Raw genomic sequence first — 52,872 nt, 5'->3', positions numbered from 1 at the left:
CCTTGACAATCATGCAGCGCGGAGAGCCAAAAATCAAACCATGAGGGTAAGTAGACCCTGTTAGGTAGCACAATGGCCTCCACCCCTGGACAGGTGGGACGAAGGAAAGTCCGGAACCGGCACGGTTATTGGTATCCCGGGAGACATGAGAGGGTATATCGCCAGGGTAAAGTGTGGAGAAAAGAGCGCGCGAAAAATTGTCACACAAGCAGCCCTGGTATTTCTGTATACACCACCTTCCAGACAAAGGCATAACTGGGCATCATTATCAGTCATAGCCCTGCTGAAAAATGAAAATGGCTGAAATTGTGAGATTAACGAAGATTATTCAACCTTATTGAGAGAGGCTTTTAAAGATATTTTCCCGGTATAACAAAATCGCGCGGCCGTTAACGTGGCGCGAGGCAAGCTGTAACCTGCGCCTGGATTACCGGGCAATTTATAAAACCGTCACCGGAGAATTGAGTGATTTCGAAGAATTTGCCCGCCAGGTCACCTCTCATCTTGAGTAACAGCCCCATTGACCCCTCGCATTTCCGGAAATGCGGAATTGAAGTGTCAATGCAGGGGAATGGGTCGATGCCCACCGGGATATTTCCAGGGCCGTCCATTTTCCCAGGACTCTTTTATATCCGGCAATTGTTTCAGTATAAACTCGATAACATTTGTAGCTCTCTCAAATTTGTGATAATTGTTCATGATCCCCAGAATAACCGCCAGAAGATCCGGGTCTTTTTCCTCATCAACAATCTTCCAGGCTTCTTCGGTAAGCACAACATTTTTTTTCGAGGCTATTGCAGCCACCAGATGATGGAGCGTGGAGCTGTCCCAATTCTTACCAATGGCGGCTACCTGCTCCTTAAGAGTATTGATCAATTCCTGCGGGTATGGAATTTCTACCTGCGGAGTACGGTATGCAGGTTCTCCTGTATGGTCAGGTTTATCAGATGATGGCTGCTCACTGTCCGCAGTATAAAAAGGTATTTTTTCTTTGTCCTCCTTGTTAGAGTCTGTTTTGTTCTCTTTTTCGATCTCCAGGATCATCTCCTCAATCTTTTGCACGGGCAAGCCTGTCACCTCAGCTACTTGCCGGCAGGCCAATTCCTTTTCCAGATAAAAATCGGTATGGTAATATTTCGGTAAAAATTCGGCCGGCAGAAAACCAACGGCCAGAGTTGCATCGGGCGCTTTTCCCTCCGGTACAAAGGCGCCAAGGTAATAGGCAGAAGACAGGACATCGGTCAACTCCCAGCGGGGACCATCCGGTTCTAAACAAGCTACTTCGACCAGGAACCGTAAATCTTCCGTGCCATCGAGAATGTACAGGCATTCTGAAAGGGCACCAACAGTCCTGGAGTTATACTCCTTAAGTCTATTCTTGACCAGAACACGTAAAAGAGCAGGATCTTTCAGTTTTAAAAAACTGTAAAAGGGCGCAGGACCGCCAACCAATTTTTCTGTTACCTTTTGGGCTCTTTCCAGAGCAGTGAAGGCGGTACCAAAGGCATACCAGAGCCTTTCTGCATCTAACAGCAGGGGTTTTTGCAGTCGCCGGTCTGTAACGCTTTCCAGCCACTGTAGTGTCTCCTGCCATCTCCGTGCATTAAGGTTGCCGGTGGCGCAGGCCCGGCCGGGGAAAAGGTTCTCTGCCAGGGTGACTATGGACCAGATTAGATCATGGTAGGGACGGGACTGCGTCTTTTCATAAAACACTCGCACTGAATCTTCTTCCCGTAAAAGGATAGGCCAGCCGGCCTGGTTTTTTCTTTCCGGTTTCTTCACCTGGGAATCGTCCGGTGCATATCTTTTCCTGTAGACCTGTAGATCTCGAAAAATGATAAATTGCTCCGCACATTGTCCTGTCCGGGCATCTCCGCAAATGGCCAGGTAACGGCCTCTTTCATTCTGGCTTTCCGGGTTCCGGCTGAGCAGAAGCCGGCAATAACCAAACTTTTCTTCGTAGCTAAGGCGCAGGACGGGTAGGGGAAAGGCATTGATTATTTTCATAACTTCATCATAAAAACCTTCCCACTCCACCGATTCGATCTCCCACGGCAAAATGTCCAATCCCAGGTAGACGCCCATGCGTATAATCACCCATTCACCAATGCTTTTTGTAAAAAACAGGCCCACTGGTAAAACTGCGATTATTCAATGTTCTTTTCCAGTTCTTCGATCACACCCGTGACAAATGCCTTGAACTGGTCCATTTTGCCCTTTAAAAGACTCAGGATATCGCCCATATTTTCCGCCAGGTGGCACATTTTCATCCAGCGCAGCTCACCGGCATAGGCATGGCGGAAAAGGTGGCGGAAGCGGCGGTATTCATCCAGCTCTTCCATTAATTCTCGGGATATGACCCCGGGCCGCAGTCCTTCCAGTTCTACGGCCATGCTTCTTAAAAGTTCCCGGTGCCAGTCTCCGGCCTTAACCGGCCCGCCGTCGATCTGGCGCGAAATGCGTTCGAACATTGATTCCACACCCGTGTAAAAATGATGCAAATAGGCTGCCATGGCCATCAGATCTCGGTCGGGCACGGGACCGGTTCTGGCATTCACTTCCTCTAATAAAGCCTGGGCTTTACCGGCAATCTGATCAATTGCCCGCAAGTCTTCATTTATTTCCGATATCAGGCGTTTTAAGCGGGCTATTTTCCTCTCCCTGGCGGTCATATAAGACAATCCCTTCTTTTTGCACCCGTTCCTTTAATGTTTCCACGGCATTTTCCAGGAGCACCAGATCCACCGCAAAGGGGCGGGCCATCTCTTCCGCCAGCCCGTAGGCCTTCAGGTATTCCTTTTCCGGGAGTCCGGCCACGGCCAGATCTATGTCCGAAAACTGATCAAAATCACCCGCGGCCAGGGACCCGAAAAGGCAGACCTTTGTCACGCCGAACCGGCGGGCCAGTTGCCGGGCTATTTCCCCGGCCTTTTCCCGGGCCAAGCCTGCTTTTTGCTCCAGTTCTTTTTCTTCCCGGGCCACTTCTTTCAGGTGGCCCTGCATGTATCTCCGGTAATTGTTCATCGTCCCACGTCCCTTGTAACCGGAATATCCACGATGCTTAAATTATACCCCCTATCACCAGGTTTTGACAACAGACCTTTCCAAAAACACGAAAAGCATAATAGCCCGGTTATGTCTGGTGCCAGGCACTTTTACTGGGCCTGGCCAGGTTTATTGCGCTGCTCCCGGCATAAGATACACTGGAAAAAGATGAGCGGCAGGACTAAAGCATACTCTGGCAAAAGCATTGACGGAAAGGTTTTGTTTGCCCCCGCCGACGTGGTTTTGGAAGGACCTTCCGGACATAACGTCCTGCGCCGTTCGCCTTGTGTCGTCTTGCACGACCAGGCTGGATGTTGTAAACTTTGTGTATCAGGAGTGATGTCTGTCGGGGCAGCGTGGCGATGAAAAGGGGGATGGTCCGTGACGACTCAGCCCGCCCAAAAAGTCAAAAAGTTCTATACTTATGATGACTATATAAAGATAGACGATGGCAACCGTTATGAACTGATCGAGGGGGAGCTGGTCTTGACGCCATCGCCGGGCACACGACACCAGCTTTTAGTGGGCAGACTTTTTAAGATAATTGATCAATATGCCCAGAGGACCGGCTCCGGGCAGGTTTTTTTTGCTCCCCTGGATGTGGTTTTAGACGAACCGGTAAAAAAGAACACTTTCCAGCCGGACGTAATCTTTATCAGCAATGAGCGGCTGGGCATTATAGAAGAAACACGGATCAACGGCGCTCCGGACCTGGTGGTGGAGGTTCTTTCCCCGGGCACCATCCGGCGGGACCGGGGCAGGAAAAGCCGGCAGTATTTCAAAAGCGGGGTCAGGGAGTTCTGGCTTGTAGACCCGCAGGAACGGCTGGTGGAGGTATTTGTGCCCGGCGAAAAAGACTGGCAGCGCGCCGGGGTGTACGAGGAGGAGGATGAAGAGTTCATCACTTCTACGGTTCTGCCCGGCCTGGAAGTGAAAGCCCGGGACATTTTGGGGTTGCCATAATTCATAAGGGCCCGGTAAAAATGAAAAACGGGTGGATATTCGGGGAGGTGTTGAGGGGCAAATGCCGGCAGTTGCGGAAAGGTTGCCAAAAGAGTTATTAAAAATACCCGCGCCCTTTTATGAGCGGCACGGGGTAGAACTGGCTTTTTTATTCGGTTCTGCCGTTGGAGATCCCCCGGCGATTCCCCGGGATCTGGACGTAGCCGTACTTTTTTCGGACTATCATTTTCAACGTTACCTGAAGACCTTTGATGAACTATCCGCGCTCATAAAGCGCCGGGACGTAGACCTGGTCGCTTTAAACCTGTGCAGTCCAGCCCTGAAGATGGAAGCTTTAACTAAAGGTATTTTGCTTTACAGTAGAGATGAGGAAAGCTTTGCCCGATTTGCCACGGATACCTTTTTCGATTACGAAGACTACCTTTACTTTAAGTACGAGTACAACACATGCTGGCGGGAACGGGCCAGGGAGGGTTTGCTTGTGGCTGTGAGGCGGCTTAACCGCGAGCGGATTGAAACCTGTTTATCTCAAATGGATCAGGCGGTTCAGCGGTTAAAGGACCTGCGCGCGCGCTTTTCGTCCTACGAAGAGTTTACCTTTGATCTTGACACCCGGGATCTGTGCGTGCATCACCTGCGTATCGCCCTGGAAAGTGTCCTGGATATTTGCCGGCACTTTCTGGCAGTCAAAGGGGTGGCGTTGAGTGAGTATGATACCACCAGCCTGATCGAACTGGCCGGGGAAAGAGGATTGCTGGATCACCGTTTCGCCCGCCGGATTAAAGGTATGGCCGGTATGCGCAATGCCATCGTTCACGTTTACTGGCGCCTGGATTACCGGGCAATTTATAAAACCGTCACCGAAGAATTGGGTGATTTCGAAGAATTTGCCCGCCAGGTCACCTTTTATCTTGAGCAACAAACCCATTAACGATATCAGGCGTTTAAACGGGCTATTTTCATCTCCCTATAATCCGTGGCCAGGGAGCCGAAAAGGTAGACCTTTGTCACGCCGAACCGGCGGGCCAGCTGCCGGGCTATTTCCCCGGCCTTTCCCCGGGCCAGGCTTGCTTTTTGCTCAATTCTTTTCTTCGCTGGCCACTTCTTTCAGGTGGCCCTGCATGTATTTCCAGTAATTGTTCATCGTCCCGCGTCCCTTGAAACCCTTTTAAGAAACGTCAAAAATCTCTCTCAGGTTAATTTCCAGCTCCGGCAGGAGGGGGGAAACCAGCGTATCCTCTTCGTCGTAAACACCCGCCCGGTACCAGCCTTTATCCTCCCGGGAAAAAACCTCCGCCAGCTGGGTTGCCGGATCTATGAGCCAGTACTCCTTTACTCCGTTGGCGTAATAGAGCTGGCTTTTTTGCTTGCGGTCGTATTTTTGTGTGGATGGGGAAAGGACTTCAATGATCAGATCCGGTGGCCCTTGAATGTTTGCTTCTGATATAATGGACAAGCGTTCAGGACTGATGTAGATTATATCCGGAGAAACCACCTGATTGCCAAAAATCACGTCCACATCGAGAAAAATTTTCCCCTGTATGTTCCGCTGCTTGAGAAAGTTATGCAGCGCGACATATAACCTGCCGACAATCTCCTGGTGCAGCGGCCGCGGCTTTGGCGTCATGAACAGCTTTCCCCCGATAACTTCATACTCGTACTTATCGTCTAACTGTAAATAATCATCATAGGTATACCATTTGTCGGATTTAATTATTATTTCCTGCATTAATACCACCTGCTTTTTTGCGGGAAAGGTAAATCTTTCAGCGTTTCTGTCCTCAGGCACTATTATACCAGAAAATTGAAAAGCATAACAGCCGGCCGCTGTTTGCGGAAGAAAAAAGCTGGAAGATGTGGTAGTCTTCCAGCTTCTTTTTCGAATGCGTGCGCTGCCCTGTAAAATTTGTTAGCGCAGGTAGTCCAGCAGGGAGGTTTCCAGTATTTTTGCCCCCGCCGCCAGGGCCGCCTGGTAGGCGAGCTGCTGGCGGGAGAGGTCCACAGCCACCCGGGCTACGTCGGCGTCCTCCAGGTTGCTCAGCACCTGGGTGAGGCGAACCTCCTGGTCCTGGAGCTGGCTGCGCACCGACTCGAAGTGGCTGGTGCGGGCCCCCACCTGCACCCGGTAGCGCAGGATGTGGTCGAGTTGTGCGTTCAGGGCGCCGATGGAGTCGTTTATTCCTGCAACATTGCCGTTCTTCAAGTTATTCCGCAACTTAATCAGAACATCAAAAATGCCGTCTGATACGATAAAATTATCATTAATCCGGCCAAAAACGCCGGCTTCTTCGGCATTAGAAAGGGCAACTGAAGGGACGTCGATGGGGTAGTTCGCCTGGTCCAGGATCTCCCGGGAAACGCGCTCCAGGTTGCCCTGGTAATATATTTTGTCAACCCCGTTGTCGACCTCCCGCTTGAACGGCGGCTGGTCGTTTTTTGTTCCGGCAAAGATATATTTGCCGCCCACGGTGGTGTTGGCTATATCCACCAGCTCGTCGATCATCTTGTCGATCTGCTCGCCGATGGCAGCCATGTCGTCCTTCTCCAGGGTTCCGTTGGCGCCCTGGATGGCGTATTCCAGGGCTTTTTGCAGCAGTTCGCCCGCCGTGCCCAGGGCGGTGTCGGCTCCGTCCAGGTAGCTCAGGCCGTCGGTGATGTTCCGCATGTACTGCTGGTTCCGTTCTACTGCCGTTCTCACGTTAAGGAGCTGGCTTAAAGCCGGCGGGTCGTCGCTCAGGCGCAGGACCCTGCGGCCGGTGGACATCTGCTCCTGGGTGCGGGCCAGCCTCTGCATGGCCTCCTGGATGTAGTTCTGGGTGCGCCGGGCGACCAGCATGTGGGTAATGCGCATTGTTTTTCCCTCCCCTTTTTAGCCGGTCCTATTGATCAGGTAGTCCAGCATTTCGTCGATGGTAGCCAGCACCCGGGCACTGGCCTGGTAGCCGTACTGGTACTGGATCAGCCGGGAGAGTTCTTCGTCCAGGTTGACCCCGGACACGGACTGGCGCAGGGACTCCACCTGCTCGGCGACGGCACGCCGGCTTCCGGCCATGTCCGATGCGCTGCCGGAGCGGGCACCGATGTCGGCCAGCAGAGCGTTGAAGTATTCGCCGAAAGTGGCGCCACCCAAATCGGCCTGACCGGTGGTGGCCAGCCGGGCCACGTACAGCGCCTTTGTACCGTCGATACACCTGGCGGGGTCATTCATTATGTCCTTATTTACGGCGAAATCCCCGTCGGCCAGGGTGCCGGTAAAGAAGTCCCAGGCCTTACCATCGGGGTTGAGAATTTGATTTATGGTGTTTTTCAAGGCTCCGGACAACTTGTTTAATGCGTCCATGTACCCATCAATCCTAGCGCGGGTTTCCTCCAGCCCCGCCAGGCTGCCCGTGTAACTGCCAGGCAGGGATATTTTATTACTGTCATTGCCAATCTTCAGCTCTACATTCACCTTCCCCGAAGGTGCGCTTACTACCAGTTCCACCTTCATATCCGCAGAACCCACATCCACCCCGAAGAAGGTCAGCTCAATTTCCCCCGTCGGCCTGCCCCCTTCGGTGAGGTGAGTGACGCTCACCGGCCCGTATTCCGCCAGACGGTCCAGGAGCAGGTCCCGTTTGTCCAGCAGGTCGTTGGGCTGGTTGCCCTGGGCGTAGACCCGCTTGATGGCTTCCGTCAGTTCCCGGATCTGCCGCAGGATCTCGTTCACCTCATCCACCTGGTCTTTAAGCTGGCCGCCGGTAACGTTGCCGCTGGAATCGATCTTTAAAATACTCTCCGCAATATCCCCCAGCTGCTGGTAGGCCTCCCGCATCATGGTGGCCAGTTCGTCGCCCGTCTCGGCCACAGCGGCCTTGACGCCGGGGTCCTGGGGGGTGTTGTTCAGGTCCTGCCAGGTGTTGAAAAATTTAGTCAAGGTGCTGGCGATGCCGCTGGCTCCGGGTTCGGCAAACACCGCCTCAATGCGGGCGAACAGGTCTTCCTGAACCTGCCAGAAATCCCGGGAGGAGATGCTGTCCCGGGCCTGTGTGTCCAGGTACTCGTTTTTAATGCGCCGGATCATGGTCGCTTCCACGCCGGTGCCCAGCTGCCCCGGGAGCAGCCTGCTGCCCAGTGTCGGGTTGGCGTAGGGGCCGGTGGCGGTAATCACCGCCTCCTGGCGGGTGTAGCCGGGCGTGCTGGCGTTGGCCACGTTGTGGCCGGTGATGTCCATAGCCGTGCGGTGGACCTGCAGTCCCCGCCGGGCTATTTCCAGGCCGAAAAAGGTTCCGGGCATAATAACACTCCTCTTCTTTTTACGAATTTTATGGAAGGCGGCGAGGGAGGGACGTCCCGATTCGCCCGCCACCATCCGCGGGTTCAGACGGATTTATCCAGCAGGGGCGGGTTTGCGCCGTCCTTGCTTACGGCGCCGTCCGGAAGGTACGTCCGGGTACGCGACGGGTCCACGGCCCTCAACAGGAGGCTGCAGAAGCGCAGGCCGTTTTGGGCCAGCAGGTTGTTGAGCCGGATCAGTTCCGCCAGCTCCCGGGCCTTCTCCCGCAGCCCGGCCGCCAGGTGCGCTGCCTGCCGGGCGACCGGCACTAAAGGCAGGGCGGCAGCCACCTCCGCCAGAGGTGTCCCCGGGGGCAGGCCGCAGTCCCGCCCGACCCGTGCCTGCACTTCGCTGCGGGCTGCCTGCAGCGCTTTCAGCGCCCGCGCCAGGAGCTCCAGCTCCCCCGTAGCCTCGAGCAGCTTTTCTCCGTCGTTCCGGCGCAGGGCGTCGTTTTGCCTCCGGGCCGCCGCCGTCATTTTTTCCAGTTCCGCCAGCTCGTCTTCAAGTATAGCCACCAGCTGGTGGATCTGATTTGTCTGCTCGTTCATAGCCGTCCCCGTCCTGTCAAAAACATTTTCCTAACACCTTGTTTCGGCAGGGGAAGCGCATCCTTGAGCCTTTTCCCGGCGACAAAAAAATTATGGGCTCCTTAATTTCTTCCTCCGGGTGACGAATTAAGAAGTAGCGACTCTTAACTTATGGAAAGGCAGGGTGAAAATGAGCAAGGTGGACCCAGCCGGCAGGCCGGATCTTTTCTCCCTGGCGGGGCTGCCCGCAGCGCTCCGGAATGACGCCGCCCGCCCCGGGGAGCAGGCGGAGAGGGAGGCCCTGTTTCCGGAAGAGAAAGAAGAGGAAAGCAGGCCCACCATCCAGGAGGTGCGGGATGCCGTCAGCCGGATCAACGGAACCATGGAACTCTACCGCACGGAGCTGCGTTTTGTCCTGCACGAGGAAAGCGGGGAGATCATGGTCAGGGTGATCAATGCCGAAACGCAGGAAGTGATCCGGGAGATCCCCCCGGAGTGGACCCTGAAGATCGTGGCCAGCGTGAAGAGGATGCTGGGCCTGATCCTGGACAGGTTTATTTAGCGCCGGTCCTGCCGGAAGCGGCAAAAAAAGAGGGGTGCGTGGCTGCCGCCGTGCGCGCCGGGATTGAAAACGGCTCCCGGAAAGACAAACCGCCGGCCCAAAGCCGGCGGCCTTGATGAACGTAATGCTCCCCTTCGGCCCTGGTGCTGACCGCGCAGGCCGGCAGCCGGTGCCGGGGGCGGCATCCGTCCGTAAGCACCCTCTCCTCCCGGGACATCACACCCGCCTGTCCAGCCGGTGCTCTTCGATGATGCCCGCGGCCACCTTTTCGGCGTCGATGCGGTAGGTGCCTTCCGCCAGCCGCTTTTTAACCGCCGCCACCAGTTCCTCCCTCGTTTCGGGCAGCTCCTTCAAGTGCGCCCGGTAGAGCTGGAGCTCCCGGGCCCGGTCGGAGATCTCCACCGCGTCTTTCTGCAGGTGGCTGCCGGCCACGCTCTCCTTTTTTCCTTCTTCGCCGGTTGTTTTAAGACGTTTGAAGTAAATATCTGCCACCTGGCCGGGATTAAAATTTATCCTCATCGCCTTCTGCTCCTTTGCATTCATATCCGAAGATGGCCTCTATATATTTTCTTCGGCAGCGGTGCCGGGTTTCTTTAGCACCCGGAAGAGGTTTCCGGCCCGGCGGCCGGTAAAACATCTGCTTTGCAGAGATTCCCGCTGGCTGCATTTGGGGCAACTGTGGACCCGGACGGAGGCTCCTTTTCCTTGAAGTTTACCCCCGCCGTATGATACGATAATGAAAAATTTGATCATCAATACGTATGCTGGCAGGGTGATATCATGTACCGCCGGGAATTTGAACAGGCCCTTGAACTGCTGGTGCCGGCCGTAAAGGAGGTTTACGGCTCCCGTTTGGTGTCTTTGGCCGTTTTCGGTTCGGTAGCCCGCGGCACGCCCCGGCCGGATTCGGACATCGACCTGCTGCTGGTGGCCGAAGACCTGCCGCGGGGCCGGATGAAGAGAATGGCTGAATTTGCCGGGGTGGAAGAGAAAATGCAGCAGGAATCATCCCGGTTCACCCATATAGTGCCGGACCTGTCCCCTGTAATCAAGGGAAAAGAGGAAGTGCTGCAGGGCAGCCTCCTGTTTCTGGATATGGTTGACGACGTGAAAATTTTATACGACCGGGGAAATTTTCTGGCCCGCTACCTGGCCCGCCTGCGGGAAAGGCTGCAGCAATTGGGGGCGCAGAAAATATACCGCGGCGGCGCCTGGTACTGGGTGCTCAAGAAGGATTATAAGCAGGGTGAGGTGATCGAAATTTGACCAGCACCACCCTGGCCCAGAGTTACTTGCTCAAAGCCACCAAAAGGTTGAAGATACTGCCCGTTCTCTTCGGGGAAGAAGCCTATTCCGACGTAATCCGCGAGGCCCAGGAGATCGTGGAGTTGGCCCTGAAAGGTATGCTGCGCTGGATTGGAGTGGACCCACCCAAACAGCACGATGTGGGCTATTTGCTGGTGGAGTTCCAGGACCGCCTGCCGCCCGAAGTCAGCCGGGAAGCGCAAAGACTGGCCCAAATATCCAGGTGGCTGCGAAAAGAGCGGGAGTTTGCCTTCTACGGCGATGTGGACTTCATACCCACGGAAGAGTATACGCGGGAAGATGCGGCCAGGGCCATGGACGACGCCCGCTTTACCGTGCAAGTGGCAGCCCTGTTAATCAGGCCGCAGGAAAATTAATGCGGGGGATACCTGGAGGTATCGCGGCGTCCATTATTGCCTCGCCAGCAGAATTTATTGAGTTCTGGATCCGGCTTGCCCAAAAAACTAGATCAAAGGAGTTATTTCCTGCCTATGAAAACCCATACCGATCAGTCTGAACTGCAAACACCCGCCATTGCCGGGGGTAGGCCCGTGCGGGAAACCTATCTCCCCTATGCCCGGCACTGGCTTGAAGAGGACGACATCGAAGCCGTCACCCGGGTGCTGCGGGGTGACTGGCTGACCACCGGCCCCGTCCTGGCCGAATTCGAAAAGCAGTTTGCCGCCCGGGTGGGGGCCCGTTATGCCGTGGCCTTCTCCAGCGGGACGGCGGCCCTGCACGCGGCCTGCTTTGCCGCCGGCGTGGGCAGGGGGGACGAAGTGATCACCAGCCCCATCACCTTCGTGGCCAGCGCCAACTGTGCCCTCTACCTGGGGGCGAAGCCCGTCTTTGCGGACATAGACCCGCGCACATACAATATCGACCCGGCGGAAATAGAAAAAAAGATCACCCCGCAGACAAAGGCCATCATTCCCGTGCATTTCACCGGCCAGCCCTGCGATCTGGACGCCATTCACGCCCTGGCTGAAAAGCACAACCTCGTGGTTATTGAAGATGCCTGCCACGCCCTGGGGGCGGAATATAAAGGGCAGCCCGTGGGCTGCCTGAGCGACATGACCGTTTTCAGCTTTCACCCGGTGAAGCACATCACCACCGGGGAAGGGGGGATGGTGACCACCGGTTCCGACGAGCTGTACCACTGGCTGCTGCTCTTCCGCAACCACGGCATCACCCGGGACCGGGAATTCATGGTGGAGGACCACGGTCCCTGGTACTACGAAATGCTGGATGTGGGCTTCAACTACCGCCTCACCGATATCCAGGCCGCCCTGGGTTTGAGCCAGCTGCGCAAGCTGGACCGCTTTGTGGAGCGCAGGCGCGAAATTGCCCGCACCTATAACGAAGCCTTTGCCGAACTGCCCGGGGTGGAAATCCCCTACCAGGCGCCTTACGGCCGCTCCTCCTGGCACCTTTACGTGCTGGCATTAAAGCTGGAGCTTCTGAAATACGACCGGCGCCAGGTGTTTGAAGCCCTGCGGGCGGAAAATATCGGGGTGAACGTCCACTACCTGCCCGCCTACCGCCACCCTTACTACCGCTGGCTGGGGGACCCGGACAGCTGCAGCCTTTCCGGGTTTTACTGCCTGCGGGCGGAAGAATTTTACGAGCGGGCCATCACCCTGCCCCTTTTCCCGGCCATGAGCGACAATGATGTGCAGGACGTCATCACGGCCGTGCGCCGGGTTATGGCCTGGGCGCGCAAATAAAACCATAATCGACATTCTTCGACTAAATGTAGCAGTTGCTCCATGCTTTGTGCCAAAAAGCGCAAAGAGGAGCAATTTTTTTATGTATTTTTAACGTATTTTTTCTCTTTACAGGAGGAGTTTGGGAAAACGTGTCAAATAAATTACCACTTAGTTACCAAAAACTTGCCACATAATTACATTGCTTTGATATCACCTACAAGGGAACGATTTTTAACCCAATGACAAGTTAATAATCCCTTTTTCACACTTTTTATCGCACATTGTCCAGGGGCAAACTTCACCGAAAGGGAAGGGCGCAAAGCTGCGGGCCTACAGCGGGCTTCCCGCCACGGCAGCCGGGCTGCGACAATGCAGTACTGCTTCCCGGCCCCGGTGCCGGTTTTTTGGTGCTTTAAGAAAAATAAATAACCCCTCTTCCAGTTAGAAAAATTTACCTGAAACTGGAAGCAAAATCATCACCCTTACACTCTTCTACAGAGCTAATACAGAAATGGCGCTTTTGATTATGGGGGTGGGAGCGGCCAAAAGACAGAAATTTTTAAAGCGCTTACGGAAAAGCGAGGTGGCGGTTTATGGATCTTTTCGGCAGCCCCATTATAGTGGCGCTGCAGAAGCAGCTGGACGCATCGGCGCTGGCGCAGAGGGTGATTGCCCACAATGTGGCCAATGTGAACACGCCGGGATTTAAAAAATCCTCCGTCAGCTTTACGGAGGAGCTGCGGCGGGCGCTGGGGGAGGACGCCCTGCCGCTGGTCACCAGCGACCCCCGGCATTTCGGGGCCCCGGTACCGCTGGCCCGGGTGGAACCCACGGTGGTGAAGGAGGAGGGCACCACCATGGGTTACAACGGCAATAACGTGGACATTGACCAGGAGATGGTGAACCTGGCCGCCAACACCCTGACGTACCAGGCTGCCGCCCGGGCGCTGGGCGACCGCCTGTCCCTTTTGACTTACGTCATCCGGGGGAGGTAACAGACGGTGCCTCTATTAGATGTATTCGGCATTAGTGCTTCCGGCTTAACAGCTTCCAGGCTGTGGCTGGATATTACGGCCAACAATATTGCCAACCTGCAGACGGCGGGGCGGCCCAACGATCCCCTGAACCCGCCCTACCGGCGGAAAGTCCCCGTCTTTGCCGAAAAGCTGCGCCGGGCTCTGGACTCCCCGCCCGGCCAGCCATCCCTCGATGCCGCCGGAGTAAGCGTGGCGGCGGTGGTGGAAGATCCCTCCCCGCCCCGGCTGGCATACGAGCCCTCCCACCCCCTGGCCGACCCCCGGACGGGGTACGTAGCCTATCCCAACATCAACATAGCCAACGAAATGGTCAGCATGATTGCCGCCACCCGGGCCTACGAGGCCAACGTCACGGTTTTGAACGCAGCCAAGGACATGGCCCTGCGGGCCCTGGAAATAGGCAGGAGCTGATCTTCAAGCACAGGCTTATCCATTCATGCTGCTGACGAAAGGAGAACTCCTCAGAATGCAGGTTTTACCCGTTTCCTTTCTTTCCCCTGAGCCTGCGGCGGCCCGGTCCTCTAAACAGGATGCTGCCGCTGGTGCCGGCGACTTCGGCCGTGCCCTTTTGCGGGCCCTGGAAGAGGTGAACAACGCCCAGGTGCGGGCCGACCGGGTGGGCTTGGACTTCCTCACCGGACGGGTGCAGGACCTGCACCAGGTGACCATCGCCATGGAGGAAGCCCGGATCATGATGACCCTGGCCGTGGAGGTCCGCAATAAAATTGTAGAAGCCTACCAGGAAATATCGCGCATGCAGGTTTAAGGAGCTGTGCAGTTGATGGACCCCAGACAGATCCTGGCCCCCGTCAAGGAGCGGTGGCAGGCGCTGCCCCGGCCCCGGCAGGTCCTCCTGGTGGCTGCCGCGGCCGGGCTGTTAGCCACGGTGATTTACCTGGCTGTGCTTATCACCCGGCCGGTATATGCCCCCCTCTTCACCGACCTGGAGCCCGCTCAGGCGGGTAAAATCGCCGAAGAACTGAAAAATATGAAGGTTCCCTACCGGCTGGAGGATCAGGGTAAAACCATTGCCGTGCCGGAAGATCAGGTTCCCAGCGTGAGAATAGAGCTGGCCAGCAAGGGGGTGCTGGCCGATACGGGGGCCGGGTGGGAGCTTTTCGACCAGCAAAAGTTTGGCGTTACCGATTTTGAACAGCAGGTCAACTACCAGCGGGCGCTGCAGGAGGAACTGCGCCGCACCATCACCAGCCTGGAGGAGGTGGAGCAGGCCCGGGTGCACCTGGTGCTGCCCCGGGAAAGCCTCTTCCTGGACGAGCAGGTGGAGCCTTCCGCCTCCATAGCTTTGAAGCTCAAAAGCGAGCTCAAGCCCGAGCAGGTGAAGGGCATCATGGATCTGGTGGTGGGCAGCGTGCAGGGGTTGAAGCCGGAAAACGTACACATCATCGACATGGAAGGCAACGTCCTGAGCGACGATCTGGCCCTGTCCGACGAGCGGGCCAAGCTGACCCGCCTGTCCCTGGACCAGTACCAGGTGCGCCGGCAGTACGAAAAGGAACTGGAAACCCGCATCCAGCAGATGCTGACCAGAATCCTGGGGCCGAACAAGGCGGTGGCCATGGTTACCGCTGATCTGGACTTCGACCAGCGCCAGACCACCACCACCACCGTGCAGCCGGGGCAGGTTTTAAGCCAGCAGACCGTTAATGAAAGCGGCTCGGGCACTGGCACGGGTGGCGCACCGCCGGAAACTTTTCAACCGGGAAGCAGCATTCCCGCCTTTACCGGCGGTAACTCCCAGTACCAGAAGCGGCAGACCACCACCAATTACCAGCTGGGCAGCCAGCAGCAGACCCTGGTGGCCGCACCGGGGACCCTGCGGCGGCTTTCGGTGGCCGTGGTTTTAAACGGCAACTACAGCGCGCCCCAGCTGCAGCAGGTCCAGGACATGGTGGCGGCGGCGGTGGGCCTGCAGCAGAACCGGGGAGACCAGATCAACGTTTCGGCCATGCCCTTCGACACCTCCTACCTGGACCAGTTCCGGGAGGAAGGGCCGCCGGCCCCGGTTGTGCCGGCCGTGCTGAAAAAATACTGGCCCGCGGCAGCGGGAGCGGCCGGGCTGGGTCTCCTGCTCCTCCTGATCCTGTTCATCCGCCGCCGGCGGCGGAGGTACGTGGAGGAAATGGAGGAAGAGGTGCCGCAGGCTCCCGTGGCCGCCGCGTACGAGCCCGGGCCGGAGCAGCCCGCGGAACAGCCCGGCAGAACGCAGCGGATCCGGGAAATGGCCCGGGAAAGGCCCGCCGAGGTGGCCGAAATTTTAAAGTTGTGGCTCAAGGAGTAGGTGCGGCAGTATGAACGGGCGGTTTACCGAAAAGCTTACCGGCGTTCAGAAGGCGGCTATCGTGCTGATAGCCCTGGGGGCAGAACTGTCCGCCAAAGTCCTGAAGCACTTCCCCGATGATGAAATTGAAATGATCACCCAGCAGATTTCCATGATGGAAAGCGTGCCCAGGGAAGTGCAGCAGGTGGTGCTGGAGGAGTTCCTGGAAATGAACAGGGCCAGGGAATACCTGATGCGGGGCGGCTACAAGTACGCCCGGGAGGTGCTGGAGAAGGCCCTGGGCCCCCAGCGGGCCGAGGAGATCCTCAACAAGGTAACGGTGGCCATACAGAAGGTTCCCTTCAGCAACCTGCGCCGGACCGACCCCAAACACCTGCTCAACTTCATCCGGGACGAGCACCCCCAGACCATTGCCCTGATCATCACCCACCTGGTTCCGGAGCAGGCGGCCCTCATCCTTTCTTCCCTGCCTCCGGAGAAGCAGAGCGATGTGGCCCGGAGGGTGGCGGTGATCGACCGCACGCCCCCCGAGGTAATCAAGGAAGTGGAGGGCGTGCTGGAGAGGAAGCTCTCCATGGTGGTCCAGCAGGACCAGGCGGTGGGCGGCGTGAAAGCTCTGGTCAACATTTTGAACCGGGTGGACCGCAGCACCGAAAAAACCATCCTGGAGGAGCTGGAAGTATCCGACCCCGAACTGGCCGACGAGGTGCGCAAGATGATGTTTGTGTTCGAGGACATCGTCAAGCTCCACGACACGGCCATCCAGCGGGTGCTGCGGGAAGTGGATACCAAGGACCTGGCCAGGGCCATGCGGGGGGCCAACGAGGAAGTCAATGAGCGCATTTTCAAGAACATGTCCCGGCGGGCGGCCGAGATGCTGCGGGAGGAAATTCAGTTCATGGGGCCGGTGCGCCTGCGGGATGTGGAAGAGGCCCAGCAGCGCATAGTGCAGATCATCCGCCGCCTGGACGAGACGGGCGAAATCATCATCGCGCGGGGTGGGGAGGATGCCATCATCATTTAGGATCATCCGGGGATTTGTTTCCGGCGGTGAGGACCCCGTCCTTTTGGTTCCCCGCTACCATTTCCCCGTGCTGCCCCTGGAGGGGCACGGGGAAGGTAACGGCAACGGTCAGGGGCGGGCGGCTGAGGAGAAAGCCCGGGCCGAGGGCGAAAAGATCCTGGCTGAAGCGAAAAGGGAGGCCGAAGGCATCCTGGCCAGGGCGCGGCAGGAGGCGGAGGAGCTGGCCCGGGAGGCCGCCGCCCGGGCCCGGGAGGAGGGCCTGCGGGAGGGGTGGGAGCAAGGCTACCGGGAGGGCCACCGCCGGGCCATGGAAGAAGCCGCGGCCGGGGCCCGGGCCCTGAGGGAAGAAGCCCTACAGGTGCTGCGGCAGGCTGAAGAAATCCGCCGGGCCGCCCTGGAGAACCTGGAAGGGGAGCTGGTGGCCCTGGCCCGGGAGATGGCCGAAAAAATTGTGGCCGCCCAGCTGGCCGTCGACCCCGCCGTGGTGCTGAACATTGTGCGGGAAGCCCTGGATGCGGTCCGCATCAGGGAGCAGGTGGTCATTTATGTAAACCCGGGGCAGAAAAAGCTGGTGGAGGACAGCCGGGAGCAGCTGCTCCCCGTCCTGCCCCCCGGTACGGCCCTGCACGTCATCGGCGATCCGTCCGTAGAGCCCGGCGGGTGCCGCATTGAATCGGGCGACGGCAGGGTGGACGCCACCCTTGAAGCCCGCTGGCGGGCCCTGGAGGAAGTATTGAGGGAAGCGGGGCTGCAGGTCGCCGGGCGGGAGCAGGCGGGTACATCATAGTTCTGGCAGTTGTCCGGTAAACCATAGTTGGTTGGGAAGTGGGGATAATGCAGGCATCCTTACCCCAAATCGACCTGGAACGCTGGCGCCGCCGGGTGCGGGCGGCCAAACTGCTGCGCCCCACCGGGCAGGTGGTGCGGGTCATCGGCCTGACCGTGGAGGCACGGGGGATTGCCGCCCGCATCGGTGAGATCTGCGACATCCACGTGCCCGGCGAAGCCCCGGTGGTGGCCGAGGTGGTGGGCTTCCGGGAAGACGTCACCCTGCTCATGCCCCTGGGGGAGCTGCGGGGCATTTACCCCGGCTGCAGCGTGGTCCCCCGGGGCCGGGGCCTGATGGTGGCGGTGGGGGACCACCTCCTGGGGCGGGTGCTGGACGGGCTGGGCCGGCCCATGGACGGGCGGGAGCTGTCCTCCCCCGACCAGTCTTACGTGCCTGTGGACAGCTCTCCCCCCAGCCCCCTGTCCAGGCAGCGCATCGCGCAGGTTTTTTCCACCGGGGTGCGGGCCATCGATGCCTTCCTCACCTGCGGCCGCGGGCAGCGCCTGGGTATTTTTGCCGGCAGCGGGGTGGGCAAGAGTACCCTTCTGGGCATGGTGGCCCGCTACAGTAGCGCCGATGTAAACGTCATCGCCCTGGTGGGGGAGCGGGGCCGGGAGGTGCGGGACTTCATTGAAGGGGACCTGGGCCCCGGGGGCCTGGCCCGCTCGGTGGTGGTGGCCGCCACCTCCGACCGGCCGGCCCTGGTGCGGGTGAAGGCCGCCTTTCTGGCCAGCGCCATCGCCGAGTATTTCCGCGACCGGGGCAAAGACGTGCTCCTGCTCATGGATTCGGTCACCCGCTTTGCCATGGCCCAGCGGGAGGTGGGCCTGGCCATCGGCGAGCCCCCGGCCACCCGGGGCTACACCCCCTCGGTTTTTGCCCTGCTGCCCCGGCTACTGGAGCGGTCCGGCATGGGGGCGGTGGGGTCCATCACCGCTTTTTACACCGTGCTGGTGGAGGGGGACGACCTGAACGAGCCCATTACCGATGCCGTGCGGGGCATCCTGGACGGCCACATTGTGCTGACCCGGGAGCTGGCCGCCCGGAACCACTACCCGGCCATCGATGTGCTGCAGAGCGTGAGCCGGGTGATGCCGGAGCTGGTGGGTGCGGAGCACCTGGCCCGGGCCAGCCGGCTGCGGGACCTGCTGGCCGCCTACCGCCAGGCGGAGGATCTGATCAACATCGGCGCCTACGTGGCCGGCTCCAACCCCCGGGTGGACGCGGCAGTCAGGGTGTACCCGGATTTGATGCGGTTTTTGCGTCAGGACATGCACGAGCACAGCAGCTTTGAAGAGGCGGTAAGGGCCCTGCCCGACCCCGGTTAATGCGGCCGGCTCACCTGCGGCGGGAGGTCGGCCGTCCAGGAGCGGTAGGCGAAAGGCCTGCAGGGGCGAGCACCATTACCAGGCCAGGGAGTGACTGCACATGCGCAAGTTTCGTTTTCATCTCCAGCCGGTACTGCAGTTCAGGGAGAAAAAGGAGGAACAGGCCATCCTGGCCCACTCCCGGGCTAGGCGGGAGTACCTGGCCCGGGTGGAGGAACTGCACAGGGCCACTGGCCTGCTGGAAGAGAGCCTTGCCGGCGGCGGCCCGGGGCCGCTGCGGCCCGAGACCGAGCTTCACCTGATGCTCTGGCGGGAACGGCTGGCCGGCGAACGGGACCGCTGCCGGGAGGAAGTGGAAAGGGCCAGCGAAAGGCTCATGCGCTGCCGGGTGGAAGCCTTTGAAGCCCGGCGCCAGAGGATGATCCTGGAGACGCTGAAGGAAAAACAGCTCCAGAACCACATCCGGGAGGAAAACCGGGCCGAGCAGAAGGAAACGGATGAGCAGGGGCTGCGGATGTTCTGGCGCCGGGAGGGGAAGCGGTAGCCGCCGGCCTGCTCCGGCAGGAGGAAGGTGGCGGCTCCGGATAAATGGCGGAGTCCCGGTAAAGGAGGTGAGAAGTCATGGAGATCAACGCGGTTTCCGTAGCACCGGAAAGACCGTGTTCCCCGGGCGGCACTGCTGACGGCACACCCGCCTCCGGCGCGTTTCTTGCCCTGCTTTTGCAGTTGCTGGGCATAGCCGGGGAAGGGCCGGTCACCCCGGACCCGGGCGGCGGCAACCCGGTCTGGAATCCGGGAGAGGCCGGCACCCCGGGGACGCCGGCCGGCGTTTTTCAGACCGTTCCTGCGGAAAAGCTGCCCCTTTCGCCCCCCGGGGATGCTGGTATTATGGAACCTCTGCTGCCGCCCGCCGGCAGCGTGGAGGGGCCGGGCGAGCTTGAAGAAGGCGGGGGCAGAGAACAGTTCACCGGCGGGCAGGAGGTCCTCCTGGCGGCCCTGCTGAACTTCTGCGGTATGATGGAAAATAAAATGCCTGCGACTGTACCGGCAGGTGCTGATGCGGGGGGCGGGGAGGGGAACAGCCCGGCCGTTGACTCCTTGAGCCGGCTCCTGGAGGCGGTGGTAAATCCGCCCGCACCGCCGCCGGAAGCCGGTCGCGGGGACGGTCAAGCCGGGCAGCATACGGATGCCGCCGTTGTGGAGCTTAAGGGGCCGGCCCTGCCGGAATTGCTGCAGGATGAGACTCAATCTTATGATGCCTTCCTGAAGGAAAGGATTCTTCAGTTGCTGAGATGCTCGGGAATTCTCGAACCCGGTCGGGGCAGCAGGGCGGTGGACAGCCAGCAGCCGGAAGTCAGACAGCCGGGGGTGCCGGAGAACCTCGGTGAGGTTGTGGTCCACCTGGTCTACCGGCAGGGGGATGTGAGCGCCCACTTCCTCGCAAGTAACGCCGCCGCCGGGGACGCCATTGAAAGTGCCCTGCCCCAGCTGCGCGAGGCCCTGGCCGCCCAGAACCTGCACCTGCAGAATGCCTCGGTTTCGGTGGGGGAGGAAGGCGGCAACCCGCGCCCGGACTATAATACTGTCCATGGCAAAGCGGTGCCCGCATTCGATCACGGTGCAGCAAACCTGGAGTTTAAGAATGCGCGGGTACCGGTTGATGTGGTCCCACAAAGCACAATCCCGGGGGGCAAACCGGATTCCGATATAGTGGAGGCTCCAAATACCCGGGGCGGCGTGGTGTCCCGGCAAATCGCACAGGATACAACTTCTTCTCCTCTCATGAACCGTAATGACAGCGCCGGCACCCCGGGCCACAATCCGGCGCAGTACCAGTCAACCAATCACAGCGGAGACGGAATTACCGGAACTTCCAATAATTTGTCCAATCCAATAATACAACGGGAGAATGTAAACCTGCTGCAAATGCCGGCTTTAATCGGCCGGGTGCTGCGGCAGGCCGTAGCCAGGCATATCGAGGGGCAGACCCACCTCTGGTTCAAGCTTGAACCGGAGCACCTGGGTGAGGTTATGGTCCGCCTGGTCTACCGGCACGGGGATGTGAGCGCACACTTCCTCGCAAGTAACGCCGCCGCCGGGGACGCCATTGAAAGTGCCCTGCCCCAGCTGCGCGAGGCCCTGGCCGCCCAGAATCTACACCTCCACAGCGCTTCGGTGTCGGTGGGACATGAGGGCGGTCTCCCGCCCCGGAGTGATTACCAGCAGCCGGGATATAATTACGGGCGGCAGTACAGCGGTCCGGGTGTGGATCCGGAGGGCAGTACCGGGCAGGAACAGCCGGCAGATCCGTTGCCGGGCGGGATCAACTTTTTCGTGTGAAGGTGGGATGTAAGATGGAGGTAACTGCGGCGAACAGTATCTACTATAACCCCCAGGACAAACTCCAGCCGGTCAAAAAGGAACTGGACAAGGACGCTTTTCTGCAGATCATGGTGGCCCAGCTGCGCTACCAGAACCCCATGAGTCCTGTAGATCAGAACCAGTTTATGACTCAGATAACGGAAATAACAGTTCTAGAACAGATCATGAGTCTTAATAAAAATATGGAATTATTGTTAAGAACACAGGAGCTTTCGCTAAGTGCCAATCTGGTAGGGAGGCAGGTGACGGTGACGGGTGAGGACGGCGTTGAAGTTGAGGGAACGGTGGAAAAACTCTTATTTAGCGAAAACGGGGTAAAACTGGTGATTAATGGGGCTACTTATGACTTTAACGCAATAAAGGAGATCCGTGGTTAAATGGATATCAGGATAAAGGAACTATTGCCTGAACCGCTGGTCCTCCCGGTTTCCAGGGAAGGCCGGACTGAAAGGCAGGACGGGACGTCCCGGCCGGGTTCTTTTAAAGAAGTGCTGCGCCGGGAAATGGACGCGGTCCCGCTGAAATTATCGGCCCACGCCGAAAAGCGCCTGCGGGAGCGCAACATCACCCTGAAGGAAGCCGACATGGAAAAAATCAGCCGGGCAGTGAGCCTGGCCGCCGGCAAGGGGGTGAGGAATTCACTGGTTATCTACCACGACCTGGCCCTGGTAACCAGTGTGGAGAACCGCACGGTGGTGACGGCCCTGGACCGCCGCTCCGGGGCGGGGCGCGTTTTCACCAATATTGACGGGGCCATAATCGTCGAGTAACGGCTGGACCGCAAGGGGGCCGTATTGCCGCTGAACGACGGAGGCGGATGATTAAAAGGAAGGTGTTAAGATATGATTCAAGCAATATATTCCAGTTTATCCGGAATGCTCAACCATCGAATGCGAATGGATACAATTAGTAATAATATCTCAAATTCGAATACAACTGGTTTTAAGACGTCCATAGCTACGTTTCAAGATGCTCTATATCAGACTATGCGTGCGGGTACCGCTCAGAATAATCCTCTTCAGATTGGTGCGGGTGTAACATTAGCAAGTGTGATAACCAATTTTGCCCAGGGACCGCTGCAAGCTACTGGCCGACCATTGGATCTGGCTATTAATGGCAACGGTTTCTTTGGGTTAAAAAGGGAAGGGGACGATACAATTTATTATACTAGAGAAGGCACTTTTTATCTGGATAAAGACGGATATTTGGTTAACCCGAATGGTTTGAGATTAGTTCAAGAAGATGAGAAAGAGATAAAAATTGACACTAGCAAGCTTATCGATTCAATAAGAATTACTAACGACGGCGAAATTAATGTCAAGTATGGTGATGGTAGTGAAGGCGATAAGCCAGTTATAGGTCTCTTTAGTTTTGTTAACCCCAATGGGTTAACAAAGATTGGTGGAAATTTGTACGTCTATGGTGAAGATACACAGGATAATCCTGCAGGGCAACGGACACAGGGCAGGCCGGGTAAAGATGGTTTTGGCACCATTGAATCGGGTAGCCTGGAAATGGCAAATATTGATATGGCATATGAGCTCGTTAACTTAATCATGACACAGCTAGGGTATGAGGCTAACGCAAAAGTCTTTATAACATCAGATGAGGTGCTTAAGGAAACCATTGATTTAAAACGGTAAATTTAAACATAGGGGTGTGAAGTAATGATACGTTCGCTTTTTTCTGGTGTTTCCGGAATGAAATCGCATCAAATTCGGATGGATGTAATCGGTAATAACATTGCCAATGTTAATACAGTAGGTTTTAAAAGGGGGCAGGTTAATTTCCAGGATACACTTTACCAAGTGTTAAAAGGTGCAGGCATATCAACTAATCCCGTTCAGGTAGGGCTTGGTGTTGCTGTATCGAGTATTACGAATAATATGAGTCCGGGTACGTTGCAATATACGGGCCGAACATTGGATTTAGCAATTAACGGTGATGGGTTTTTTAAAGTAAGAGATCCTGTTAATGAAAACGTCTATTACTATACTAGGGATGGGGTTTTTTATATTGATGCACTTGGTTATATTGTGAATGCAGATGGATATCGCTTAGTGGGTAAAATTGGAAATATAACTGCTGCTAAATCAACTGAGCAGTTCAGTAAAATTGACATTAATGAAATTTTGCCACCAAATGAGGAACTAAAAACATCATCATATGAACTTACTGGTCAAAATGAAATAAATTTTGATTTTACCAATGTTATTACAAGAAGTATAAAAGTTTATAAGGATGGACAACAAATAACAGATTATGCATTGGATCCGGATAATAATCGTATAGTTTTTGATAATAGTATTACTGGTAATATTATAGTTTCCTATGTTGAAAAGCAAATTCCTCTTACATTGCAGGTGATCAGGTCAGACGGTACATTTGGACCCCGTAAGGATTTTAATATCTTGGTGGCTGATGTGGCAACTGTTAATGCAGGAGAAAATTATACAATTGCTAAAGATGCTACAACGACTTTATCAAATTTAGGGTTTAATGAAGGGGATATTATTGAGTTTACCGTGGATAATTCCTATAATGGAACAACAAAGAATTTTTCTATACGCATTGGCCAGAATCAAGATTTGGATATGGGAGTTTTAACAACCAGCAGTACCCTTGCTGACTTAGAAGTGGCTATTGAAAATATGTCACAAAAAACAGGAACAGGGGTAGAAATGTTTTATACCCAAAATGGATACGAGGTCGACGACAAGACAAATTTTGATGGGAGTGGCGATGAGGGTTTTGGTTTTCGTACCATCGATGGTGGGCCTGGCATTCGACTAACCGTATCTGTTAAAGATATCAATGGTTTAAAAAACATTTTTAATGGTGTTAATTCTGATTTTAGTGAGGGTAATGCAAGTAAAACTGGTACAGGAGATGATATTTATTCTATCATCAATAAAATTAATAACGAATCATCTACTGTTGGTGTAAAAGCTTCTCTTGACTCTAATAACTGTCTAACACTTAAAACACTTTATACTGAACCCAATGTGTTGCTTAGCGTAAGCGGTGAGGCAGCCGAAAAGCTTGGCATTAAGCCTGGAAACTACTCGCAAAAAATTGAAGAGCATGGAGAACGTTTATTGAGGATAAATATGCATAACAATGGTGACGTTGCAAGTATTAATATTGCTGTTGACGGTACCATTACTGGAATAACCAAGGCTGGTAATAACATTGAGTGGGAAAACCCGGGGGCAGTTAACAGTGCTGACTTTGCTCAGATTTGTTTGTATACATTCCGCAATCAAGATGGATTACAAAGAGCGAATAAAAATTTATTTAAACCAACGGAAAGTAGCGGCGATCCTTCGCCTCCAGGTAAACCTGGTGCTATAGGCTATGGCACCATTGCTTCCGGTTATCTTGAAATGTCCAACGTGGACCTGACCGACGAGTTCACCAACATGATTACCACCCAGCGCGGCTATCAGGCCAGCGCCCGCATGATTACGGTTTCGGATACCATGCTTGAAGAACTTTTAAATTTGAAGCGGTAGTTTAGGCCGGCGTTCATTTACCCGCAGTAGTTAGGGCAAACGTCTCTATGATCATTAGAAAAAGGACGTTGCCGCCGTTAAAGTATTAAGCGATTATAAATCACCCGGCGGTGCCCGTTTTGGTCTGAAACTTCCTACACGTGATTTCTGTAATGCCGTTACCAAACACCGCCGTAATAAAAAATGGTTGCCGTTTCTATGCTTAGAGCCGGCGGCCGCAAAAAGGGTGTTTATTGATGCCTGTGACGAGAAAAAAACAAACCGGCGGAGAAGGCGAGAAAAAACGGGGCGGCCGCGGCCGCACCATCTTCCTGCTGCTCCTGGCCGTCATCATCGGCGGCGGGCTCACCTTCGGCGCCCTGTGGTTTTTCGGCCCCCTGGCCGGGCCGGTGCAGGCCACGCCGAAGGAGCGCCCCATGGAGACCCTGGACCTGGGGTCCAGGGTGATCAACCTGGCCGGCGAGGGCCCCGGCCGCTACCTGCGGGTGCAGGTGGTGCTGGAGTATCCTGCTGATAAAAAGCTGGTCGAGGAGGTCAAGGCCAAGCAGCCCATGCTCACCGAGGCGGTGCTGACCATCCTGCGCAGCAAGACGGCGGATGAAGTGCTCCCGGTGAAAAACCAGGAGGCCATCAAAAAAGAAATTCTCGACCGGATCAACAGCCAGCTCCTGCACGGAAAGGTGGAGCAACTCTACTTTACCGATTTTCTGGTGCAGTAAGCCCGGCGCTCCGCATGGCGGAGGCTGAATTTTCAAGGAAAGCAGGCGGTGCCTGTGATCAGCGAAGAAGAAATCAGAGAAATTGTTGAGCGCATGGAAGGGCGGCAGCCGGCGGTGAAAAGGGTGAGCTTCCCTCCCCTGACCGCGCCCCCGGGAGCGGACCGCCTGAAAGTACCCCTTGATTACCTGGACGACGTCAAGGTGACCATAACGGTGGAACTGGGGAGCACCACCATGAAGGTGCGGGACATACTGCGGCTTGCCGAGGGTTCCGTGGTCGAGCTGAACCGCCCGGCGGGTGACGCGGTGGAAGTGCTGATCAACGACCAGCCCCTGGCCCGGGGAGAAGTGGTGGTCCTGGGCGGCAATTTCGGCGTCCGCATTGAGAGCATCCGGGAGCCGGGCAGGGCCCGGAGAGGCGGGGAAAAGCAGTGAGCGACGCCGACCTGTTCCGGGCCGCGGTGCAGCTGGTGCTGAGCCTGCTCCTGGTGGCCGCCCTGGCCTACCTGGCCGTGCGCTACGGCCTCGGCCGGCACCTGGCCTTCAGCCGGGGCCGTTACATGCGCGTGATCGAGCAACTGCCCCTGGGGCCGAAGGCCGCCCTCACCCTCGTGCAGGTGGGCCGGCGCTACTACCTCCTGGCCCACCAGGAGAACAATGTGACCCTGCTGCGGGAATTCGACCACCTGCCGGAAGGGCTGCCTTTTCCCGATACACCTGCCGGGAAAGGATCAGGGCCGGCCTCCTTCCAGCGGGAACTGTCCGCGGCCCTCGACCGGTTGAAGAAAAGGCTCGCCGGTGACGGACCACCGGAAACTTCTGCAAAGCAGCATCAAAGCTATCTGGATGGGCAAAAAGATGAGCGCAGTGCTGGAGAATGATAACCGCAAAATCTGGAAAGACCATTCACGGTTCCGCCGCCTGGCGGTCCCGGTGTTCCTGCTGGCCCTTATCGCCGCCCCGGCGGCAGCCGGGGCGCAGCCCCTGCCGGGCATCGACCTGCGGATCACCCCCACGGACGAACCGGCTCAGGTGGTGGACAGCGTCAAGCTGCTGGTCCTGCTCACGGTGCTGGCCCTGGCCCCGGGCCTGCTGGTTATGGTCACCAGCTTTACCCGCATTGTGGTGGTCCTGTCCATCCTGCGGGGGGCCCTGGGCATCCAGCAGACGCCGCCCAACCAGGTGATCATCGGCCTGGCCCTGTTCCTGACCTTTTTCGTGATGACCCCCACCTTCCAGGAAATCAACCGGGAGGCCCTGCAGCCCTATTTAAACAACCAGTTGACCCAGGAGCAGGCCTTTGAGGCCGCGGCGGGACCGCTGAAGGCGTTCATGCTCAAGCAGACCCGGGAGAAGGACCTGGCCCTGTTCGTCAGCCTGGCCAAAATGCCCCGGCCCCGGAATGCGGATGACCTGCCCATTACGGTGGTCATCCCGGCCTTTGTAATCAGCGAGCTGAAAACCGCCTTTCAGATGGGGTTTCTGCTGTACGTGCCCTTCCTGGTTATTGACATGGTGGTGGCCAGCGCCCTGATGTCCATGGGCATGTTCATGCTGCCCCCGGTGATGATCTCGCTGCCCTTCAAGCTGCTGCTCTTCGTGATGGTAGACGGCTGGTACCTGGTGGTCCGGTCCCTGGTGGAAAGTTTCCATTAGGTGCGCCCGGACGGCGGGGGCTCCCGCCGGCCGGACACCATTCGTAAAAACAGAACGGCCGTAAGCCGCCGGCAGAGGGGGAAAAGCCGTGACCGATACCCTTGTCACCCAGATCGCCCGGGAAGCCCTGGTGATGATCCTGCTCCTCTCCCTGCCCACCCTGGCCGTATCGCTGCTGGTGGGGCTGGTGATCAGCATCCTCCAGGCTGTCACCCAGGTGCAGGAGCAGTCCCTGACCTTCGTGCCCAAGATCGTGGCCGTATTTCTAGCCCTGGCCATCACCGCGCCGTGGCTGGTCCGCCTGATGACCAGTTACACGACGCGGCTGTTCCAGCACCTGCCCAACCTCACAGGGTAGGGGGAGAGAGCGGAATTGCTCAACTACGGAGCGGCGGCAACCTTTATTTTAATCTTCATCCGGGCCAGCGCCTTTCTGGTTGCGGGTCCCCTGTTTTTCTTTCCCAACGTACCCCGGTCTTTGAAAGCCTTCACGGCCCTGGTGCTGGCCGTGGTGCTCTACCCCCTGGTGCCGGGAGTGGAGCCGGATTTTCCCGGGGGCCTTGTGGGGTTTGCCCTGGCGGCGGCGGAAGAGGCCGGGGTGGGCCTGGTGCTGGGCTTCGTGGCCGGCCTGGTCTTCCAGAGCCTGGCTGTGGCGGGGCAGATCATGGACATTCAGATGGGCTTTTTCATGGCCAGCTTTTTTGACCCGGCCATGGGGCATCAGTCCACCCTCAGCTCCCGCTTCCTGTACCTCCTGGGCATGGTGCTCTTCTTCATCCTGGACGGGCACCACGTGCTCATTGCCGCCCTGGCCAGGAGTTACGAGCTGGTGCCCCTGGCCGGTGCCTCCCTGGACGGGGTCACCACCCTGGCCGTGGTGCGGATATTCGCCCGCATGGTGGCCCTGGGCGTGCAGATCGCCGCTCCCGTGGTGGCGGTGGTGCTGATTATCGACCTCTGCCTGGGGCTTCTGGGCCGCACCGCCCCGGAAATGAACATTTTCATGCTGGGCTTTCCGCTGAAGATCTCCCTGGGCATCCTCACCTTGAGCATCATGGTGCCGCTTTTCGGGGTGGTCTTCCGGGCCCTGGTCCGCATGATGGAGCAGAATTTGTACACGTTGATCCGGGGTCTGGCCGGGTGAAACAAAACCTGCTTGTGCCAGGCGCCAATTTTAAGCAACCGGGAAGAGGGGATGGAGATTGGCCCACGGCGGGGGCGCCCAGCAGAAAACCGAAGCCCCGACCCCGCGGCGGCTGCAGGAGGCCAGGCGCAGGGGTCAGGTGCCCAGGAGCCGGGACTTTGCTGCGGCGGTGGTGCTCATGGCGGCCGTCATCCTGGCCTACCTCTTAAGGGGCCCGGCCATGGAAAGCTGGCAGAAAGAGCTCGCCTGGTATTTCAGCCACTGCCTGACCTTCGACCTGTCGCCCGAAAACCTGCCCCGGGTGATCTTCGATGCCGGCCGCGGGGCACTGTGGATGTGCACGCCGCTTATGCTGACGCTAACCGGTGCGGCCCTGGCGGTGCACCTGCTGCAGACGGGTTTTATCTTCGCCCCGGAGGTGGTCAAACCCAACCTGGAGCGGATCAATCCCGTCAGCGGCCTCTCCCGCATCTTCAGCCTGCGCACCCTGGTGGAGCTGGGTAAGAGCATCCTTAAAGTGGCGGTGGTGGCGGGGGTCAGCTACCTGGTGGTGAAGGCGCACCTGCCGGAGCTGCTGCTGGTCTTTCATCGTTCACCCCGGGCGGCCTTCGACACGGTGGCCGGGGTTATGCTGGCGGCAGCGGCGGCGGCGGGCGGCACCTTTTTACTCCTGGCGGTGCTCGACCTGTTCTACCAGCGCTGGGAGTACCTGCGGGGTCTGCGCATGACCAGGCAGGAAGTAAAGGATGAGCTCAAACAGACCGAAGGGGACCCCACCGTAAAAAGCTGGCAGAGGCGGCGCCAGCGGCAGATCCTGCTCAACCGCATCCGCCAGGAAGTGCCCCGGGCCACGGTGGTCATCACCAACCCCACCCACCTGGCGGTGGCCCTGCGCTACGACGAAAGGGAAATGTCCGCCCCCCGGGTGGTGGTCAAGGGAGCCGGGGACCTGGCTCGCCGCATCCGGGAGCTGGCCGCCGAGCATAAAGTGCCGGTCATACATAACCCCGAAGTGGCCCGGGCCCTCTACCACCAGGTGGAAATCGGGCAGGAGATCCCGGTGGAGCTCTACCAGGCCGTGGCCCAGATTCTGGCCCTGGTCTACCGCCTGAAAAAACGGCCGGTGTAAGTTAAGGAGGGACAAACCGTGCCCGCACCCGGCACAACCCTGAGGTCACAACTGAAACGCAACAACGACCTGCTCATCGCCGGCCTGATCGTGGGCATCGTGCTGATGATCATCATCCCCATGCCCCCCCGGGTCCTGGACGTGCTGCTTTCCATCAGCATCACCCTGGGGCTGGTGATCCTGCTCATTACCATGTTCACCACCGAGCCCCTGCAGTTTTCCGTCTTCCCGGCCCTGCTGCTGGTGACCACCCTCTACCGGCTGGCCCTGAACATCTCCTCCACCCGGCTGATCCTGGGCCAGGGCTACGCGGGCAACGTCATCGACGCCTTCGGGCACTTTGTGGCCGGGGGCAACTACGTGGTGGGATTCATCGTTTTCATCATCATCACCGTGATCCAGTTCGTGGTCATCACCAGCGGGGCGGGCCGGGTGGCCGAGGTGGCCGCGCGCTTCACCCTGGATGCCATGCCCGGCAAGCAGATGAGCATTGACGCCGATTTCAATGCGGGGCTGATTACCGAGGCGGAGGCCAGGGAAAGGCGGAAGAGGCTGCAGCGGGAGGCCGACTTTTACGGCGCCATGGACGGGGCCAGCAAGTTCGTGCGGGGGGACGCCATTGCCGGCATCATCATCACCCTGATCAACATCCTGGGGGGCATTGCCATCGGCACCCTCCAGATGGGCATGTCCGTCTCCGAAGCCCTGCGCACCTTTACCGTGCTCACCATCGGGGACGGGCTGGTGACCCAGGTGCCCTCGGTGCTCATCTCCACCGCCGCCGGCATCCTGGTGACCAGGGCCACGTCGGATGCCAGCTTCGGGAAAGACATCTCCCGGCAGTTCACCGGCTTCCCCCGCATCCTCTACCTGGTGGCGGGAATCCTCTTCGTCCTGGGGTGCATCCCGGCCATGCCCAACATCCTCTTCCTCCTGCTGGCGGGGGCCAGCTTTATCGCCGGCAGGAGCCTGTTGCAGGAAAAACAAAAGGAGGAGGTGCGCCGGCAGGAGGCCCGGGCCAGGCAGCAGGCGCAGGAAATCCGCCGGGAGCCGGAAAACGTGGCCACGTACTTCCAGGTGGACCCCCTGCAGATAGAAATCGGCTACAACCTCATCCCCCTCACCGACGAGTCCCAGGGCGGGGACCTGCTGCACCGGCTGGCGGCGGTGCGCCGGCAGTGCGCCGTGGAACTGGGAATTTACGTGCGGCCCATCCGCATCCGGGACAACCTGCAGCTGTCGCCCAACGCCTACGTCTTTAAAATCCGGGGGGAGGAGGCTGCCAGGGGGGAACTGCTGCCCGGCCATTACCTGGTGATGGACCCCACGGGGCAGGCCACCGATATTCCGGGCATACCCACCACCGAGCCCACCTTCGGCCTGCCGGCCTGGTGGGTGCCGGCAGTTGAAAAGGAGAGGCTGGAACTGGCCGGGCTGACGGTGGTGGACCCCTCCACCGTTATGGTCACCCACCTGACGGAATTCATTAAGGCCCACGCCCATGAACTGCTGGGCCGCCAGGAAGTGAAGGAACTGCTGGAGGTCATTAAGGAAAAGGACCCGGCGGTGGTGGAGGAGCTGGTTCCCGACCTGCTGACCCTGGGCGAGGTGCAGAAGGTGCTGCAGAATCTCCTGCGGGAGAGGGTGCCCCTCAGGGACCTGGTGAGCATCTGCGAGGCTCTGGCCGACGGGGCCCGCCTGAACCGGGACAGCGATTTTCTCACCGAGCACGTGCGCAGCCGCCTTGCCCGCACCATCAGCCGGCTTTACCTGACCCCGGAGAACAAGCTGGCCGTGATCACCCTGCACCCCCGGCTGGAGCAGGCCATCACGGACTCCATCCAGCAGACCCAGCTCGGAGCCTACCCGGTGCTGGAGCCCGGGCTGGCCCGCAAGATCCTGGAAAAGCTCCGGGAGCAGGCCGAAAAATTGAGCCTGAAAGGGCAGACCCCGGTGGTGCTCTGCTCGCCCCGCGTAAGGCTGCCCTTCCGCAGGTTGATTGAACGCAGCCTGCCGGCGGTGACCGTGCTGTCCTTGAACGAAGTGGCGCCAGGCATCGAAGTGGAAGTAGTGGGGACGGTGAGTGCGGAGTGAAGATCAAGAAGTATATTGTCAGGGAAATGCAGGAGGCCATGCGCCTGATCCGGGAGGATATGGGGCCCGAGGCGGTGATCATTTCCAGCTACCGCCTGCCCCGAAAAAACCTGCTGGACTTCTTCCGGCCGCCCCAGCTGGAGGTGACTGCGGCCCTGGACGAACTGCCCGCCGCGCCCCCGGCAGCGGAACTGCCGCCGGGGCCGGCCGACGGGCCGCAGCCCCCCGCTTCCAGGGAGGGCGGCACGGCGGCCGCGGGCTCCCCCTCGCCGGCACCGGCCCCGCAGGTCCGGCGCACCCGCAGGGAAGAAATGCCGGGGCCGGAGGGGAGGGTGCCGCCTGCGCCCGGCCCGGCCGGGGCACTGCCCGCCGGCGGTAACGGGCCTGGTCCTGCCCCGGGCTCACCTGACGGCCGGGAGCGGGGTGATTTTCCCTCCTTCCGGGCCATTCTGAAACGACAGGAGGAAGCCATGATGGACGGGGATGTTCGGGAAAGATGGCGGCGGCGCCTGCTGGACATGGAAGTGCTGGAGGGGGTGGTGGAAAAGCTCCTGGACGGCCTGGAGCTTGATACCCCCGCCGGAGAGGACGAGGACTTCCTGCTCCTGCAGTTGAAGGGACGGGTGGCCTCCCTGGTGGAAGAGGTCTACTCCAACCGGGATGATCGGGACGGGAAGATACGGGTTTTCATCGGCCCCACCGGGGCGGGAAAAACCACCACCCTGGCCAAGCTGGCCGCCAGGCAGGCCCTTTTCGAGCGCAAAAGGATAGCGCTGGTTGCCGTGTACAGCCACCGCTTCGGGGCGGTGGAGGAGCTGAAGTTTTACGGTCAGACCATTGGCGTGCCGGTGGAAGTGGTGATGACTCCCGCCGAGCTGGCCTCGGCGGTGGAGGCCCACCAGGACAAGGAGACCGTTTTCGTTGACACGGAGGGGATCTCCTGCCGCAATGCCGGCCAGTTGCTCAAGTTGAAAGGTTTTGTGGATGCCCTGCCGCCGTCCCGCCGGGTCTACCTGGTCCTGAGCGCCACAACCCGTAACCGGGACCTCCTGCATATGGCCCGGGAGTTCGAACGGGTGGGGTACTCGGAGTTCATTTTCACCAAGCTGGATGAAACGCAAACCCGGGGAGGGATGTTGAACCTGGTCCACCAGATGCGCCGGCCGGTAAGCTACGTCACCGGCGGGCAGAATGTACCCGACGACATCGCCGGCCTGACTCCCCGGCGCCTGGCCGCCCTCCTCCTGGAGGGGGTCGAAGACGATGCAGGGGCGCTCCTCCGGATTTAAGGGCGGGCGCATCTTCGGCCGCGTGCCCGGCAGTTTCCCGGAAGGTGCGGTGCCGCCGGCGGAAGAACCGCGGGCCGCTGCCGCCCGGGTCATCGCCGTTACCAGCGGCAAGGGCGGGGTGGGCAAGAGCAACCTGGCGGTCAACCTGGGCCTGGCCCTGGCCGCGCTGGAACAGCGGGTGATCATCCTGGACGCCGACCTGGGCCTGGCCAACGTGGAAGTGCTCCTGGGGCTGACTCCCCCCTGCACCCTCTACGACTGCCTCTACCGGGGCCGGGACATCCGGGAAGTGCTGGTGCCCGCCCCGGGCGGGGTGCAGCTGATATCCGGCGGCTCGGGCTTCCTGGAGCTGGCCAATCTGGACCGGGCACACTGGCAGAGGCTGCTTTCGTCCATGGCTCTCCTGGACGGGCTGGCCGACTTCGTGCTCGTCGATACGGGGGCGGGGCTTTCCCGGAACGTGCTGGGCTTCCTGGCTGCCGCCGGGGAAGTGATCGTGGTCGTCACCCCCGAGCCCACTTCCCTTACCGACGGCTACAGCCTGATCAAGGTGCTGGCCCGCTTCAACCTGCACCGGCAGGTGCTGCTGGCGGTCAACCGGGCCGGCAGCGAGCAGGAGGCCCTGGCCACGGCCCGCCGGCTGGAGATGGTGGCCGGCCGCTTTCTGAACCTGCCGGTGGTCTACCTGGGAGCCATTCCCGAGGACCGGGTGGTGCACCGGGCGGTGCGGGAGCAGAGGCCTTTTTACCTGGCGGAGCCCCGCTCCCGGCCCGCCAGGAGTGTGGCCGCCATGGCCCGCTTTCTTGCCGGCGGCATGTCCCGGGAGGATCAGTCCCGGCCGGGCCTGCGGGGTTTCGTGCAGCGCCTGGCCAGGCTGTTCAACCGCCAGTGAAAGTTTACGGGAGGTACGGATTTTGTTTGACCAGCTCACCATCAACCAGAAGATCGAGGTGGCGAGGGAGGGGGAAGGGGACTGGTACGCCTCCGCCGTTCAGGATATCAGCGGGCGTGAGCTGCACGTTTTGCTGCCCCGCCTGCGGGGGAACGTCCTCATCCTGGGCCCGGGGGACCGGGTGAGTGTGCGCTTTTTTGATGAGTCGGCCAGCTTTGTTTTCCCCGCCCGCTGCCTGGGTCGGATTGGAAAAGAGGTACCCCTCTACCGCCTGGTTCCCACCGGTGAGTGCCGGCGGGTGCAGCAGCGCCGGCACGTGCGCCTGAAAACCCTCCTGGAAGTCCATTACGCCCGGCTGCCGGAGGAGGGCGGCCGCCAGGCTGCTTACAAAAAGGCCTATACGGTGGATATCAGCGGCGGGGGAATGCTCCTGGCCGTGGACGAGCCGCTCCCGCCCGGCCGGGAAGTGCTGCTGAAGTTCAACCTGCCCCTGCAGAAGGGCGCCCGGAAGATGGAACTCCGTGGCCGGGTGCTGCGGCTGATGGAGAAGGAAAAATCAAAATACCATGTGGCCCTGGAATTTGTGGATATCACCACCGCCCAGCAGGACCTGATCATGCGTTATATTTTCCAGTGCATGGCCCGCCAGGCCCGGCTTACCAGGAAGTGAGAACGTGGATAACGCTGCCGACAGGGAAAAACTCTGGCAGGAATTCAAGCGGACAAGAAGCCCGGAGATCCGCCACCGGCTCATCCTTTCCTACCTCTGGCTGGTCAAGTACCTGGCCGGCCGGCTGGCCGTCAGGCTGCCGTCGTGCCTGAGCCAGGAAGACCTGGAGAGCTGCGGCATCTTCGGGCTGATCGAGGCCATCGACAAGTTCGACCCGGACCTGGGGCACAATTTTGAAGCCTACGCCACCACCCGGGTGCGGGGAGCCATGCTGGACGAGCTGCGCCGGGCTAACTGGATGCCCCGCACCCTCTGGCGCAGGGTCCAGCAGCTCAGGGCCGCCCGGGAGAAACTGGAGAACCACTACCAGGAAAAGGTGCCCGTGGACGCGCTGGCGGAGGAAATGGGCCTTTCCCGGTCCGAGGTGCGCTACCTGGACAACCAGCTCTGCCGCCTGCATACCCTCTCCCTGGATGAAATGGTGGCCGCGGGCAACGGCGAGCCGGTCCGGCTGGGGGACCTGCTGCCCGACGAAACCAGCCCCGATCCCCTGGAGCGCGTAACGGAAGAAGAGAACAGGGAGCTTCTGGCCCGGGCGGTGGCCAGCCTGCCGGAGAAAGATCAGCTGGTGCTGGCCCTGTACTACCAGGAGGGCCTGACCTTAAAGGAAATCGGGGCTGTCCTGGATGTTTCCGAGTCCAGGGTGTGCCAGCTGCACAGCCGGGCCATCAACCGCCTGCGCCAGAAGCTGGCCGGGCGGGCTTGAAAAGTTATGCGCGGGCGGGTGCTCCGGTAACCGCCGGGGCGGTCCGGAGATAACGCCGCGCCCGACGAGTTACCGAAGCTGAATTTCTCAAGAGGGGGGAACCCGACGTGATCCGTGGTCTTTATACTGCCGCCACCGGCCTGGGCGTCCAGCAGGCCCGGCTGGACGTGCTGGCGAGCAACCTGGCCAACGCCTCCACCAGCGGCTTCAAGGCCGATAACGTTGTGCAGAAACCTTTCCCCGAACTGCTGCTGGTGGAGCAGCAGGAGGGGGCTTTCAGAACCGGCCCCGGCTGGCGCTACGTGGGTACAACCAACCAGGGCGCGGCCGTTGCCCGGGTGGTAACCAATTTTTCCCCCGGCACCCTCCAGGCCACGGGTAGGAACACCCACCTGGCCCTGGCCGATCCCGGCGCTTTCCTGGTAGTGCAGACCCCGCAGGGAGAACTTTACACCCGGGACGGCAACCTGGCCGTGGACGGCGAGGGTTACCTGGTGGACTCCCGCGGCAACCGGGTGCTGGGGGAAGCCGGCCCGGTGCGGGTGGGGACTGATGATTTCCAGGTCACCGCCGGGGGAGAAATAATCCGGCCCGGGCAGGGAACGGTGGGCCGCCTGCGCATAGTCCAGTTTGCCGACCTGAACCTGCTGACCAAAACCGGGGATAACTACTTTGCGGCTCCCGCCGGCAGCGCCCGGCCGGCGGCCAGTCCCGAAGTCCGCCAGGGTTATCTGGAAGGGTCCAATGTGGACCCCGCCGCCTCCATGGTGCAGCTGGTCAGCGCCGTGCGCTCCTATGAGGCCAACCAGCGCATCCTGCAGGCCCAGGACCAGCTCCTGGACCTGGCGGTCAACCGGGTGGGGGCGCTGCGCTAGCATTTACCGGCGCGACCCGCCCCTGCTGATATGAAATCTCTTTAAACGAGGTGATCCCATGCTGCGGGCCCTGTCCACCGGAGCCGCGGGGCTTTACGTCCAGCAGCTCCGCCTGGATACCTGTGCCAGCAACCTGGCCAACATCAATACTTCCGGCTACAAAAGGCAGGAAGTTAGCTTTGCCGACCTGCTCTACCAGGAAATGGGGCGGGAGGGCATACCCGCCGAAAGGCAGGTTTTGCCGGGGGCATTCAATCCCGGCCCCACGCCCCCGGAAGGAAGCGGTGTGCGGGTGGCCGCAGTCACCCGGGACTTCCGGCCCGGCAGCCTGATCCGCACCGGGCAGCCCCTGGACGCGGCCATCCAGGGCGACGGCTTTTTCCGGGTGCGGCTGCCCGGGGGGGAATACGCCTATACCAGGAACGGCAGATTTACCGTGGATTCCGGTGGGCGCCTGGTCACCGAACAGGGCTATCCCCTGGAACCGGAAATTGTTTTGCCTGACGGATATCGGTCCGTAACCCTTCATTCCGACGGGAGGGTGACGATAATAAACAGTGACCGGCAGGAAGAGGAAGCTGGCCGGCTGACCCTTTACTCCTTCACCAACCCGGCGGGACTCGCCGCCCGGGGAGAGAACCTCTACCTGGCCACGACGGCCAGCGGCGGGGCGGTGGAATTCCAGCCGGGGAACGGCGGCATGGGTGCCCTGATCCCGGGCTGCCTGGAGGCTTCCAACAGCGACCTGACGGTGGAGATGACTGCCCTGGTGGAAGCCCAGCGGGCCTACCAGCTGAGCCTGCGGGTGGTCGGCACCGCCGACGAAATGTGGGGCATGGCCAACAACCTGCGCAAGTAAAACCGGTATCTGCCCGGGACAGTCATAAATATTCAGTAAAACCGTGATGAAGAGGATGCGGCGCTTTCCGGAGCGAACGACTTGCGAAGCGCCGGTAACAGCACCCGGTGAAGCGAGGCTGCCGGCTCGGCTCTCGAGGACGCATGATGAACTACCCGGAAGAATACTTTTTAAGACATATTGTTTCAAGAGGTAACAACGAAGAATGATTGGTGGCGGGCAATCCGCAGAGAGCCAGAGCCGGCCCGAAGCGAGCCGTGGTGCTGTCGGCGCGGAGCACTGGAGTGAGCGAGGACAGCGCCGCATCCAACCGGGTTCACTGAATATTTAACGAACAACGGCAGGCAGCCTAGAAGGAGGAATGGAATGGAGCCGGCCAAGTTTGATAGACCTGTGGAGATACAGGTGGGCATTGCCGATTATAAAATCGGCAGGGAGCCGGCCCGGCTGATTACCCTGGGCCTGGGTTCCTGTGTGGGGGTAAGCCTTTACGACCCGGCGCTCAAGCTGGGCGGGCTCCTGCACCTGATGCTTCCGGACAGCACTCAGTTTAACAACGTGACCAAGCCGGCCAAGTTTGCCGACCTGGGCATTCCCCTGCTGATCGACGAAATGAAAAAAAACGGGGCCCATCTGAGCCGCCTGCAGGCCAAGCTGGTGGGGGGCGCCCAGATGTTTTCGGGCCTGGACAGCAAGATGATCCTGAACATCGGCCAGCGCAACGTGGAAAAGGCCCGGGCAATGTTAAGGGAAGCAGGTATTCCCATCCTGGCTGAAGAAGTAGGAGGTAACCGGGGGCGGACCATGATTTTCGACACCAGCAACGGTCAGGTGAGCATCCGCATGCTGGGGAGCAAGCTGAAGGTGATCTGAAGTGGATTTTGCCAGTTTTAAAGAAATGATGCGCCGGCATTTTCACCTGGACCTGAACAGCTACAAGGAAACCCAGCTCAGAAGGCGGCTGGATGCCTACCTGGTGCGGCGCCAGCTTCCTGATTATGGAGCCCTGTTTCAAAAGCTGGTGGGCGACCCCGCCGCTTACCGGTCCTTTGTGGACTACCTGACCATCAACGTATCGGAGTTTTTTCGGGACCCGGAAAGGTTCCGGGAGCTGGAAAGCATCATCCTGCCCGGCCTCCTGAAAGAAAAGAGGACGCTGAAAATATGGAGCGCCGGCTGTGCCGCGGGCGCCGAGCCGTACTCGGTGGCCATCATTCTGGAGGAGCTTACCCCGGGGCACCCGCACCACCTGGAGGGAACGGATATAGACCAGAATATCCTGGCCAGGGCAAGGGAAGGCCGGTATCCTCCCGAAGCCGTGCGCAACGTCAGCCCGCAGCGGCTGGCCCGGTTTTTCACCAGGGAAAACGGTTCTTTTGTCATTAGCGAAACCATCCGCCGGCGGGTGACCTTCAGGCGCCACGACCTGCTGAACGATTCCTTTGGCCAGGGTTACGACCTCATCCTGTGCCGTAACGTGACCATTTACTTTACCCGGGAGGCCCAGGACAGGCTCAACGATAAACTGGCCCGGGCGCTGGCTCCGGGTGGGGTGCTGTTTGTTGGCGGAAGCGAGATGATCTTCAATTACCGGGAACTGGACCTGGAAAAGATACGCACCTGCTTTTACCGCAGGCGGGCTGCAAAGGGGGATAACTTTTGAGCTACAGGAACCTTTCGCCGGTGGAACTGGACGCCCTCAGGGAAATCGGTAACATCGGGCTGGGCAACGCGGTGACCTCCCTGGCCCAGTTAATCAACCGCCGGGTGAACATGCGCGTGCCCCGCAGCAGTTTCCTGCCCTTCGAGGAGATGATCGAGCTGGTGGGCGGGTACGAGGAGCTGGTGGGCTGCGTGAGCCTGCGGGTGCTGGGGGACGCGCCGGGAATAGTGCTGTATATTTTTGACGGGGAGAGTACCCTCCGCCTTGTGGACATGCTCCTGGGGCTGCCGGTGGGGACCACCGGTGAGCTGGACGAGATGGCCCGGTCGGCGATAAAGGAGATCGGCAATGTGCTCACCGGTTCCTTTGTCAGCGCCATCAGCATGATGACCGGTTTGAACATGATCACCACCGTGCCCCTGTTTGCCTTCGATATGCTGGGGGCGGTGCTGACCTCCCTGATGGTGGCTGCCGGCAGGGTGGAAGAAGAGGTGCTGGTTATAGAAACGGAGCTGTTCCAGGAAGATGAAACGTTGATCAAAGGGCACTTTTTCCTGCTCACCGAGCCGGGGGCCATTGAACGTTTAATGGCTGCCCTCGGTTTATAAGATGGAGCTTTTTCAGTACATGCGAGGGGGAAACGGGATGGGTAAAAGGATCCTGGTGGTTGATGATGCCGCCTTCATGCGGATGATGATCAAGAATATCGTGACCAAAAACGGTTACGAAGTGGTGGGCGAGGCGGAAAACGGCAAGCAGGCCGTGGAAAAATACGCCGAGCTCAAACCGGACATTGTGACCATGGACATCACCATGCCCGATATGGACGGGATCGAAGCGGTTAAGGCCATTAAAGCCATTGATCCCGAGGCCAGCATTGTCATGGTCAGCGCCATGGGCCAGCAGGCCATGGTTATGGATGCCATTCAGGCCGGGGCCAGGGACTTTATCGTCAAGCCCTTCCAGCAGGAGAGGCTCCTGCAGGCCATTGAGCGGGTACTGGCCCGCTCCCGCAGGTAGGTAAGAGGAGGCGCGTCGAATGCAGGATGTCCTGAGCCAGGGGGAAATAGATTCCCTCCTGGCGGCCCTCACATCCGGCGAACTGAGCCTGGAGGAAGCTCAAAAAACGGCGGCCCCTTTGATCAAGCCCTACGATTTTCGCCGGCCCAACAAGTTTTCCAAGGAGCACCTGCGGACCCTGGAAATAATGCACCAGCATTTTGCCCGGCTGCTGTCCAGCTTTCTTTCCGGTTATCTCAGGGCGGCAATTAACGTGGAAATGGCCTCGGTGGGACAAATGATATATGAGGAGTTTATCCGCTCCATTCCCAGCCCCACGGCCCTGGCCGTCTTCGGCTTAAAGCCCCTGGAGGGTCCGGCCCTGCTGGAGATCAACACCCAGGTGATTTTCCCGATGCTGGACCTGCTTTTTGGAGGACCGGGCACCTCGTCTGACCAGATCAGGGAACTGACGGATATCGAAGTAACCGTGGCCAGACGGCTGGTGGAGCGCATTCTGGAGCACCTGGCCCAGGCCTGGCACGATTTTTACACCGTGGAGCCCCGGGTGGAAAACATCGAGTCCAACCCCCGGATGCAGCAGCTTTATTCGCCCAACGAGGTGGTGGCCCTCATTACCTTTTCCGTGTCCATCAACGATGAGGAGCGGGGCTTTGTCAACCTCTGCCTGCCCTACCTGCTGATGGAGCCGGTGATCTCCCGTCTTTCGGTGCGCCAGCAGTTCAGCCGCCAGGCGGGCGGCCCCCGCCCGGAGGATCTGGAGCGGCTGAGCCACTGGCTGGGATTTTCCCGGGTGGAACTGCAGGTGATTCTGGGGGAAGCGGAAATCACCGTGCACGAGCTGCTGCAGCTGCAGGAGGGCGACGTGCTGGTGTTAAACCGCCACCTGAATGAGGACCTGGACCTGTACGTGGAGGGGGAGCGGAAGTTCGGCGTACAGGCCGGGCGGGTGGGGCAGAACCTGGCGGTGCAGGTGGTATCGCTGAGCGGGGAGGATATGAACGGTGAATGACGGCAACAATTTTCTGAGCCAGGAGGAAATAGACGCCCTGTTAAAGGCCGCGGCCGGAGAAACGGCACCGGAGGCGGGCAATGCGGAGGGCGAGGTGGCAGCCGCAGCTGCGCTGTCCACGGAGGAAGGGGTGGCGGCGGAGGGCCGGGTTGACGACAACGGGGGGCCGGAGCAGCCGGCCGTGGAACCGGCCGGTGAGCCGGCGCCGGGGAGCGGCTCCTCCTCCGCGGGCTGCCGGCCGGCGGTGGACCTGACCCCCGAAGAAAGGGACGCCCTGGGGGAAATCGGCAACATTTCCATGGGGTCGGCCGCCACCACCCTTTCGGAACTGCTGAACCAGAAGGTGACCATTACCAGTCCCCGGGTGCTTACCTGCAACCAGGAGGAATTTTTTTCCTCCTTCAAGGTGCCCTACGTCATCATCCAGGTGGAATTTAAAGAAGGCCTGAAGGGTTTCAATGTGCTCATCATCCAGTTGAAGGACGCCATGGTCATGGCCGACCTGATGATGGGCGGGGATGGTACCAACGTGGCGGAACAAATCTCCGAACTGGAGCTTTCCGCCGCGTCGGAGGCCATGAACCAGATGATCGGCTCGGCCTCCACCTCCCTGGCCACCATTTTCCGCCGGACCATCAACATTTCCCCGCCCCAAACCACGGTGCTGGAGGTTTCGGAGGAGGGAACGGGCTACCGGCTGCCCACCGGAGACCCCATTGTGGTGGTCTCCTTCAAGATGACCATCGGCGATCTGGTGGATACGGAGATCATGCAGATCATGAGTCTGGAGACGGCCAAAGAGGAGGCCGCCATGCTTCTGGAGCAGCTGATGGCCCAGGCTGCCGCCCCCGCCCCGCAGGCTGCCGTTCCGGAACCGGAGTCCCCGCCGGCATCTGCCCGGGTGGAAACTCCCCCGGCCGCGGCCGCGGGAGCGCCGTCCGGGAACGGCGACAGGCGTGCTCCGGGCACCTTGAGCGAGGAGGAACAGCGCAAGCTGGAGCTGCTGCTGGACATCCCCCTGAAAGTCAGTGTGGTCCTGGGGCGCACCCGGCGGCCGATTAAAGAAGTGCTGGGCCTGACTCCGGGAGCCATTGTGGAGCTGTCCTCCCTGGTGGACGAGCCGGTGGAGGTGCTGGTGAACGGCACCCTGGTAGCCCGGGGGGAAGTGGTGGTGGTCAATGAAAACTTCGGCGTGCGCATCACCAGCATCATCAGCCCGGAAGAACGGGTGGAACAGCTGGGAAGGCGTTAATTATCCCGGCCGGATGCAGCCATGCCGGTCTTAGGAAGGGTTGGAAAATGTTTGCGAACCAAAGGAGGAAATAAGGAATTTTTGTAGAATGTTGTAATTTGTGCCTTTACAGTACCATTGAAATTATTCGCTAACGAGGAGTAAGCCCATGGCCGGAAAAACTGCTTCGATCAGCCGCTCAACCCGTCCAATGGAACTAAATGCAGCAGTGGCGGCTGCCCGCCCCTGGACCTACCAGGTTGCCTTCTGGGGGCTGGCGGCGCTGCTCTTTTTCCCGCCCTTTTTCCGGGGACTTTTCTTCCCCCCGGAGCAGGAAATGGCCCTGATGGGCGCGGCGATTATCTTCTGGTTTACCTGGCTCTGGAAGCACGGGCGGCGGGATTACAGCTTTTTAACCCACCCGCTGGACTACTTCACCCTGGCCCTGCCGCTGGTGTACGTCATGGCCGCCTTCGGCGCGGTCAACTACGGCCTGGCCGTGGATGAAATTGTGAAGAACATCCTCTATTTCCTGGCCTACTGGGTGGCCGTTCAGGTGGTGCAGCGGGAGGAAGACGCCCGCCGGCTGCTTCAGGTCATCTACCTGGCTGCCGCCGGGGTGGCCCTGGCCGGCCTGTTCACGGCCACCGGCCTGGTTTACATAAAGGATGGTTTTCTCAACGGGCGCATTTATTCTTCTTTTCAGTATCCCAACGCCCTGGCCAGCTACCTGGCCCTGGCGGGATTCCTGGGGCTGTTCTTCTGGGCGCACCACGGCTTTTCCACCGTGGGTGCAAGCATCACCGACCGGGTGCTGCGCCAGGCCCTGCCCCGGCGCCTGCTGGAGTGCCGGCCGTACGGGTATTTTTACGCCGCGGCCAACTTCATCATCCTGGCCGTGCTCTTCGGCACCAGGTCCCGCGGCGGCCTGCTCATCACCGGCGCGGTGTTCATACTCTACCTGATCGGGCTGCACTGGCAAAAGCGGCTGCCCGTACTGCTGCATGCGCTGTATGTGGGCGGCCTGGGTTATATTGCATCCCATAAGTTCATCGCGGCAGCCATGACCAGGCAGATGGGAACGGCCTGGCTCTGGATCTTGGGCGGGCTGGCCCTGGTGCTGGCCGGGCAGTGGGCCTGGACCCTGGTTGAAAAACGCTATCTATCCCCGTGGCTGGGGGATAAAAGAAAGGTGAGCCTGGCCCTGGCCTCCGTGATCCTGGCCTGCCTGGTGGCAGGTGCGGCGGTGCTGGCCGCACACCCCGGGGCCATGGAAAAGGTAACCAGCTTCACCTACCTGCGCAATGCCTTTGAACGCGCTTACTTTGTTAAAGACGCCCTGGCCATGATCAAAGACCGCCCCTTCCTGGGCTGGGGAGGCGGCGGCTGGGAAGAGGCCTACCGGGCCTACCAGGGCTACCTGTACAACTCCAACGAGGTGCACAGTCACTACTTCCAGGTGGCCGTGGAGACCGGCCTGGTGGGTCTGCTGGTGATGCTGGGCATCTGGGCCTCCTTCCTCCTGGCCGCCCACCGGGCTTACTGGGGTGCGCCCGCTGAGAGCGCCCGCCGGGGGATGGTCTGGGCCATGACCGCCGGTGCCCTGGCCACCGGCCTGCACGCGGCCATCGACTTCGACCTGTCCCTTTCGGCCCTGACCCTGGCGTTGTGGACTCTCTTTGCCTGCGCCAGAGTTTTGGGCTATAATCGAGAGTAGTACCAACAAAGGGCTGAAATTTAAAATGGGTAAAAAAGCCAAACGAAAGAAGCTTAAAGCGGTTGTAAACGAACCCGTTCAAAAAGAGAGCGCTCTACCGCGCCCGGTAAAGAGCACCAGGAAACAACCACCTGCTACAGCAATCCTGATCGCAGCCACCGTTGTCAGCGCCGTTGTGTTCCTCTTTGCTTTTTCCCTGGCCTCGGCCAACAGCTATGCGGAACAGGCCACGGCGTACCTGCAGCAGGGAAACGTCAAGCAGGGCCTGGCCGCCATGCAGCAGGCAGCCGCCCGCAACCCTTTTAACGCCGACTATCACACCGTCCTTATGCGCATCTACCTGGGCACGGGTCAACCGCAGCAGGCCCTGGAGGAAGCCCGCCGGGCCGCGGCCCTGAGCCGCTACAGCGCCGGCTGTCAGGCCGACCTGGCGCAGGCATTGCTGGCCGCCGGCAGGTACCGGGAGGCGGTGGAATCCGCCCGTCGGGCGGTGGAACTGGCCCCGTACCAGATTGCCTGGTACGAAACCCTGGCCACCACCTGTGCTGCCGCCGGCCGGGGTGAGCTGCAGGCGGGGAATAAAGACGCCGCACGACAGCACCTGGAAGAAGCTTTGCAGGTGCCGGAGATGATCCGGGCCCGGGTGGCCGGGCTGGGGGAAGAGGAGAAGAAACTCTGGGTGGATGCCCCCATGCTCTCCGTTACCCCCGGGGTGCACCTGGGCTTGGGGCAGGCCTGCTACCTGCTGGGCGACCTGCCGGGTGCGGAGAAAAGCCTGCAGGCTGCTCTGCAGGACGACCGGTTGAAGGGCGAAGCATCCCTCTGGCTGGCCATGGTTAAAGAAAAGCAGGGCCAAAAGGAGGAAGCTCAAAAGCTGCTCAAGGAAGCCGGGCAGATAAATAAAAACCTGGAAGCGGCCTATGAACGGTTGAAGGCGGTCCCGACCCTAAAGGGATGAAGCGAGCAGGTGTACAGATATGTATGATCAGATTAGAGAAATTTACACCTACAGGGAAATGCTCCGGAATCTGGTGGCTAAAGAACTCCGGGCACGATACAAGGGGTCGGTGCTCGGTTTTTTGTGGTTGTATTTTTTTTAGCTTTATTAACTAAAGCTTGATTTAATTTGCATGAATATATCCGCTGGGTTGGTTCGTATACCGACATCCAGTGGTTTTTCTTCTTTAGTCTCTAAGGTTTGATTCCAAATAGTTATGGAGGCTCTTATATGAATCCACATCAAGATCACCCCACCGGTCCTGTGGCTATGTTCTTAAGCTTTTGGCATAATCGTCAACTCATTTGGCAGATGACGCGGCGTGAGATTGTGGGGCGCTATCGTGGATCTATAATTGGTTTGGCTTGGTCGTTTTTAAATCCTATATTGATGCTCTTTATCTATACTTTCGTTTTCTCCGTTGTTTTTAAGGCTCGCTGGGGTATTAGTGGGGAGGAAAGTAAAGCCGATTTTGCCATCATCCTCTTCGTGGGTATGATCGTACATGGCCTCTTTGCTGAATGCATCAACCGCGCGCCGGGATTAATTATTTCCAATGTCAATTACGTCAAAAAAGTTGTCTTCCCGTTGGAAATATTGCCCTGGGTGGCTTTGGGGTCGGCTCTCTTTTATAGTTTGGTGAGTGTGACTGTGTTGTTATTGGCACAACTTATCATCAACCAGACCTTTCCCTGGACCAGCCTGCTTCTCCCTCTGGTACTGCTGCCCCTTGTTTTTGCTAGCATAGGTTTTGCCTGGTTTTTGGCAGCGCTGGGAGTTTATGTACGCGATATAGGGCAAGTAACCGGCATTTTCACCACGATACTCATGTTCCTGTCGCCCGTGTTCTATCCGGTGTCGGCTTTGCCGAAACCTTATCGAGACTGGTTGAACCTAAACCCGCTCACGCTTATCATTGAAGAAAGCCGCAAGGTACTAATCTTCGGCAGTGTGCCCGATTGGCCCTCCCTATGTATCGCATTACTGGCAGGTTTGACCATCGCTGCTACTGGTTTTTGGTGGTTTCAAAAAACTCGAAAGGGGTTTGCGGATGTCCTCTGATAATGTTGCCATCCGGGTCAACAATCTCTCCAAGTGTTACTACATTTACGACCGGCCGCAGGACCGGCTCAAGCAATCTATTATCCCGCGTATACAAAGGCTTTTGGGCATGGAACCCAAAAACTATTTTCGTGAGTTTTGGGCGCTGCGGAACGTCTCATTCGAAGTAAAAAAAGGCGAAACCGTCGGTATCATCGGGCGCAACGGTTCAGGTAAATCCACCCTGTTGCAGATCATCTGCGGCACCCTTACTCCGACTAGTGGTACGGTGGAGACCAATGGCCGTATTGCGGCCCTGCTGGAACTTGGCTCCGGCTTTAACCCGGAGTTTACTGGTCGCGAGAATGTATATTTAAACGGTGCCGTCCTGGGTCTTTCTAAGGAAGAAATTGATGCGCGTTTCGATGATATTGTTTCCTTCGCCGATATTGGTGACTTCATCGACCAGCCGGTAAAAACGTATTCGAGCGGGATGTATGTAAGGTTGGCTTTTGCGGTACAGGCGTGCATCGACCCAGATATCCTTATTGTGGACGAAGCTTTGGCAGTCGGCGATGAGAAGTTTCAACGCAAGTGTTTCGATCGAATAGAACACCTGCGTTCGAATGGGGCTTCAATTTTGCTCGTTACGCATTCGACTACCGTGATAGAGCGTTTCTGCCAGCGTGCCGTGCTTTTGCACAATGGAAATCTCCACGGTGTCGGACCGAGTAATATTATCGTAGATCAATATCACGCACTTCTCTATGCGGATGAGAAAGCCTATCTGCAAATTCTCAACCGCGAGAGGCGGGTGGCCGTAGAACCTAATACTGAATCTCACCACCCTGCTAATCAGGTAGGTGCCAAAGCCTCCGAAGACAACAAATTTGAAGACGAGGGAAAGCTTCGCGCCCAGATTGTCTCTTATAGTATAACTGATTTATCGGGATGCCATCGAGAAATCTTTCAACCAGGAGAAACAGTACTCGTAAACATGACAATTAATTGCTTTGAAGCAATAGGTGAGATTCAAGCCGGGATCAGTATTAAGACGGTCGAAGGCGTTCCTTGTTTTGGGACGAGTACCCTTTATTTTGGGAATAATTGTAAAGGTGTTAAGCCTGGCGAAATAGTGTTGGTACGTTTCCGTCTTTCGCTATCGCTCTGTGAAGGTGTTTATTTCGTATCCCTAGCTATTGCCGAACCAGTTTTGCAAGGAGATATGCAGTATCTCGATAAGCGGAGTGATGCCATTATCTTCAAAGTTTCGGAGCCAAGATTGAAAGCTACTGGGATTGCATATCTACCTGCTACGGTCGAGATCATAAGGGGTGGAATTAGATGACAATTAAATCCATTCTTATAGTTACAGAAGCATTCGAGTTTGGTGGTCTAGAGACACATATACGGGGGGAGATTAAAGAACTTTCTAAGTATGGCTGTAGGGTTCATTTGGCTTGTGGACATAGATTTAGAGAGGATCTAATTCCTTCATCCATTGCTTCAGTTTCATCCGGGTTGGCACTTGGTCCCGATGCGACGATGAAAGATCTCGTAAATACGGTTGAAGCCCTTGATTCACTCATTGTTGAACATAATGTGCAAGTCGTGCATGCTCATCCCTTTACCTCAATGTTTCCCGCCCTTATCGCTTCAGAAAAAAGACAGCTTCCATGTGTTTTATCTCTACACGGCCCAGCTTCACTTGGTGACTGCTACGGTCCATACTACGACTTTCTGTTGAGGTCTGTCATATTGCCGGGAGCTAGTATGGTTATTGCCGTGTCTGAGGAAGTTCTCTCGCTTGTATTACCCTATGTTTCCGCCAATAAAGTAGTATTGATACCTAACGCTGTTGCGTTAAATGATTATCCTGTCTGTGAATTCAGATCTCCATTTGATGCACCTTGGCTGGTTGTCAGTCGTCTAGATGCGTTTAAAGTGAAAGGGATTATCGAGTTTATTCGATATGCAAGAAAAGCGGGAATAAAAGGAATCAAGATCGCTGGCGATGGCCCAGCCAGAACGTCATTGGAAGATATGCTTCGCAATGAAGGTTTACAGAATTATGTTAATTTCTTAGGATTCCGGACGGACATTACGAATTTAATGCATGATTGCTCTGGTGTTGCCGGGATGGGTAGAGTAGTACTTGAAAGTTTAGCCTGCGGCAAGCCTGTATGCCTAGTCGGTTACGACGGGGTGAAAGGGCTGGTCGACAAGCAGCTATTTGATCGCGCTGCTAAATTTAATTTTTCCGGACGAAATCTTCCTAACATTGACGTGGAAACTTTCATGGCCCAACTTGCATGCATTAGCAAGAATAGTGTAATAGCTGGCCGTGATTGGTTGATTCCAGATCATGACGAAGGATTTGTGTGGCAAAAATTTTTGTCGTTTTGTAATTCAGCTCCAGTATGTAAACCATCAATTGCTACAAACATCTATACATGGATTGTTTCTAACTGTGAAGTAGATCAGTTCCCGTATCTTTTATCCGATAATTTATTTAAGCAAACGGGAAAGCTTATTCATTCCAGAATGCATTCAAATCATAAAATTGTTAGTAGCTTTCATTTTTATCAACTATTGCATGAAGAACATAAACTTCAGATGATGAATAAACTTTTTGCGGAGCGCGATATGCAGATAGCTTCCCTCAAACAAGCTATAGCAGAGCGTGAAAATGATATTGTCCGCCTTAAACATATGATAGCTGAGCGTGACGGCCAGATTGCTATAGTTAAAAAAGCTGTGATTGAGCGCGATGAGCAAATTGCCTCTCTCAATCAAACATTAGCCGAGCGTGAAGCACAGATCGCTTCTCTTAAAATGCAGTTACACGATATTTGGACGAGCAACTCGTGGCGGATTACACGCCCCCTGAGATTTTTCAAAAAGCTTGTTCGAAATTCTAAGCGGACAATCTATTTATTGTTAATACGCATTTACTCGAGACTTCCTAAAGCGTTTCATTATGCAAAAAGAATCATATATAAAGGGAGTGATTTGGCATTTGCATTCGCCAGAGTCCTGCGGACGCATGGGGTACGCTATGCCCTAACAAAGGTGAAGCAGCGTCTGCTGCGTGAATTAAGCCAACCCACAGAAATCGGTCAAGTACTTGCGACTAATCAGGAACGTTATTTGATGGAACAGTCCGCTCAGAGTTCATACCTAAAAAGATATATTGAATCTGGGTTTATTTCCCATCATTTTGATTACTTTCACGAGCATCTTGCAACACGGATCATGTTAAGCACCAAGGTGCTAGTTTACCCATTATCTTACCCGCGAGAGTTGACACAGCGGCCGGATCACGTGATCCGATATTTCGCACAAAATGGATACCTTTGCATTATCATTTCAATTGATAATAAAGATCCATTTGTACAGGAGATTTCAAGTGGGATTTATTTCACCAACATGTTTGCTGAGACAATTAGCTATTTATCTGGTAGAAAACCTGTCCTGTATATAACTTACCCATTCTTCTCTTACATTGTTGAACATTTGCCTAATGCGGTTGTTGTCTATGACACACTCGATGATCTAAGTGTGTTTTCGCTTTATTGTGATGCGATGAAGCGGGATCACGAGTCCCTCCTAGCTCGTTCCGATGTTGCACTATTCTCATCTAAGGCTCTCCTAGATAAAAATAGATCCTATGTAGTTAATGATTCTTTTCTAGTAAGCAATGGGGTTTGGGTGGATGATTTTAAGCTCGATCCAATGGATCCGGAAGTGCCGGTTTTTCAAAAACCGGAAGGGGCAGTTCTAATCGGATATCACGGGGCGATCAGTGAATTGCTTGATTGGGAATTGTTGGAGCGAATTCTTCAAGATAGGAGGATTTGGCTTGTCTTTATTGGACCACTAACGAGGTTCGATGAATTATCCAGCGAAGTCAACGTGGATGCCCAGCAGCGGGTACTTTCTTCTGATCGCGTCATTCATATTCCTACTGTTCCGTATTCGGAACTTAAGTATTACCTTCGCCTCTTTGATGCGGGCATTATTCCATTTATTGTTAATGATAAAACAAACTCCGTGTTGCCTCTCAAGCTTTTCGAATATATGGCTATGGGCTTGAAGGTGTTCGCAACATCCACACGAACCCTGTCTGAGTATGCGGAATTTATCACTGTTGCTGATCGTACCATGCTACCTACGGCAATCAGTAAGTGGGTAGATGACATGCATGATGGCGGGCAAAAGATAAATTCCACTCAGAACTATGACCCCATTTTGAGGGAGGTAGACTGGGGCAGTCAGTTGGCGCCTGTATTGAAAAAGGTTGATGAATTACTTAATGATCACAGGCCCCGTAGACGGCAAGCAAGGCGTGTTGATATCGTAAATATCAATTTCTTCGACTGGGACGGAATAACTCTATACAAGGGAGGTGCTGAGCGCTACATCTTTGATTTAGCATGCCTGCTCAAGGAAATGGGGTGGTCACCACGAATAATTCAGAATGCTAACAATCCTTTCGAGATTGATTTTCGTGGCATCCCGGTTTATGGTGTACAAACCGGATGTGGTCATGATTTGAGAGGAATGTCGAGAAAATATAGAGAGGTATGCAGGAATACTGACCTGATTATTGCGTCACCTCTCGATCTGGCATGTGAACTGGGGGGTTTGAACGTCATAGGGATTAATCACGGAATATATTGGGACCACAAATACAAGACACTTTCAGATTTTAATCTGACTGAGTATCGCAATGTATTTGATGCCTTGAGGGTTGTTAGAACATGTGTATGTGTTGATACGAACTTTATCAACTGGGTTAGAACATATGACTATACGCTTAGTGAAAAGCTGAGGTATGTGCCAAATTACTTTGATGGCGGATTATTCAAGCCGGTAGACAAGGACTTTACTGGAAAGATCAGATTTCTCTATCCAAGAAGGCTCTATGAGGCCCGAGGCATTTTCATTACACTGAAGGCCTTTGATTACTTGTTTGATAAATACAAGGATATCGAGCTTCATCTAGTTGGTCAGGCGAATTTGGAAGATGCCCGGATCGTTTCGGAGTTCGTTGCTAAGTATTCTGGGAGAGTGATATGGGAAGAGTTTGATATGGACGAAATGCACAAGGTATATCAAAAGAGCCATGTCGTACTCATTCCCACCATGTATTCGGAGGGGACATCGCTATCTTGTTTAGAGGCAATGGCTACGAGGAATGCCGTTATTGCTACCAATATTGGTGGCCTTCCCAATCTTGTCATTGATGGATTTAATGGTCGTTTGATCGAGCCAAAGGTCGAATCATTGGTGGAGGCCATTGAAACTCTCCTCAGCGACCGCAGACAGATTGCCGAAATGGCGGAGAAGGGGGTGCAGTTGGCGAATGTCTTCGAAAAGGAACGTTGGATCAGGCATTGGCGGAACATAATACAAACTCTAGTAGAATATAACATATAAAAATTTGTTTATTGCTGTTGGCAACCGTACCGAGGCTATCAAAATGGCCTGTGGTTCTTGCGCTTAAACGCGAGCCGCAATTTAAGGTTATGGTGTTGGTCACCGCCCAGCACTGTCACATGCTGAATCACGCAACTATCTTTTTTGGTATTGGGCCGGCCCATCGAGCTAATCTTAATGACTGAACTTAGATCTATTTTACTAGTTAGGGGAGGACAGGCGGTTTGTTAATTGATGTAGTTTTTACCCGTTCAAATCCTGTTGCCCCAGATCCACGTGTCGAAAAGGTTGCCTGGTGCCTGCAGAAGGCAGGATATAAATGCCTGGTTTTAGGCTGGCACCGAAAACTATCTGAAAATTGTCGATACCATCAGCAGCTAAATATTAAACGAATGTGTTTTCCCGGCATGTTCGGCGGTGGAATTGCGAACTTTTGGGGATTACTTGCTTTTAACCTATGGCTTTTTTTTAATCATTTGATGATACGCCCGAAAATTATTCATGCTTTCGATCTGGATACCGTTTTGCCAGCTTTGGTATCTCGGTTTTTTTTAAAAAATAAGGTTATTTATGATATTGCTGACTGGTATGCCGATTCTAGAAAAGTCGGTTTTTTAAAACCTTTCGTTGCAAAGCTTGAGCGTTGGGTATGCTCCAAAGTTGATATTGTTATCCTGGCTCATGAGAACAGGCTTCAACAACTTGGTTTCCAGCCGCGACAATGGATTGTGGTCTATAACGTCCCCGAGGATACAACAACGGAAAATGAAAGTTCGTGCAATTATGGGAATATAACTTATGAGTCAAACTTCGTATATGTAGGGGTTCTACAACCCGACCGGGGGATCGAGCAAATAATTCGTGCTGCACTTGCAATTGGCGCAAAGTTAACTATTGCCGGCTTTGGTCCATTGGCCAATATGTGTGTTTTAGAAAGCGGAAAAGGAGACCTCATTACTTTCCGCGGCCGAGTCTCCTATGAGGAAGCCCTGGCGCTTCAGCGAGGCGCTATCGCCATTCTGGCCTTATACGATCCTGCCGTACCGAATAATCGTTTTGCTGCACCCAATAAACTCTACGAAGCTATGATGTTGGGCCGACCCATCATAACATCTGCCGGAACCCTGGTGGGTGAGATCGTAGAGCGCGAAGGTATAGGTCTTGTGGTGCCTTACGGCGACATACAGCGCCTTGGAGACGCTATGAGGTTTCTTGTGTTGCACCCAGAAGAGCGCAAACGGATGGGCCAAAAAGGACGGCAGCTGTACGAAAAATACTACTCTTTTACACGACAATGCCGGGCGATCCAAGGAGTATACAAAAGTCTTATTTAAAGCGTCATGGAGATCATGAACGCCGATAACCCGGTGGTAACTATCAATGTACGTGACAACCGCGATCTGGTGGAACACGGAAAAACAGGCTTGCTTATGGAGCTTGGCGATGTGAATGGTTTTGCAATAGCATCGAAAAGCTTTTTTCGATCCCGAACAGCGGGCGGCGATGGGTGCGGCAAGATTTAGGTAGCATTCCTGTAATCAGGAGTAGTGGGGCTTGAGGGAAAGAAAAAATCCTGGTATGGTGTAAATGCCAAAACCCAAAACCACCAATACCAGGAGGGATCAGCGATGTACAATCCCCTTTCCCAGAAGCTTGCCATGATCACACCTGAAACCTTAATTGTGGGTGTAGACGTGGCCAAGCATACCCACTACGCCCAAATGATCAATTTCCGGGGGGAGGGACTGCACAAGCCGTTCCCATTCCAGAATACCATATCCGGCATTGGTGATCTAGTCCAGCAAATCAGGACGAT

General features: G+C 57.1%; 54 protein-coding genes, 1 pseudogene and 1 riboswitch. Of the genes and pseudogenes, 47 read left to right on the top strand and 8 right to left on the bottom strand.

Annotated features, from left to right (window positions below; all coding sequences use genetic code 11):
• Window positions 1-558 precede the first annotated feature (558 nt).
• Genes BR83_RS0110845 through BR83_RS15745 form a run of 3 tightly spaced genes read right to left on the bottom strand, consistent with a single transcriptional unit; the run spans window position 559 to window position 3,024 of the window.
• Window positions 559-2,133, bottom strand: coding sequence for a hypothetical protein (locus BR83_RS0110845; protein ID WP_027357101.1), 1,575 nt, complete (start codon window positions 2,131-2,133; stop codon window positions 559-561).
• Window positions 2,134-2,147: 14 nt separating this feature from the next.
• Complete coding sequence (locus BR83_RS0110840; protein WP_027357100.1) at window positions 2,148-2,672, bottom strand: ribonuclease toxin HepT-like protein; 525 nt, start codon at window positions 2,670-2,672, stop codon at window positions 2,148-2,150.
• Entirely contained in the window at window positions 2,614-3,024 is a 411-nt protein-coding gene (locus tag BR83_RS15745; RefSeq protein WP_084327204.1) for a nucleotidyltransferase family protein, read from the bottom strand. The genes BR83_RS0110840 and BR83_RS15745 overlap by 59 nt, the downstream gene beginning before the upstream one ends.
• Before the next feature lie 402 nt (window positions 3,025-3,426).
• On the opposite strand from BR83_RS15745, the gene BR83_RS0110830 reads away from it, so the two are divergent.
• Both BR83_RS0110830 and hepT read left to right on the top strand, forming a co-directional pair.
• Window positions 3,427-4,008 carry a Uma2 family endonuclease gene (locus BR83_RS0110830; protein WP_027357099.1) on the top strand — a complete coding sequence of 194 codons (582 nt, stop codon included), beginning with the start codon at window positions 3,427-3,429 and terminating at the stop codon, window positions 4,006-4,008.
• Window positions 4,009-4,069: 61 nt separating this feature from the next.
• Window positions 4,070-4,939: a type VII toxin-antitoxin system HepT family RNase toxin gene (hepT, locus tag BR83_RS0110825; RefSeq protein WP_027357098.1), complete on the top strand. Its 870-nt coding sequence runs from the start codon at window positions 4,070-4,072 to the stop codon at window positions 4,937-4,939.
• 237 nt (window positions 4,940-5,176) lie between these two features.
• Here hepT and BR83_RS0110820 read toward each other — a convergent pair whose 3' ends face one another.
• The 4 genes from BR83_RS0110820 to flgN all read right to left on the bottom strand — a co-directional run bounded on the left by BR83_RS0110820 (window position 5,177) and on the right by flgN (window position 8,871).
• Entirely contained in the window at window positions 5,177-5,737 is a 561-nt protein-coding gene (locus tag BR83_RS0110820) for a Uma2 family endonuclease (protein WP_027357097.1), read from the bottom strand.
• 180 nt (window positions 5,738-5,917) lie between these two features.
• On the bottom strand, window positions 5,918-6,859 hold the full coding sequence (gene flgL / locus BR83_RS0110815) for a flagellar hook-associated protein FlgL (RefSeq protein ID WP_027357096.1): 942 nt from the start codon (window positions 6,857-6,859) through the stop codon (window positions 5,918-5,920).
• Between the two features lie 18 nt (window positions 6,860-6,877).
• Entirely contained in the window at window positions 6,878-8,284 is a 1,407-nt protein-coding gene (gene flgK, locus BR83_RS0110810; protein ID WP_027357095.1) for a flagellar hook-associated protein FlgK, read from the bottom strand.
• 83 nt (window positions 8,285-8,367) lie between these two features.
• Window positions 8,368-8,871 carry a flagellar export chaperone FlgN gene (gene flgN / locus BR83_RS0110805; protein ID WP_027357094.1) on the bottom strand — a complete coding sequence of 168 codons (504 nt, stop codon included), beginning with the start codon at window positions 8,869-8,871 and terminating at the stop codon, window positions 8,368-8,370.
• A gap of 169 nt (window positions 8,872-9,040) precedes the next feature.
• On the opposite strand from flgN, the gene BR83_RS16450 reads away from it, so the two are divergent.
• The gene (locus BR83_RS16450; protein ID WP_051618146.1) at window positions 9,041-9,412 is read left to right on the top strand and encodes a flagellar protein FlaG; all 372 of its coding nucleotides are present in this window, start codon (window positions 9,041-9,043) and stop codon (window positions 9,410-9,412) included.
• A 216-nt stretch (window positions 9,413-9,628) separates the two neighbouring features.
• Here BR83_RS16450 and flgM read toward each other — a convergent pair whose 3' ends face one another.
• Window positions 9,629-9,931, bottom strand: a complete 303-nt coding sequence (gene flgM / locus BR83_RS16445; protein ID WP_051618144.1) for a flagellar biosynthesis anti-sigma factor FlgM — start codon at window positions 9,929-9,931, stop codon at window positions 9,629-9,631.
• A 261-nt stretch (window positions 9,932-10,192) separates the two neighbouring features.
• Between flgM and BR83_RS0110780 the strand changes: the two genes are divergently transcribed.
• The 44 genes and pseudogenes from BR83_RS0110780 to BR83_RS15695 all read left to right on the top strand — a co-directional run.
• Window positions 10,193-10,678, top strand: coding sequence for a nucleotidyltransferase family protein (locus BR83_RS0110780; protein WP_027357091.1), 486 nt, complete (start codon window positions 10,193-10,195; stop codon window positions 10,676-10,678).
• Window positions 10,675-11,094: a HEPN domain-containing protein gene (locus tag BR83_RS0110775; RefSeq protein ID WP_027357090.1), complete on the top strand. Its 420-nt coding sequence runs from the start codon at window positions 10,675-10,677 to the stop codon at window positions 11,092-11,094. The genes BR83_RS0110780 and BR83_RS0110775 overlap by 4 nt, the downstream gene beginning before the upstream one ends.
• 114 nt (window positions 11,095-11,208) lie before the next feature.
• A complete protein-coding gene (pseC, locus tag BR83_RS0110770) occupies window positions 11,209-12,444 on the top strand; it encodes a UDP-4-amino-4,6-dideoxy-N-acetyl-beta-L-altrosamine transaminase (RefSeq protein ID WP_034635184.1) in 1,236 nt (411 codons plus the stop codon).
• A gap of 262 nt (window positions 12,445-12,706) precedes the next feature.
• Window positions 12,707-12,795, top strand: a riboswitch (cyclic di-GMP riboswitch).
• 224 nt (window positions 12,796-13,019) lie between these two features.
• The gene (gene flgB, locus BR83_RS0110765; protein WP_027357088.1) at window positions 13,020-13,421 is read left to right on the top strand and encodes a flagellar basal body rod protein FlgB; all 402 of its coding nucleotides are present in this window, start codon (window positions 13,020-13,022) and stop codon (window positions 13,419-13,421) included.
• A gap of 6 nt (window positions 13,422-13,427) precedes the next feature.
• Window positions 13,428-13,874: a flagellar basal body rod protein FlgC gene (flgC, locus tag BR83_RS0110760; RefSeq protein WP_027357087.1), complete on the top strand. Its 447-nt coding sequence runs from the start codon at window positions 13,428-13,430 to the stop codon at window positions 13,872-13,874.
• Window positions 13,875-13,929: 55 nt separating this feature from the next.
• Complete coding sequence (gene fliE / locus BR83_RS0110755; protein ID WP_027357086.1) at window positions 13,930-14,229, top strand: flagellar hook-basal body complex protein FliE; 300 nt, start codon at window positions 13,930-13,932, stop codon at window positions 14,227-14,229.
• Window positions 14,230-14,244: 15 nt separating this feature from the next.
• On the top strand, window positions 14,245-15,762 hold the full coding sequence (fliF, locus tag BR83_RS0110750; RefSeq protein ID WP_027357085.1) for a flagellar basal-body MS-ring/collar protein FliF: 1,518 nt from the start codon (window positions 14,245-14,247) through the stop codon (window positions 15,760-15,762).
• Window positions 15,763-15,772: 10 nt separating this feature from the next.
• The gene (fliG, locus tag BR83_RS0110745) at window positions 15,773-16,786 is read left to right on the top strand and encodes a flagellar motor switch protein FliG (RefSeq protein ID WP_027357084.1); all 1,014 of its coding nucleotides are present in this window, start codon (window positions 15,773-15,775) and stop codon (window positions 16,784-16,786) included.
• On the top strand, window positions 16,770-17,573 hold the full coding sequence (locus tag BR83_RS15730; protein WP_051618142.1) for a FliH/SctL family protein: 804 nt from the start codon (window positions 16,770-16,772) through the stop codon (window positions 17,571-17,573). The genes fliG and BR83_RS15730 overlap by 17 nt, the downstream gene beginning before the upstream one ends.
• A 47-nt stretch (window positions 17,574-17,620) precedes the next feature.
• Window positions 17,621-18,943, top strand: coding sequence for a flagellar protein export ATPase FliI (fliI, locus tag BR83_RS0110735; protein WP_027357083.1), 1,323 nt, complete (start codon window positions 17,621-17,623; stop codon window positions 18,941-18,943).
• 100 nt (window positions 18,944-19,043) lie between these two features.
• The gene (locus BR83_RS15725; protein ID WP_051618140.1) at window positions 19,044-19,487 is read left to right on the top strand and encodes a flagellar export protein FliJ; all 444 of its coding nucleotides are present in this window, start codon (window positions 19,044-19,046) and stop codon (window positions 19,485-19,487) included.
• Window positions 19,488-19,564: 77 nt separating this feature from the next.
• Window positions 19,565-21,283, top strand: coding sequence for a flagellar hook-length control protein FliK (locus BR83_RS0110725; RefSeq protein ID WP_027357082.1), 1,719 nt, complete (start codon window positions 19,565-19,567; stop codon window positions 21,281-21,283).
• Window positions 21,284-21,297: 14 nt separating this feature from the next.
• Window positions 21,298-21,702, top strand: coding sequence for a flagellar hook assembly protein FlgD (locus BR83_RS0110720; protein WP_027357081.1), 405 nt, complete (start codon window positions 21,298-21,300; stop codon window positions 21,700-21,702).
• Complete coding sequence (locus tag BR83_RS0110715; protein ID WP_027357080.1) at window positions 21,703-22,095, top strand: TIGR02530 family flagellar biosynthesis protein; 393 nt, start codon at window positions 21,703-21,705, stop codon at window positions 22,093-22,095.
• Window positions 22,096-22,167: 72 nt separating this feature from the next.
• Window positions 22,168-22,968, top strand: a complete 801-nt coding sequence (locus BR83_RS0110710) for a flagellar hook-basal body protein (protein WP_027357079.1) — start codon at window positions 22,168-22,170, stop codon at window positions 22,966-22,968.
• 24 nt (window positions 22,969-22,992) lie between these two features.
• Window positions 22,993-24,840 (top strand): flagellar hook-basal body complex protein, encoded by a 1,848-nt coding sequence (locus tag BR83_RS16440; RefSeq protein WP_051618138.1) that lies wholly within the window; start codon window positions 22,993-22,995, stop codon window positions 24,838-24,840.
• Between the two features lie 236 nt (window positions 24,841-25,076).
• Window positions 25,077-25,559 carry a flagellar basal body-associated FliL family protein gene (locus BR83_RS16435; RefSeq protein WP_027357078.1) on the top strand — a complete coding sequence of 161 codons (483 nt, stop codon included), beginning with the start codon at window positions 25,077-25,079 and terminating at the stop codon, window positions 25,557-25,559.
• Between the two features lie 54 nt (window positions 25,560-25,613).
• Window positions 25,614-25,994 (top strand): flagellar motor switch protein FliN, encoded by a 381-nt coding sequence (gene fliN, locus BR83_RS0110690; protein WP_207640195.1) that lies wholly within the window; start codon window positions 25,614-25,616, stop codon window positions 25,992-25,994.
• A complete protein-coding gene (gene fliO / locus BR83_RS15705) occupies window positions 25,991-26,440 on the top strand; it encodes a flagellar biosynthetic protein FliO (protein WP_051618136.1) in 450 nt (149 codons plus the stop codon). Before fliN ends, fliO begins: the two co-directional genes overlap by 4 nt.
• Window positions 26,418-27,215 carry a flagellar type III secretion system pore protein FliP gene (gene fliP / locus BR83_RS0110680; RefSeq protein WP_034635181.1) on the top strand — a complete coding sequence of 266 codons (798 nt, stop codon included), beginning with the start codon at window positions 26,418-26,420 and terminating at the stop codon, window positions 27,213-27,215. The genes fliO and fliP overlap by 23 nt, the downstream gene beginning before the upstream one ends.
• An 88-nt stretch (window positions 27,216-27,303) precedes the next feature.
• Window positions 27,304-27,573, top strand: coding sequence for a flagellar biosynthesis protein FliQ (gene fliQ, locus BR83_RS0110675; RefSeq protein WP_027357075.1), 270 nt, complete (start codon window positions 27,304-27,306; stop codon window positions 27,571-27,573).
• Window positions 27,574-27,588: 15 nt separating this feature from the next.
• Window positions 27,589-28,359, top strand: a complete 771-nt coding sequence (gene fliR / locus BR83_RS0110670; RefSeq protein WP_027357074.1) for a flagellar biosynthetic protein FliR — start codon at window positions 27,589-27,591, stop codon at window positions 28,357-28,359.
• A 58-nt stretch (window positions 28,360-28,417) separates the two neighbouring features.
• Window positions 28,418-29,488 (top strand): flagellar biosynthesis protein FlhB, encoded by a 1,071-nt coding sequence (gene flhB / locus BR83_RS0110665; protein WP_027357073.1) that lies wholly within the window; start codon window positions 28,418-28,420, stop codon window positions 29,486-29,488.
• 105 nt (window positions 29,489-29,593) lie between these two features.
• Complete coding sequence (flhA, locus tag BR83_RS0110660; RefSeq protein WP_407637336.1) at window positions 29,594-31,582, top strand: flagellar biosynthesis protein FlhA; 1,989 nt, start codon at window positions 29,594-29,596, stop codon at window positions 31,580-31,582.
• Window positions 31,579-32,871 (top strand): flagellar biosynthesis protein FlhF, encoded by a 1,293-nt coding sequence (flhF, locus tag BR83_RS0110655; protein ID WP_027357071.1) that lies wholly within the window; start codon window positions 31,579-31,581, stop codon window positions 32,869-32,871. Before flhA ends, flhF begins: the two co-directional genes overlap by 4 nt.
• Window positions 32,846-33,763 (top strand): MinD/ParA family protein, encoded by a 918-nt coding sequence (locus BR83_RS0110650; protein WP_084327200.1) that lies wholly within the window; start codon window positions 32,846-32,848, stop codon window positions 33,761-33,763. Before flhF ends, BR83_RS0110650 begins: the two co-directional genes overlap by 26 nt.
• Before the next feature lie 22 nt (window positions 33,764-33,785).
• The gene (locus BR83_RS0110645; RefSeq protein ID WP_027357069.1) at window positions 33,786-34,433 is read left to right on the top strand and encodes a flagellar brake protein; all 648 of its coding nucleotides are present in this window, start codon (window positions 33,786-33,788) and stop codon (window positions 34,431-34,433) included.
• A gap of 4 nt (window positions 34,434-34,437) precedes the next feature.
• Window positions 34,438-35,199: a FliA/WhiG family RNA polymerase sigma factor gene (locus tag BR83_RS0110640; protein ID WP_027357068.1), complete on the top strand. Its 762-nt coding sequence runs from the start codon at window positions 34,438-34,440 to the stop codon at window positions 35,197-35,199.
• A gap of 107 nt (window positions 35,200-35,306) precedes the next feature.
• The gene (locus tag BR83_RS0110635; protein WP_027357067.1) at window positions 35,307-36,074 is read left to right on the top strand and encodes a flagellar hook-basal body protein; all 768 of its coding nucleotides are present in this window, start codon (window positions 35,307-35,309) and stop codon (window positions 36,072-36,074) included.
• Between the two features lie 58 nt (window positions 36,075-36,132).
• Window positions 36,133-36,933, top strand: coding sequence for a flagellar basal-body rod protein FlgG (gene flgG / locus BR83_RS0110630; protein ID WP_027357066.1), 801 nt, complete (start codon window positions 36,133-36,135; stop codon window positions 36,931-36,933).
• A gap of 366 nt (window positions 36,934-37,299) precedes the next feature.
• On the top strand, window positions 37,300-37,806 hold the full coding sequence (locus tag BR83_RS0110625) for a chemotaxis protein CheD (protein WP_027357065.1): 507 nt from the start codon (window positions 37,300-37,302) through the stop codon (window positions 37,804-37,806).
• Window position 37,807: 1 nt separating this feature from the next.
• On the top strand, window positions 37,808-38,596 hold the full coding sequence (locus BR83_RS0110620; RefSeq protein ID WP_027357064.1) for a CheR family methyltransferase: 789 nt from the start codon (window positions 37,808-37,810) through the stop codon (window positions 38,594-38,596).
• Window positions 38,593-39,204 (top strand): chemotaxis protein CheC, encoded by a 612-nt coding sequence (locus tag BR83_RS0110615; protein ID WP_027357063.1) that lies wholly within the window; start codon window positions 38,593-38,595, stop codon window positions 39,202-39,204. Before BR83_RS0110620 ends, BR83_RS0110615 begins: the two co-directional genes overlap by 4 nt.
• A gap of 37 nt (window positions 39,205-39,241) precedes the next feature.
• On the top strand, window positions 39,242-39,616 hold the full coding sequence (locus BR83_RS0110610; protein WP_027357062.1) for a response regulator: 375 nt from the start codon (window positions 39,242-39,244) through the stop codon (window positions 39,614-39,616).
• A 19-nt stretch (window positions 39,617-39,635) separates the two neighbouring features.
• Window positions 39,636-40,628 (top strand): flagellar motor switch protein FliM, encoded by a 993-nt coding sequence (gene fliM / locus BR83_RS0110605; protein ID WP_027357061.1) that lies wholly within the window; start codon window positions 39,636-39,638, stop codon window positions 40,626-40,628.
• Window positions 40,621-41,880, top strand: coding sequence for a flagellar motor switch phosphatase FliY (gene fliY / locus BR83_RS0110600; protein WP_027357060.1), 1,260 nt, complete (start codon window positions 40,621-40,623; stop codon window positions 41,878-41,880). Before fliM ends, fliY begins: the two co-directional genes overlap by 8 nt.
• A 148-nt stretch (window positions 41,881-42,028) precedes the next feature.
• Window positions 42,029-43,576, top strand: coding sequence for an O-antigen ligase family protein (locus BR83_RS0110595; protein WP_027357059.1), 1,548 nt, complete (start codon window positions 42,029-42,031; stop codon window positions 43,574-43,576).
• A gap of 25 nt (window positions 43,577-43,601) precedes the next feature.
• Entirely contained in the window at window positions 43,602-44,534 is a 933-nt protein-coding gene (locus tag BR83_RS0110590) for a tetratricopeptide repeat protein (protein ID WP_027357058.1), read from the top strand.
• Between the two features lie 270 nt (window positions 44,535-44,804).
• On the top strand, window positions 44,805-45,635 hold the full coding sequence (locus BR83_RS0110580) for an ABC transporter permease (protein ID WP_027357057.1): 831 nt from the start codon (window positions 44,805-44,807) through the stop codon (window positions 45,633-45,635).
• Complete coding sequence (locus BR83_RS0110575; RefSeq protein ID WP_027357056.1) at window positions 45,625-46,962, top strand: ABC transporter ATP-binding protein; 1,338 nt, start codon at window positions 45,625-45,627, stop codon at window positions 46,960-46,962. Before BR83_RS0110580 ends, BR83_RS0110575 begins: the two co-directional genes overlap by 11 nt.
• A complete protein-coding gene (locus BR83_RS16430) occupies window positions 46,959-51,056 on the top strand; it encodes a glycosyltransferase (protein ID WP_051618135.1) in 4,098 nt (1,365 codons plus the stop codon). The genes BR83_RS0110575 and BR83_RS16430 overlap by 4 nt, the downstream gene beginning before the upstream one ends.
• Window positions 51,057-51,280: 224 nt before the next feature.
• Complete coding sequence (locus BR83_RS0110565; protein WP_027357055.1) at window positions 51,281-52,390, top strand: glycosyltransferase family 4 protein; 1,110 nt, start codon at window positions 51,281-51,283, stop codon at window positions 52,388-52,390.
• Window positions 52,391-52,405: 15 nt separating this feature from the next.
• Entirely contained in the window at window positions 52,406-52,579 is a 174-nt protein-coding gene (locus tag BR83_RS0110560; RefSeq protein WP_157833005.1) for a hypothetical protein, read from the top strand.
• 105 nt (window positions 52,580-52,684) lie between these two features.
• Window positions 52,685-52,872 (top strand): annotated as a pseudogene (locus tag BR83_RS15695) (IS110 family transposase); the annotation flags it as partial.

Origin of the sequence: Desulfofundulus thermocisternus DSM 10259, from assembly GCF_000686645.1 — a bacterium.
Taxonomy (GTDB): domain Bacteria; phylum Bacillota; class Desulfotomaculia; order Desulfotomaculales; family Desulfovirgulaceae; genus Desulfofundulus; species Desulfofundulus australicus.
Note: the sequence above shows the minus strand (reverse complement) of the source record. Positions and strands in the feature narration are given on the sequence as shown.

Bases quoted from the DNA above. Each gene is read 5' to 3' on its own strand.
- BR83_RS0110840 (WP_027357100.1), bottom strand. From the start codon at position 2,672: ATGACCGCCAGGGAGAGGAAAATAGCCCGCTTAAAACGCCTGATATCG.
- BR83_RS15745 (WP_084327204.1), bottom strand. From the start codon at position 3,024: ATGAACAATTACCGGAGATACATGCAGGGCCACCTGAAAGAAGTGGCC.
- hepT (WP_027357098.1), top strand. From the start codon at position 4,070: ATGCCGGCAGTTGCGGAAAGGTTGCCAAAAGAGTTATTAAAAATACCC.
- BR83_RS0110820 (WP_027357097.1), bottom strand. From the start codon at position 5,737: ATGCAGGAAATAATAATTAAATCCGACAAATGGTATACCTATGATGAT.
- flgL (WP_027357096.1), bottom strand. From the start codon at position 6,859: ATGCGCATTACCCACATGCTGGTCGCCCGGCGCACCCAGAACTACATC.
- flgK (WP_027357095.1), bottom strand. From the start codon at position 8,284: ATGCCCGGAACCTTTTTCGGCCTGGAAATAGCCCGGCGGGGACTGCAG.
- flgN (WP_027357094.1), bottom strand. From the start codon at position 8,871: ATGAACGAGCAGACAAATCAGATCCACCAGCTGGTGGCTATACTTGAA.
- BR83_RS16450 (WP_051618146.1), top strand. From the start codon at position 9,041: ATGAGCAAGGTGGACCCAGCCGGCAGGCCGGATCTTTTCTCCCTGGCG.
- flgM (WP_051618144.1), bottom strand. From the start codon at position 9,931: ATGAGGATAAATTTTAATCCCGGCCAGGTGGCAGATATTTACTTCAAA.
- BR83_RS0110780 (WP_027357091.1), top strand. From the start codon at position 10,193: ATGTACCGCCGGGAATTTGAACAGGCCCTTGAACTGCTGGTGCCGGCC.
- pseC (WP_034635184.1), top strand. From the start codon at position 11,209: ATGAAAACCCATACCGATCAGTCTGAACTGCAAACACCCGCCATTGCC.
- flgB (WP_027357088.1), top strand. From the start codon at position 13,020: ATGGATCTTTTCGGCAGCCCCATTATAGTGGCGCTGCAGAAGCAGCTG.
- fliE (WP_027357086.1), top strand. From the start codon at position 13,930: ATGCAGGTTTTACCCGTTTCCTTTCTTTCCCCTGAGCCTGCGGCGGCC.
- fliF (WP_027357085.1), top strand. From the start codon at position 14,245: ATGGACCCCAGACAGATCCTGGCCCCCGTCAAGGAGCGGTGGCAGGCG.
- fliG (WP_027357084.1), top strand. From the start codon at position 15,773: ATGAACGGGCGGTTTACCGAAAAGCTTACCGGCGTTCAGAAGGCGGCT.
- BR83_RS15730 (WP_051618142.1), top strand. From the start codon at position 16,770: ATGCCATCATCATTTAGGATCATCCGGGGATTTGTTTCCGGCGGTGAG.
- fliI (WP_027357083.1), top strand. From the start codon at position 17,621: ATGCAGGCATCCTTACCCCAAATCGACCTGGAACGCTGGCGCCGCCGG.
- BR83_RS15725 (WP_051618140.1), top strand. From the start codon at position 19,044: ATGCGCAAGTTTCGTTTTCATCTCCAGCCGGTACTGCAGTTCAGGGAG.
- BR83_RS0110725 (WP_027357082.1), top strand. From the start codon at position 19,565: ATGGAGATCAACGCGGTTTCCGTAGCACCGGAAAGACCGTGTTCCCCG.
- BR83_RS0110720 (WP_027357081.1), top strand. From the start codon at position 21,298: ATGGAGGTAACTGCGGCGAACAGTATCTACTATAACCCCCAGGACAAA.
- BR83_RS0110715 (WP_027357080.1), top strand. From the start codon at position 21,703: ATGGATATCAGGATAAAGGAACTATTGCCTGAACCGCTGGTCCTCCCG.
- BR83_RS0110710 (WP_027357079.1), top strand. From the start codon at position 22,168: ATGATTCAAGCAATATATTCCAGTTTATCCGGAATGCTCAACCATCGA.
- BR83_RS16440 (WP_051618138.1), top strand. From the start codon at position 22,993: ATGATACGTTCGCTTTTTTCTGGTGTTTCCGGAATGAAATCGCATCAA.
- BR83_RS16435 (WP_027357078.1), top strand. From the start codon at position 25,077: ATGCCTGTGACGAGAAAAAAACAAACCGGCGGAGAAGGCGAGAAAAAA.
- fliP (WP_034635181.1), top strand. From the start codon at position 26,418: ATGAGCGCAGTGCTGGAGAATGATAACCGCAAAATCTGGAAAGACCAT.
- flhA (WP_407637336.1), top strand. From the start codon at position 29,594: ATGATCATCATCCCCATGCCCCCCCGGGTCCTGGACGTGCTGCTTTCC.
- BR83_RS0110650 (WP_084327200.1), top strand. From the start codon at position 32,846: ATGCAGGGGCGCTCCTCCGGATTTAAGGGCGGGCGCATCTTCGGCCGC.
- flgG (WP_027357066.1), top strand. From the start codon at position 36,133: ATGCTGCGGGCCCTGTCCACCGGAGCCGCGGGGCTTTACGTCCAGCAG.
- BR83_RS0110625 (WP_027357065.1), top strand. From the start codon at position 37,300: ATGGAGCCGGCCAAGTTTGATAGACCTGTGGAGATACAGGTGGGCATT.
- BR83_RS0110610 (WP_027357062.1), top strand. From the start codon at position 39,242: ATGGGTAAAAGGATCCTGGTGGTTGATGATGCCGCCTTCATGCGGATG.
- fliM (WP_027357061.1), top strand. From the start codon at position 39,636: ATGCAGGATGTCCTGAGCCAGGGGGAAATAGATTCCCTCCTGGCGGCC.
- BR83_RS0110595 (WP_027357059.1), top strand. From the start codon at position 42,029: ATGGCCGGAAAAACTGCTTCGATCAGCCGCTCAACCCGTCCAATGGAA.
- BR83_RS0110590 (WP_027357058.1), top strand. From the start codon at position 43,602: ATGGGTAAAAAAGCCAAACGAAAGAAGCTTAAAGCGGTTGTAAACGAA.
- BR83_RS0110580 (WP_027357057.1), top strand. From the start codon at position 44,805: ATGAATCCACATCAAGATCACCCCACCGGTCCTGTGGCTATGTTCTTA.
- BR83_RS0110575 (WP_027357056.1), top strand. From the start codon at position 45,625: ATGTCCTCTGATAATGTTGCCATCCGGGTCAACAATCTCTCCAAGTGT.
- BR83_RS16430 (WP_051618135.1), top strand. From the start codon at position 46,959: ATGACAATTAAATCCATTCTTATAGTTACAGAAGCATTCGAGTTTGGT.
- BR83_RS0110560 (WP_157833005.1), top strand. From the start codon at position 52,406: ATGAACGCCGATAACCCGGTGGTAACTATCAATGTACGTGACAACCGC.